Annotated in this window: 51 protein-coding genes, 1 tRNA gene and 3 pseudogenes (1 of these 55 only partly in view); 26 read left to right on the top strand and 29 right to left on the bottom strand. The window is 69.8% G+C overall.

Annotation, left to right across the window (positions count from 1 at the left end):
• A protein-coding gene (locus tag ACFLIM_RS22325; RefSeq protein ID WP_393168341.1) for a DNA gyrase/topoisomerase IV subunit B crosses the window boundary here: on the top strand, positions 1–989 show its 3' portion. 1078 nt of this gene lie to the left of the window's left edge; the window shows 989 of its 2067 coding nt (coding positions 1079–2067); the start codon falls outside the window, past its left edge; its stop codon occupies positions 987–989.
• 93 nt (positions 990–1082) lie between these two features.
• Here ACFLIM_RS22325 and ACFLIM_RS22320 read toward each other — a convergent pair whose 3' ends face one another.
• Complete coding sequence (locus ACFLIM_RS22320; RefSeq protein ID WP_393168339.1) at positions 1083–1577, bottom strand: beta-class carbonic anhydrase; 495 nt, start codon at positions 1575–1577, stop codon at positions 1083–1085.
• A 139-nt stretch (positions 1578–1716) separates the two neighbouring features.
• Here ACFLIM_RS22320 and ACFLIM_RS22315 point away from each other — a divergent pair, with 139 nt between their 5' ends.
• Positions 1717–2031, top strand: coding sequence for a hypothetical protein (locus ACFLIM_RS22315; protein WP_393168337.1), 315 nt, complete (start codon positions 1717–1719; stop codon positions 2029–2031).
• Positions 2032–2065: 34 nt separating this feature from the next.
• Here ACFLIM_RS22315 and ACFLIM_RS22310 read toward each other — a convergent pair whose 3' ends face one another.
• From ACFLIM_RS22310 to ACFLIM_RS22295, 4 genes are all read right to left on the bottom strand, one after another.
• Positions 2066–2881, bottom strand: a complete 816-nt coding sequence (locus ACFLIM_RS22310) for an SAM-dependent methyltransferase (protein ID WP_393168336.1) — start codon at positions 2879–2881, stop codon at positions 2066–2068.
• Between the two features lie 78 nt (positions 2882–2959).
• Positions 2960–3898, bottom strand: coding sequence for an ABC transporter permease (locus ACFLIM_RS22305; RefSeq protein ID WP_393168334.1), 939 nt, complete (start codon positions 3896–3898; stop codon positions 2960–2962).
• Positions 3895–4917: a sugar ABC transporter substrate-binding protein gene (locus ACFLIM_RS22300; protein ID WP_393168332.1), complete on the bottom strand. Its 1023-nt coding sequence runs from the start codon at positions 4915–4917 to the stop codon at positions 3895–3897. Before ACFLIM_RS22300 ends, ACFLIM_RS22305 begins: the two co-directional genes overlap by 4 nt.
• Before the next feature lie 119 nt (positions 4918–5036).
• The gene (locus ACFLIM_RS22295; protein WP_393168330.1) at positions 5037–5600 is read right to left on the bottom strand and encodes a thioredoxin family protein; all 564 of its coding nucleotides are present in this window, start codon (positions 5598–5600) and stop codon (positions 5037–5039) included.
• Between the two features lie 55 nt (positions 5601–5655).
• Here ACFLIM_RS22295 and ACFLIM_RS22290 point away from each other — a divergent pair, with 55 nt between their 5' ends.
• Positions 5656–6024 carry a VOC family protein gene (locus tag ACFLIM_RS22290; RefSeq protein ID WP_393168328.1) on the top strand — a complete coding sequence of 123 codons (369 nt, stop codon included), beginning with the start codon at positions 5656–5658 and terminating at the stop codon, positions 6022–6024.
• Positions 6025–6058: 34 nt separating this feature from the next.
• Here ACFLIM_RS22290 and ACFLIM_RS22285 read toward each other — a convergent pair whose 3' ends face one another.
• On the bottom strand, positions 6059–9112 hold the full coding sequence (locus tag ACFLIM_RS22285) for a glycoside hydrolase family 3 N-terminal domain-containing protein (protein ID WP_393168326.1): 3054 nt from the start codon (positions 9110–9112) through the stop codon (positions 6059–6061).
• 329 nt (positions 9113–9441) lie between these two features.
• On the bottom strand, positions 9442–11946 hold the full coding sequence (locus ACFLIM_RS22280; protein WP_393168324.1) for a DNA gyrase/topoisomerase IV subunit A: 2505 nt from the start codon (positions 11944–11946) through the stop codon (positions 9442–9444).
• A gap of 388 nt (positions 11947–12334) precedes the next feature.
• On the opposite strand from ACFLIM_RS22280, the gene ACFLIM_RS22275 reads away from it, so the two are divergent.
• Complete coding sequence (locus ACFLIM_RS22275) at positions 12335–13165, top strand: TauD/TfdA dioxygenase family protein (RefSeq protein ID WP_393168322.1); 831 nt, start codon at positions 12335–12337, stop codon at positions 13163–13165.
• 140 nt (positions 13166–13305) lie between these two features.
• On the top strand, positions 13306–15420 hold the full coding sequence (locus ACFLIM_RS22270) for a RecQ family ATP-dependent DNA helicase (RefSeq protein WP_393168321.1): 2115 nt from the start codon (positions 13306–13308) through the stop codon (positions 15418–15420).
• A 127-nt stretch (positions 15421–15547) separates the two neighbouring features.
• Here the strand turns inward: ACFLIM_RS22270 and ACFLIM_RS22265 are convergent, their stop codons facing one another.
• Positions 15548–16441 carry a carbohydrate kinase family protein gene (locus ACFLIM_RS22265; protein ID WP_393168319.1) on the bottom strand — a complete coding sequence of 298 codons (894 nt, stop codon included), beginning with the start codon at positions 16439–16441 and terminating at the stop codon, positions 15548–15550.
• A 168-nt stretch (positions 16442–16609) separates the two neighbouring features.
• Between ACFLIM_RS22265 and ACFLIM_RS22260 the strand changes: the two genes are divergently transcribed.
• From ACFLIM_RS22260 to ACFLIM_RS22245, 4 genes are all read left to right on the top strand, one after another.
• Entirely contained in the window at positions 16610–19372 is a 2763-nt protein-coding gene (locus ACFLIM_RS22260) for a bifunctional acetate--CoA ligase family protein/GNAT family N-acetyltransferase (protein WP_393168317.1), read from the top strand.
• A gap of 146 nt (positions 19373–19518) precedes the next feature.
• Entirely contained in the window at positions 19519–20109 is a 591-nt protein-coding gene (locus ACFLIM_RS22255; RefSeq protein ID WP_393168315.1) for a DUF5998 family protein, read from the top strand.
• 313 nt (positions 20110–20422) lie between these two features.
• Entirely contained in the window at positions 20423–21532 is a 1110-nt protein-coding gene (locus ACFLIM_RS22250) for an alkaline phosphatase family protein (RefSeq protein WP_393168313.1), read from the top strand.
• Positions 21529–22344, top strand: coding sequence for a sulfurtransferase (locus tag ACFLIM_RS22245; RefSeq protein ID WP_393168312.1), 816 nt, complete (start codon positions 21529–21531; stop codon positions 22342–22344). The genes ACFLIM_RS22250 and ACFLIM_RS22245 overlap by 4 nt, the downstream gene beginning before the upstream one ends.
• Positions 22345–22354: 10 nt before the next feature.
• Here the strand turns inward: ACFLIM_RS22245 and ACFLIM_RS22240 are convergent, their stop codons facing one another.
• The 4 genes from ACFLIM_RS22240 to ACFLIM_RS22225 all read right to left on the bottom strand — a co-directional run bounded on the left by ACFLIM_RS22240 (position 22355) and on the right by ACFLIM_RS22225 (position 27005).
• Positions 22355–24871: a CHAT domain-containing protein gene (locus tag ACFLIM_RS22240; protein WP_393168310.1), complete on the bottom strand. Its 2517-nt coding sequence runs from the start codon at positions 24869–24871 to the stop codon at positions 22355–22357.
• Between the two features lie 67 nt (positions 24872–24938).
• Positions 24939–25385, bottom strand: a complete 447-nt coding sequence (locus tag ACFLIM_RS22235; protein WP_393168308.1) for a hypothetical protein — start codon at positions 25383–25385, stop codon at positions 24939–24941.
• Positions 25382–25918: an RNA polymerase sigma factor gene (locus tag ACFLIM_RS22230; protein ID WP_393168306.1), complete on the bottom strand. Its 537-nt coding sequence runs from the start codon at positions 25916–25918 to the stop codon at positions 25382–25384. The genes ACFLIM_RS22235 and ACFLIM_RS22230 overlap by 4 nt, the downstream gene beginning before the upstream one ends.
• Positions 25919–25991: 73 nt before the next feature.
• A complete protein-coding gene (locus ACFLIM_RS22225) occupies positions 25992–27005 on the bottom strand; it encodes a S8 family peptidase (protein ID WP_393168304.1) in 1014 nt (337 codons plus the stop codon).
• 176 nt (positions 27006–27181) lie between these two features.
• Between ACFLIM_RS22225 and ACFLIM_RS22220 the strand changes: the two genes are divergently transcribed.
• On the top strand, positions 27182–27676 hold the full coding sequence (locus ACFLIM_RS22220) for a DUF3145 domain-containing protein (RefSeq protein WP_393168302.1): 495 nt from the start codon (positions 27182–27184) through the stop codon (positions 27674–27676).
• 71 nt (positions 27677–27747) lie between these two features.
• On the opposite strand, the gene ACFLIM_RS22215 is transcribed toward ACFLIM_RS22220, so the two are convergent.
• The 9 genes from ACFLIM_RS22215 to ACFLIM_RS22175 form a co-directional block, all read right to left on the bottom strand.
• Positions 27748–29172 (bottom strand): acyl-CoA carboxylase subunit beta, encoded by a 1425-nt coding sequence (locus tag ACFLIM_RS22215; protein ID WP_393168300.1) that lies wholly within the window; start codon positions 29170–29172, stop codon positions 27748–27750.
• The gene (fabF, locus tag ACFLIM_RS22210) at positions 29173–30405 is read right to left on the bottom strand and encodes a beta-ketoacyl-ACP synthase II (RefSeq protein WP_393168298.1); all 1233 of its coding nucleotides are present in this window, start codon (positions 30403–30405) and stop codon (positions 29173–29175) included. It abuts the gene before it with no gap.
• A gap of 36 nt (positions 30406–30441) precedes the next feature.
• Complete coding sequence (locus ACFLIM_RS22205; RefSeq protein ID WP_393168296.1) at positions 30442–30681, bottom strand: acyl carrier protein; 240 nt, start codon at positions 30679–30681, stop codon at positions 30442–30444.
• Between the two features lie 84 nt (positions 30682–30765).
• The gene (locus ACFLIM_RS22200) at positions 30766–31722 is read right to left on the bottom strand and encodes a beta-ketoacyl-ACP synthase III (RefSeq protein ID WP_393168294.1); all 957 of its coding nucleotides are present in this window, start codon (positions 31720–31722) and stop codon (positions 30766–30768) included.
• Positions 31719–32615 (bottom strand): ACP S-malonyltransferase, encoded by an 897-nt coding sequence (locus ACFLIM_RS22195; protein WP_393168292.1) that lies wholly within the window; start codon positions 32613–32615, stop codon positions 31719–31721. The genes ACFLIM_RS22200 and ACFLIM_RS22195 overlap by 4 nt, the downstream gene beginning before the upstream one ends.
• Positions 32616–32717: 102 nt before the next feature.
• On the bottom strand, positions 32718–33836 hold the full coding sequence (locus ACFLIM_RS22190) for a PucR family transcriptional regulator (protein WP_393168651.1): 1119 nt from the start codon (positions 33834–33836) through the stop codon (positions 32718–32720).
• Positions 33837–33907: 71 nt separating this feature from the next.
• Positions 33908–34339 carry a DUF350 domain-containing protein gene (locus ACFLIM_RS22185; protein WP_393168290.1) on the bottom strand — a complete coding sequence of 144 codons (432 nt, stop codon included), beginning with the start codon at positions 34337–34339 and terminating at the stop codon, positions 33908–33910.
• Between the two features lie 21 nt (positions 34340–34360).
• The gene (locus ACFLIM_RS22180) at positions 34361–35506 is read right to left on the bottom strand and encodes a glutathionylspermidine synthase family protein (RefSeq protein ID WP_393168288.1); all 1146 of its coding nucleotides are present in this window, start codon (positions 35504–35506) and stop codon (positions 34361–34363) included.
• Positions 35507–35509: 3 nt separating this feature from the next.
• Positions 35510–35896: a hypothetical protein gene (locus ACFLIM_RS22175; RefSeq protein WP_393168286.1), complete on the bottom strand. Its 387-nt coding sequence runs from the start codon at positions 35894–35896 to the stop codon at positions 35510–35512.
• Between the two features lie 102 nt (positions 35897–35998).
• Here ACFLIM_RS22175 and ACFLIM_RS22170 point away from each other — a divergent pair, with 102 nt between their 5' ends.
• The 3 genes from ACFLIM_RS22170 to ACFLIM_RS22160 all read left to right on the top strand — a co-directional run bounded on the left by ACFLIM_RS22170 (position 35999) and on the right by ACFLIM_RS22160 (position 39375).
• Positions 35999–37030, top strand: a complete 1032-nt coding sequence (locus tag ACFLIM_RS22170; RefSeq protein ID WP_393168284.1) for a PHP domain-containing protein — start codon at positions 35999–36001, stop codon at positions 37028–37030.
• An 85-nt stretch (positions 37031–37115) separates the two neighbouring features.
• The gene (locus ACFLIM_RS22165) at positions 37116–38615 is read left to right on the top strand and encodes an alpha/beta hydrolase (RefSeq protein ID WP_393168282.1); all 1500 of its coding nucleotides are present in this window, start codon (positions 37116–37118) and stop codon (positions 38613–38615) included.
• 10 nt (positions 38616–38625) lie between these two features.
• A complete protein-coding gene (locus ACFLIM_RS22160; protein ID WP_393168280.1) occupies positions 38626–39375 on the top strand; it encodes a maleylpyruvate isomerase family mycothiol-dependent enzyme in 750 nt (249 codons plus the stop codon).
• Positions 39376–39529: 154 nt separating this feature from the next.
• On the opposite strand, the gene ACFLIM_RS22155 is transcribed toward ACFLIM_RS22160, so the two are convergent.
• The 3 genes from ACFLIM_RS22155 to aceE all read right to left on the bottom strand — a co-directional run bounded on the left by ACFLIM_RS22155 (position 39530) and on the right by aceE (position 43619).
• Positions 39530–39889 (bottom strand): VOC family protein, encoded by a 360-nt coding sequence (locus tag ACFLIM_RS22155; RefSeq protein ID WP_393168278.1) that lies wholly within the window; start codon positions 39887–39889, stop codon positions 39530–39532.
• Positions 39890–39965: 76 nt separating this feature from the next.
• On the bottom strand, positions 39966–40694 hold the full coding sequence (locus ACFLIM_RS22150) for a helix-turn-helix transcriptional regulator (protein ID WP_393168276.1): 729 nt from the start codon (positions 40692–40694) through the stop codon (positions 39966–39968).
• Positions 40695–40871: 177 nt separating this feature from the next.
• Positions 40872–43619: a pyruvate dehydrogenase (acetyl-transferring), homodimeric type gene (gene aceE, locus ACFLIM_RS22145; RefSeq protein ID WP_393168275.1), complete on the bottom strand. Its 2748-nt coding sequence runs from the start codon at positions 43617–43619 to the stop codon at positions 40872–40874.
• 624 nt (positions 43620–44243) lie between these two features.
• On the opposite strand from aceE, the pseudogene ACFLIM_RS22140 reads away from it, so the two are divergent.
• Positions 44244–44780: pseudogene (locus ACFLIM_RS22140) on the top strand (ATP-binding cassette domain-containing protein); the annotation flags it as partial.
• 191 nt (positions 44781–44971) lie between these two features.
• On the opposite strand, the pseudogene ACFLIM_RS22135 reads toward ACFLIM_RS22140, so the two are convergent.
• Positions 44972–45181, bottom strand: a pseudogene (locus ACFLIM_RS22135) (response regulator); the annotation flags it as partial.
• A gap of 124 nt (positions 45182–45305) precedes the next feature.
• A pseudogene (locus ACFLIM_RS22130) lies at positions 45306–45710 on the bottom strand (HAMP domain-containing protein); the annotation flags it as partial.
• Between the two features lie 292 nt (positions 45711–46002).
• Here ACFLIM_RS22130 and ACFLIM_RS22125 point away from each other — a divergent pair.
• From ACFLIM_RS22125 to ACFLIM_RS22095, 7 genes are all read left to right on the top strand, one after another.
• Positions 46003–46185: a DUF1918 domain-containing protein gene (locus ACFLIM_RS22125; protein ID WP_393168273.1), complete on the top strand. Its 183-nt coding sequence runs from the start codon at positions 46003–46005 to the stop codon at positions 46183–46185.
• A 9-nt stretch (positions 46186–46194) separates the two neighbouring features.
• Positions 46195–46602: a secondary thiamine-phosphate synthase enzyme YjbQ gene (locus tag ACFLIM_RS22120; RefSeq protein ID WP_393168271.1), complete on the top strand. Its 408-nt coding sequence runs from the start codon at positions 46195–46197 to the stop codon at positions 46600–46602.
• 118 nt (positions 46603–46720) lie between these two features.
• On the top strand, positions 46721–47149 hold the full coding sequence (locus ACFLIM_RS22115) for a DUF3052 domain-containing protein (RefSeq protein ID WP_393168269.1): 429 nt from the start codon (positions 46721–46723) through the stop codon (positions 47147–47149).
• 29 nt (positions 47150–47178) lie between these two features.
• Positions 47179–47637, top strand: coding sequence for a peroxiredoxin (locus ACFLIM_RS22110; protein WP_393168649.1), 459 nt, complete (start codon positions 47179–47181; stop codon positions 47635–47637).
• A gap of 14 nt (positions 47638–47651) precedes the next feature.
• On the top strand, positions 47652–47975 hold the full coding sequence (locus ACFLIM_RS22105) for a hypothetical protein (protein ID WP_393168267.1): 324 nt from the start codon (positions 47652–47654) through the stop codon (positions 47973–47975).
• Between the two features lie 57 nt (positions 47976–48032).
• Complete coding sequence (locus ACFLIM_RS22100) at positions 48033–48974, top strand: ROK family protein (protein WP_393168265.1); 942 nt, start codon at positions 48033–48035, stop codon at positions 48972–48974.
• A gap of 17 nt (positions 48975–48991) precedes the next feature.
• Positions 48992–49063: transfer RNA gene (locus tag ACFLIM_RS22095), tRNA-Val, on the top strand.
• Between the two features lie 673 nt (positions 49064–49736).
• On the opposite strand, the gene ACFLIM_RS22090 is transcribed toward ACFLIM_RS22095, so the two are convergent.
• Positions 49737–50597 carry a helix-turn-helix transcriptional regulator gene (locus ACFLIM_RS22090; protein WP_393168264.1) on the bottom strand — a complete coding sequence of 287 codons (861 nt, stop codon included), beginning with the start codon at positions 50595–50597 and terminating at the stop codon, positions 49737–49739.
• Positions 50598–50673: 76 nt separating this feature from the next.
• Between ACFLIM_RS22090 and ACFLIM_RS22085 the strand changes: the two genes are divergently transcribed.
• A complete protein-coding gene (locus tag ACFLIM_RS22085; RefSeq protein WP_393168262.1) occupies positions 50674–51618 on the top strand; it encodes an NmrA/HSCARG family protein in 945 nt (314 codons plus the stop codon).
• Positions 51619–51637: 19 nt separating this feature from the next.
• Positions 51638–52150, top strand: coding sequence for a cupin domain-containing protein (locus ACFLIM_RS22080; RefSeq protein ID WP_393168260.1), 513 nt, complete (start codon positions 51638–51640; stop codon positions 52148–52150).
• 428 nt (positions 52151–52578) lie between these two features.
• Here ACFLIM_RS22080 and ACFLIM_RS22075 read toward each other — a convergent pair whose 3' ends face one another.
• Complete coding sequence (locus ACFLIM_RS22075) at positions 52579–53307, bottom strand: LysR substrate-binding domain-containing protein (RefSeq protein ID WP_393168258.1); 729 nt, start codon at positions 53305–53307, stop codon at positions 52579–52581.
• A gap of 54 nt (positions 53308–53361) precedes the next feature.
• Between ACFLIM_RS22075 and ACFLIM_RS22070 the strand changes: the two genes are divergently transcribed.
• Both ACFLIM_RS22070 and ACFLIM_RS22065 read left to right on the top strand, forming a co-directional pair.
• Entirely contained in the window at positions 53362–53733 is a 372-nt protein-coding gene (locus ACFLIM_RS22070) for a DUF5997 family protein (protein WP_393168256.1), read from the top strand.
• Between the two features lie 595 nt (positions 53734–54328).
• Positions 54329–54532 (top strand): hypothetical protein, encoded by a 204-nt coding sequence (locus ACFLIM_RS22065; RefSeq protein WP_393168254.1) that lies wholly within the window; start codon positions 54329–54331, stop codon positions 54530–54532.
• Positions 54533–54567: 35 nt separating this feature from the next.
• Here the strand turns inward: ACFLIM_RS22065 and ACFLIM_RS22060 are convergent, their stop codons facing one another.
• Positions 54568–55170 carry a hypothetical protein gene (locus tag ACFLIM_RS22060; protein WP_393168253.1) on the bottom strand — a complete coding sequence of 201 codons (603 nt, stop codon included), beginning with the start codon at positions 55168–55170 and terminating at the stop codon, positions 54568–54570.
• Between the two features lie 551 nt (positions 55171–55721).
• On the opposite strand from ACFLIM_RS22060, the gene ACFLIM_RS22055 reads away from it, so the two are divergent.
• Complete coding sequence (locus ACFLIM_RS22055) at positions 55722–56597, top strand: DUF3037 domain-containing protein (protein WP_393168252.1); 876 nt, start codon at positions 55722–55724, stop codon at positions 56595–56597.
• The last annotated feature ends 127 nt before the right edge of the window (positions 56598–56724 follow it).

Here is a 56724-nt window from a genome sequence, read left to right as displayed (position 1 = left end):
GGGTGGTCACGGTCAGGGTGCCGGAGCCGCAGTTCGAGGGCCAGACCAAGGAGGTGCTCGGCACCTCGGCGGCCACCCGCATCGTCTCCCACGTGGTCTCGCGCGAGCTCAAGGAGCTGTTCGCCAACCCGCCGCGCGGCTACAAGCAGCCGTTGAGGGCCGTTCTCGAGAAGATCGTGGCCGCGGCCAAGGCCCGCATCGCGGCCCGCGAGCACCGCGACAACCAGCGGCGCAAGAGCGCGCTGGAAAACTCCGCGCTGCCCGCGAAGCTGGTCGACTGCCGCAGCGACGGCGTGGACCGCAGCGAGCTGTTCATCGTCGAGGGCGACTCGGCGCTGGGCACGGCCAAGCTGGCCCGCGACTCGGAGTTCCAGGCTCTGCTGCCGATCCGGGGCAAGATCCTCAACGTGCAGAAGGCGTCCGTGAGCGACATGCTCAAAAACGCCGAGTGCGCGGCCATCATCCAGGTGGTCGGGGCGGGATCCGGGCGGTCCTTCGACATCGAGGCCGCCCGCTACGGCAAGGTCATCCTGATGGCCGACGCCGACGTGGACGGCGCCCACATCCGCTGCCTGCTCCTGACCCTCTTCCACCGCTACATGCGGCCGATGGTGGAGGCGGGGCGCGTCTTCGCCGCCGTCCCGCCGCTGCACCGCATCGAGCTGAGCAATCCCGGCCGGGGCAAGGAGAAGTACATCTACTGCTACTCCGATGCCGAGCTGCAGAAGGTGCTGCGCGACCTGGAGCGGCGGGGCAAGCGGTGGAAGGACCCGGTGCAGCGCTACAAGGGTCTGGGTGAGATGGACGCCGACCAGCTCGCCGAGACGACGATGGACCCGAGGCACCGCATCCTGCGGCGCGTCAGGATCGAGGACGCCGAAGGGGCCGAGGGCATCTTCAGCCTCCTGATGGGGAGCGACGTGGCGCCGCGCCGCGAGTTCATCGTCAGCAGCGCCGCCGAGGTCGATCGCGACCACATCGACGCATAGAGCGGTTGTGCGCGCCGTGCCGGCTGAGGCTGCACGGCTGACGGCGGTGTGGCGTGGGGGACGGTGTAGGGGAGTTGTTCCCTGCGTGGGCGATCAGTGCGGTGAAGGGGTCAGGCGGCCGGTGCGGACGTCGTAGATGGCGCCGGTCACCGGGAGGCCCTCAGGTAGGAACGGGGTGCTCCTGATGCGGATGAGGTCGTGGCGGAGCGCCTCGTTCTGGTCGGGCACCGTGTGGAACTCCAGGCTCCGGGTGTCCACGCCGCGTTCCTTCGTGAGAGCGTGTACGTCCGAGTCCGTCACCTTGGCCATGCCGCAGTCCGTGTGCGGCATGACGAGCACCCGCTCCACCCCGAGCAGGTAGACGGCCAGCACCAGGGTGCGGAGTACGTCGTCCGTCACCCGGGCACCGGCGTTGCGCAGGATCTTGGCGTCGCCCGCCTTCAACCCCAGCAGGCCCAGCGGGTCGATGCGGGAATCCATGCAGGTCACGACGGCCAGCCCGCGAGCTGCCCGGCCGGTCAGCCCGGAGTCCCCGAACCTCCTGGCGAACTTCGCGTTAGCGGCATACAGGTCGTCGAACGCACTCATGCCACAGATGATCCCCTACGCCCCAAAGATGGTGATTTCCGGGGTGGCGACTGGCCAGACTTGGCAAACATCCCACGAAAACGCTTCACCTTGCGTGATGATGTCGTAGCCGTATGTACGTGATCGAAGAAGGTTTGTCGTGAGTAGGTCTGAATCGCTCGCCGCGTATCTCCGTGCTCAAGCCCGGCGCCGTCTCGACCGCGTGGAGTCCAACGACGACGGCCGCAACGCCAAGTCCGCCCTGGCACTCCTCGACACCGCCGCCTACGCGGCCAGCCTCCCCGACGACGACCCGCTGATCCTCATGCTGGACCAGGCGGGCTGCTACGGGCCTCTGGGGTGCGAGCGCTTCGACCCGGGAGAGGCGGGGACCCGGCTGATCCGGCACTGGGAGGGTGGCGAACCGCACGAGCTCCTGCTCGCCCTCCCGGCCGTCATCGCCGCCTCGACGTGACGCCTTGCCGCCGGTTCGGTAACAGGCCCAGGAATCAGCGGGTGGTAGCAGGCTTGTGGCCGACGCCCACGTACCACCACTCGCTGCCTGAGAGTTCGGTCTCCCAAGCCTCGTCGGGACGCCAGTCCGCCACGTGCGTCACCCCGGGCTCGAGTACGTCGAAGCCGTCGAACATGCGCGCGACCTGCTCGTGGCTGCGGTGGATCAGGGGGGCGTCGGCCTCGTCGTAGACCTCGCGGGCGGCCACCCCCACCTCCGGGTGGGCGTCGTCGGTGAGATGGGAGACGATCAGCGCGCTCCCGGGCGCCATGCGCTCGCGGAAGTCGGCGACGACCTGCCACGGGTCGTCCGCGTCGGTCAGGCAGTGCAGCACGCCGAGGAACACCACTCCGACCGGCTTGCTGAAGTCGATCAGCCGCTTGGTCTCCGGGTCGTCCAGGATCGTCGAGGGCTCGCGTACGTCGGCGTGCACGATGGTGATGTTCGTGTCGGTGCCTGCCAGCAGGGCTCGGGCGTGGACGATCACCACGGGGTCGTAGTCCACGTAGACGACGTGCGCCTTCGGGTGCACCTGGCGGGCGACCTCGTGGACGTTGTTCTGGTTGGGCAGGCCGGTGCCCAGGTCGAGGAACTGGTCGATGCCCTGCTGGGCGACATATCGTACGGCCCTGCCGAGGAAACGCCGGTTGGCCAGGCAGATCTCCCTGCTGGGACCCAATGCCATGATCTTTTCCGCGGCCTCGCGATCCGCCGCGAAGTTGTCCTTGCCGCCGAGGTAGTAGTCATACATGCGCGCCGCGTTGGGAACGTTCGGGTTGATTCCCGTCGGGACGCGCGAGGGGTTGATCATCTCGGCCCTTCAGATAAGCACCGCCAACTACTGGACCCGATGTTAACGGGCGAGTAGCGAAGTTTTGGATCTTTCCCGCTAATCCCGCCGATGTCTGAGTGCGTAATCAGCACTGACGGCGGTCAGGATGAGCAGTCCTTCGACGACCGGCCGGTAGGTGGAGTTCCAGCCGAGCAGATTGAAGCCGTTGCCGATGAGCGTCAGGATCAGCACGCCGATCATGCCCCGCCAGATGGCGCCCTGGCCGCCGAGGATGCTCGTGCCGCCGATCACGGCCGCCGCGATGGCCGTGAGCTCCAGCAGCGTGCCCATGTCGGGCTGGGCCGAGCCGCCCCGCGCGGCCAGCACCAGGCCGGCCAGCGCCGCGCAGACCCCGCTGGCGGCGAACACCGCGACGCGGATCTTGCCCACCCCGATGCCCGACAACCAGGCGGCCGTGGGGTTGCCGCCGACGGCGTACACGCGCCGGCCGAACGTGGTGCGGGCCAGCAGCAGCGTCGCCGCCACGGCCACCACCACCAGCAGCAGGGACGCGCCCGTGATGCCGCCGAGCACCGTGGGCCAGCTCAGTGACTGGAAGGCCGCCAGCCGGCCCGGCCCCGGGTAGACGATCGCGCCGCCGGTGATGACCAGGGTCAGGCCGCGGTGCACGATGCTGAGCGCGAGCGTGGCGATGAACGAGTGCACCCGCGAGAGCACCACGACCACGCCGTTGAGGGTGCCGAGGAGGCCACCCGTGACGACGGCGGCCGCGTACCCGGCGGGGACTCCGGCGCGTTCCGTGACGATCACCGCCACGATGGCGCTCACCGCGAGCACGGCGCTGGCCGACAGGTCGAAGACCCCGCAGATCACGCACAGGGTCATGCCGCACGCGAGCAGCCCGACGACGACGGCCTGGTCCAGCAGGTTGACGAGGTTCCCCGCGGTCAGGAACGTGTCCGTGGACAGCGACAACACCGCCACGAGCACGGCCACCGCCAGGACGATCCCGTAGTCGCGCAGGCGGAGCGTCATTCGTCGTATTCGCCGGTCACCTGAGCCAGCGCTTCCTTCGTCCCCATGGCCTTGCCGGGATCGACGTCGGTCGCGATGTTCGTGGCGGGCACCTGCTTGCCGAGCGCCTTGTTCAGCCCCAGCTCGGCGGCCTTCGCACCGAGGGTCTTGACCGGCAGGTAGTACGCGGCGAACCAGCGTCCCTCCTGCACCGCCTTGACGGTCTGGCGGGAGGCGCCGTTGGCGACGTACAGGATGTCCTTGCCCTTGGCGACCGCCTCGGCCCCCAGGATGGCCTGCGACGCCCCGATGATCACGTCGATGTCCGGGTCCTTCTGCAGTACGTCCTGCATGGCCTTGCGCCCGCTCTCCTGCGTATAACCGCCTTCGAGCTGGGCCTTCACCTCCACGCCCGGCGCGGCCTTCAGCGTGTCGAGGGCCGCCTGGGTGCGGGCGTTGTCCAGCGGCAGCGCCTTGAGGCCCTCCAGGTAGCCGACCTGGCAGGGGTCGAGCTTCTTGCTCTGGCACGCCTGGATGGCCAGCTTGCCGAGCCCCTCGCCGTTCAGTGTGGGCACGTCCACGAGCGTGATGGTGCCGTCCACCTGAGGGTCCGCGGTGTCGTACCGGTTGCCTACGGGGGTGAACTGCACGACGACGGAGATCCCGGCCTGGACGGCGGAGCGGATCGCGGGCACCACGGCCGCGCCGTCGTTGGCCTGGACCACGAACACGTCGAACCGCTTGGCCGTCACCGCGTCCTGGAGCTGCTGGACCTGGGCCTGCGCGTCGAAGTTCGGGTCGAGGAACTCGGCCGTGGCGGTGTTGGCCTTGGCGTACTCCTCGATCCCGGCGAACGTGGCGGCCGAGAACGAGTTGGCCTTGGCGAAGCCGAAGAACCCGATGCGCTTCGGCCCGCTCGAAGCCGGGGCCGAGGTGGCGCCGCTGGTGGTCTGGGTGCCGCCCGTGTCGGGGTTGACGCAGGCGGTGGCCAGTAAGGCCACCGCCGCCAGGGCGGGGAGCGCAGTCCATCGTGCGACCATCACGGTCTCCTTCGTCGGTGGAGTCACAGGGCGGGGTGCGTGCGGGTGCCTGTGATCATAGAGAAACCGGGTATGTCGCGGAGGCTTCTCTGACCGATGAGCGGAAGGAGGCTCATGTTTCACGCGGGAGCGTTGCCCGGCTTCCACTTGATGCTGCAGCCGAGTGACGGGTTCTGCTCCTCGGGTACGGCGTCGCCTTCGAGCAGGGCGTCGATGGCCGCCCGCAGGGACGAGCCGGTCACGGGGACGGAGTTGCCCGGCCTGGCGCCGTCGAACTCGCCCCGGTAGACGAGCTGGAACTGGGCGTCATACAGGAAGAAGTCGGGCGTGCAGGCCGCGTGGTAGGCCTTGGCCACCTCCTGGGTGTCGTCCAGCAGGTACGGGAACGTGAACCCGGCCCTGGCGGCCTGCTCCGCCAGGTGTGTCGGATCGTCGTCCGGGTAGTTCACGCTGTCGTTGCTGCAGATGGCGACAACCGACAATCTGGACCCGTAAGCTGCGGCCAGCGCGCCGATGCCGCTTTCGATGTGCCGCACGTAAGGGCAGTGGTTGGACAGGAAGACCACAAGAGTGGCGGGGGAGCCCTTGAGGTCTCCGAGCGAGACGCTCCCGCCGTCGATTGCGGTCAGGTCGAAAGCGGGCGCGGGAGTGCCGAGCGGAACCATGAACGAGTTGGCAGCCATGGCATTCATTCTTGTCTGCGGGCGGGCCGGCAAAACGAGTCTGAGAGGTGAATTGATGGGTGGCATCGCCGAGTTCCGGAGCGTCGTGCTCGACTGCCCCGATCCCACGGGGCTGGCGGAGTTCTACTCGAACCTGCTCGGCTGGCCCGTGATCAAGGTCGAGGACGACTGGGTGGTGGTCAGCGACGGCGGGCCGCCCAAGCGGCTGGCCTTCCAGCTCGCGCCCGACTACCGGCCGCCGACCTGGCCGCATCCCGAGCGGCCCCAGCAGTTCCATCTCGACCTGCACGTCGACGATCTGGACGAGGCCGAGGCGCGGGCGATCGAGATCGGGGCGGTCAAGCACGAGCACCAGCCGAGCGAGGACGACAGCTTCCGGGTGTTCCTCGATCCGGCCGGGCATCCGTTCTGCCTCTGCCGGTGACTGACCCCGCTCGCGCGGGGCCAGTCCTCACGTGTCAGCGGGCCGACTGGGTCAGCAGGTCCACCGCCTTCCTGAGGTTGCCCGCCGCGAGCTCGTGGTCGGCCGACGCCTGCAGGTCCGGCCGCTTGCCGGCGCGCTGCGCGACGTCCCTGGCCACCGAGACGACGGCGTCGCCCACGGCGTACGGGTCGGTCTTCGAGCGTTCGAGCAGCGCCGCGGCCGTGCCCAGCACGCCCAGGACGGCGCGGGTGTCGCGGACCGAACCGTCGGCGTTCCAGTTGCGGTCGGGCAGGGCGAGCGTCAGCGCCGCGGCGGCGGCCTTGGACAGGCCGTCACCGGCGGCCAGCTTGTCGCGTGCGGCCTTGAGCCGGTCGCGCCCGCGGTCGGTACGCAGCCCCCACCCATACGGGAACAACGGGTCATACGTGGCGTCGCCCACGTTGATCGGCAACTGCTCCACCGAGCGGAACCAGGTGAACGGCAACCGCCCGGTGTACGGCACCGCGCCGAACAGCGGATCGGCCACCCCGTCGCCCTCGGTGCCGGGCAGCCAGGAGGCGACCACGGCCTTGACGTTCGACAGGTCGCCGAGCAGGAGAGGACGCCCGGATACGACCAGGACGGCGCACTTCATCGCCCCGCACACCTTGTCGATCGCGGCCCGGTCGGCGGCGGACAGGTTCAGCGTGCGCCCGGCGCGGCCCACGTCGCCCTGGCCCTCGGCGTACGGCGTCTCGCCCACCACCACGACGCCCACGTCGTGCCCGGCCAGGTCGGCGGAGGCGTCGCGGGAGTAGGTCACGGAGGACGCGCGGGAGCGGATGGCCGACAGGATCGTGGTGCCGGGGGTGATCGGCCCCGGCGAACCCTGCCAGGTGATCGTCCAGCCGCCGGTCTGGTTGCCGATGTCGTCGGCGTTCGAGCCGGCCACGTAGACCTTGGCGTCGCGGCGCAGCGGGAGCAGGCCGCCCTCGTTCTTCAGCAGCACCTGCGACTTGGCGGCGGCCGTGCGGGCGACCGCTCGATGCGCCGCCGAGCCCACGTCGCCGATGCGGGAGCGGTCGGCGTACGGGTGCTCGAACAGCCCCAGCTCGAACTTCTGGGTCAGGATCCTGGCGACCGCGTCGTCCACCCGGTTCATGGTCACGCGTCCGGCCTCGACCTCGGCCTTGAGCGTGCCGGTGAACGCCGGGTAGGCGTACGGCACCATGATCATGTCGAGCCCGGCGTTGATCGACGTGCGCACGTCGCTCGGGTAGTCGCCGGGGATCTGGTCGATGGCCTGCCAGTCGCTGATCACGAAGCCCTTGAAGCCGAGCTTGCCCTTGAGCACGTTGTTGATCAGCTCGGCGTGCGCGTGCATCTTGAGCGGGCCGTCGCCGAAGTCCACGCTGGAGAACGACGGCATGACGGTGCCGACCCCACGCTTGACCGCTTCCACGAACGGCGGCAGGTGGATCGCCTCCAGCTCCTGGCGGCTGACCTTGGTGACGCCCTGGTCGATCGTGTAGTCGCCGTTCGTGGAGGAGCCGTACTCGGTGCCGCCGTCGCCGACGTAGTGCTTGGCGGTCGCCAGCACGCCGTTGTCCTGCAGGCCGTCGACGATCGTGGCCATCCGCGTCACCAGCGCCGGGTCCTCCCCGAACGACTCATACGCCCGGCCCCAGCGGTCGTCGCGCGACACGCACAGGCACGGCGCGAAGTCCCACGGGATGCCGGTGGCCTTGACCTCCCTGGCCGTGATCTTGCCCTGCTGCTCGACCAGCGCGGGGTCGCGGGTGGCGCCCATGCCGACGTTGTGCGGGAAGATCGTCGCGCCGACCACGTTGTTGTGGCCGTGCACCGCGTCCACGCCGTAGATCAACGGCACCTGCAGGCGCGTCTGCTGGGCCTGGAGCTGGAACGCGTCGATCATGTCGGCCCATGCCTGCGGCGTGTTCTGGGCGGGCGTGGAGCCGCCGCCGGACAGGAGGGAGCCGAGCAGGTACGTGGCGATGTCGCTCTGCTTGGCCAGGGCCCCGCGCTCGGCCTGCGTCATCTGGCCGATCTTCTCGTCCAGCGTCATCCTGGTGAGCAGGTCGGCGACGCGTTCCTTGATCGGCTTGCGGGCGTTCAGGTAGGGGAGGCCGTGGGCGTTGATCACGACGACCGGCGCTTCGGCCGGAGGCCTGGTGCCGGTGCCCGACAACTCGATCGGGATGGTCTCGGCCACCTCGTTCTGGCCGTCTTGCTTCGTGCCGACGGTGAACGTCTTGCTCGCGCCGGACGCCGTTCCCGCCGGGAAAGTCAGCGTGCCCTGAACGGCCGTGTAGTCCGTGCCGGGGGTGGCGGTGCCGGTGCCGGTCTTGTAGTCCACGGCGAGGTCGGTGGCCAGCGGCGCGCCGGTGGCGGTGGTGATCGTGACCCGGACCTGGGCCTGGCCCTTCTCATTCACCGGGTAGACGGGTTTGTCGGTGGCCAGCCGCACCGGGCGTGGGGGCGCGGTGCCGTAGACCTGCACCTCGTCCCAGACCAGCGTGCCGGAGGCGGTGGGCAGGCGCATCGCGTAGCCCCACATGGCGACCAGGTCGAGCTCGCCGTCGGTGGGCGCGCCGCCGGGCTGGTAGTCGGTGCGCCGGGTGAAGCTCGCGAACGGCACCTTCACCTGCCGCCAGCCCGCCGCGTCGTCGGTGAACGACGACTCGAACAGCTCCGCGTTGCCCGGTCCGCCGCCGCCGTCCTTGAGCTCGAAGAAGATCCGCTGTCCCGAGCCGGTGCCGTTCACCCAGAAGGAGAAGCCTTCGTAGGGGGACCAGTCCTGGGTGGCGGCCAGGTCGTGGGACCAGCCGCCGTACTGGCTGATGGTGTAGACGGACTTGAGCACCCGGTTCGTCGCCGGAGCGCCTGGCCTGTCGGTGCCGGGTTCCACGGTGAGGGCCGGGGTCGAGGCCGCGTCGTTGCCCCAGGCGTAGACGCCTGCCGGCACGCCGTCCGACTCGAAGTCGGTGATCGTGCGCGGCTCGGCGGCGGCCGCGGCGGGCGGTGCGACGACGAGCGAGGCCACCAGGGCTGTCAGGGCCGCCCATAACGGCGATCTGGATCGGAACACGGTACCTCCAGTAGGTCAGAGAGCGCTCTCCCAGATGAGATCGCCAAAACCGTGCAATTCATAACAGCTCCTGGGAGCCCAAAGTGAGCCCCACCCCAAAACCTCAATCATCTGGTACGCGGTGCCAAGCAGACCGCCACCCGCCGCACATGGCTGAGCGCCTCCAGGAAAACGCCCGCTGACCCGCACAGGGCCGGCCACCGTCACGTGCGCCCCGTGGGCCGACTGGGTGGGTTCCACCGTGCCCCCACACCGTCACACCCCGGTCGGCCCCCACTGCACATCGGGCCGGGCCGCCGCCGCAAACACAGCGCGACGGCGAGCCCCGGTCAAAGCGGCAGTTGCTCATCCCCAACCGACTCGGCCCCAGCGGGCAGGGCTTCGGGGCCTGAGGCAACGGCGCCGCCGATGGCGCCGATCGTGTGGGTCAGGCGCACGCCCGAGCCGTCCCTGCGACCCAGCTCCTCCGGCAGCGGCACCGGCTTGCCCACCGCCGAGACCGCCTTGGCGGGAGCGGGGCCCGCCCAGGCCAGTAGCAGCTCGTCCTCACCCTTCAGGAACCGCTGGGCCCGCACCCCACCCGTGGCCCGCCCCTTGGCCGGGTACTCCGCGTAGTCGGACACCTTGCCGCCCCCCACCTGCGTGCCGGGTAGCGCCGTCGAGGAGCCCGCCACCGTGACCACGTGCGCGGGACGTTCGGGATCCACGACCCCGAACCAGATCGCCCTGGCTCCGCCGTCCAGCCGGATCCCCGCCATGCCGCCCGCGGGACGGCCCTGCGGGCGCACCAGGGAGGCCGGGAAGCGCAGCATCTGGGCGTCGGAGGAGATGAACACCAGGTCGTGGGCCTCCGACACCAGCTCGACCGCCCCCAGCACGCTGTCGCCGTCCTTCAACGTGATCACTTCGAAGTCGTCGCGGTTGGCCGGATAGTCGGGCACCACCCGCTTGACCACACCCTGCGCCGTGCCCAGGGCCAGGCCGGGGCCGTCGGGGTCGAGGGAGCCCAGGCCGACGACCCTCTCGTCGGGCTGCAACGAGACGTATTCGGAGACCGGATGGCCGCCCGACAACGACGGCGGGTTGGCCGAGGGTGGCAACGTCGGCAGGTCCACGACCTGGACCCGGATCAACCGGCCCAGGGACGTCACCACGCCGACCTCACCGCGTACGGACGTGCGTACCACTGAGATCAGCACGTCGTGTGCGGTGCGATCGCCCTCGCCCGGCAGCGGCGTGGCGTCGGGGGTGCGCGCCAGCAGGCCGGTCGAGGACAGCAGCGCCAGGCACGGGTCGTCGGCCACCTGGAGCGACACCGCCGCCGTGCGGGTGACGCCGGGCGCCTCCAGCAGGACGGTGCGGCGCGGCGTGGCGTATTTCTTGGCCACGTCGGCCAGCTCGCCCGAGACCACCTGACGCAGCCGGGTCTCCGAGGAGAGGATCTCGGTGAGCGCGGCGATCTCGTCGCTCAGCGTCTCCTTCTCCCGGTCGAGCTCCAGCTTGTCGTACCTGGTCAGGCGGCGCAGCGGCGTGTCGAGGATGTAGGCGGCCTGGATCTCGGTCAGCTCGAACACGTCCATCAGCCGGGTCCGCGCCTGCGCCGAGTCGTCGGAGGCGCGGATGACCTGGATGACCTCGTCGATGTTCAGCAGCGCGATGATGAGGCCGTCGACCAGGTGCAGGCGCTCTTCGCGCTTGCGGCGCCGGAACTCGGACCTGCGGCGCACGACCTCGATCCGGTGGTCGACGTAGACCTGGAGCATTTCCCGCAGGCCGAGTGTGCGCGGCTCGCCGTCGACCAGGGCGACGTTGTTGATGCCGAAGGTCTCCTCCATCGGCGTCAGCCGGTAGAGCTCGTCGAGGACGGCCTCGGGGATGAAGCCGTTCTTGATCTCGATGACGAGGCGCAGGCCCTTGTGCCGGTCGGTGAGGTCCTTGAGGTCGGCGATGCCCTGCAGCTTCTTGCTGGTCACCAGCTCCTTGATCTTGGTGACCACCCGCTCGGGACCGACGTTGTAGGGGAGTTCGGTGACGACGATGCCCTTGCGGCGCGGGGTGATCTGCTCGACCGTGCACTTGGCACGCATGCGGAACGTGCCACGCCCGGTCTCGTAAGCGTCCCGCACGCCCTGCAGCCCGATGATCGAGCCGCCGGTCGGCAGGTCGGGACCCGGCACGAACCGCATCAGCTCGTCCAGCGTCGCGTCCGGCTTCTTGATCAGGTGGCGGGCGGCGGCCACGACCTCGGTGAGGTTGTGCGGGGCCATGTTGGTGGCCATGCCGACCGCGATCCCGGTCGTGCCGTTGACCAGCAGGTTGGGGAACGCCGACGGCATGACCGTGGGCTCGGTCTCCTGGCCGTCGTAGTTGGGCTTGAAGCCGACGGTGTCCTCATCGAGCGACTCGACCATGAGCATCGCCGCCGGGGCCAGCCGGGCCTCGGTGTAACGCATGGCGGCGGGCGAGTCGTCGGGGGAGCCGAAGTTGCCGTGGCCGTCCACGAGGGGCAGCCGCATGGAGAACGGCTGCGCGAGGCGCACGAGGGCGTCGTAGATGGCGCTGTCACCGTGGGGGTGCAGCTTGCCCATGACGTCGCCGACGACGCGCGAGGACTTGACGTGGCCGCGGTCGGGGCGCAGGCCCATCTCGCTCATCGAGTAGAGGATGCGCCGCTGCACCGGCTTGAGGCCGTCACGAGCGTCAGGCAGGGCGCGCTGGTAGATCACCGAGTAGGCGTACTCGAGGTAGCTCGTGCGCATCTCGGAGGAGACGTCGATGTCGACGATCCGCTCCTCGAAGTCCTCAGGTGGGGGTGCAGTCGTGCGTCGGGCCATCTTGTGCTGCGCGGCTGCCTCGGCCGTCGCGCCGAGGGGAAGCGCATCCTCCTTCTGTCCTTGTGCTGTAACCGTAGCCGTCGGCTCGCTGGAGAAGAGTCAGATCGGCGTGTGAGGCGTCGACGTGGCCTGTCCCGGTCGCAAGGCGATGACGGGTTCCGACGTGTTTGCCTCTGGAGATGATGGCACGAGCCAGGTCCCCTGTGACGTATCCATAGTGCCTCTTCCGCCACGGCACGCGAACAACAATCATACTTGATGATCGCAACTTCTCGTGCGTTTGTTCGATCCACAGGTCGGCCCCGGGTCGCGGAACGGCTTACTTGACCAAGCAATTGCTTGGGTGTTACGTTCGGGGCCAGGAGGGTCCCGCTGTCCCGGAGGCGTCATGATCGAGTTCCATCCCGTGACCAAGCACATCGGCGCCGAGGTCACCGGGGTCGATCTGCGCAAGCCGCTGTCGCAGGAAGAGGTCGCGACCCTGCGGGCGGGCTGGCTCAGGCACCTCGTGCTGTTCTTCCGCGACACGCAGATCGACGACGAGCAGCACCTGCAGTTCGCCCTGAACTTCGGCACGCTCAACCATCCGGCCTTCAAGAAGGACGCCGGCAGCCCCATCCACGTGCTCGACCAGACCGCGCCCAAGGGGGAGGGCGCCGACGAATGGCACAGCGACAACACCTTCGAGCCGACGCCGCCGATGGGCTCCCTGCTGCGTTGCGTCATGATGCCCAGCGTGGGCGGGGACACGTGCTGGGCGAACACGTACCTGGCGTATGAGACGCTCTCGCCGTCGATCCAGCGGTTGTGCGACGAGCTGACGGCCGTGCACGACATCACGATGTCGATGAAGAAGGCGATCGCGAAGGGGCACCCGTTCGACCTGGCCGAGATCCAGGCGAAGTGGCCGCCGATCGAGCGTCCGGTGGTGCGCGTGCACGCCGAGACCGGCCGCAAGGCCCTCTTCGTCAACCGGGCGTCCACGACCCGCCTGGTGGGGCTGACGGATCGGGAGAACGAGGCGCTGCTGCCGTTCCTGATCGACCACATCAGGTCGCCGGAGTACCAGCTCAGGCTCAGATGGCGACCCGGCACGCTCGCCTTCTGGGACAACCGCCCGACCCAGCACTACGCGGTGGCCGACTACACCGAACGCCGCCGCATGCACCGCGTCACCATCAACGCGTTTCCCGAACACATCGACCAGATCAGTGGCTGAGGTTCTTTGAAACTCATCTTGTACGCGGTGCCAAACAGACCGCCACATGCGGGGGCGGTGCACTCGGCGCCGCGTACAAGATGGGAGGTTTTATAAGTCGGAGGCGCACATCGTCGGGGGAAGCTGGTAACAAGGAGAGCATGATTGAAGCCCCCGATGTGGCGATGCTGCGTGAAGAGGCCGAGGAGCGGCTGCGGGCGCTGGCTGGTGAGCACGCCAGGCTCCGCGACGACCAGTGGGCCGCCATAGAGGCGCTCGTCGTCGACCGGCGCAGAGTGCTCGTCGTGCAGCGCACCGGCTGGGGCAAGTCGGCCGTCTACTTCGTGGCCACCGCCCTCCTGCGCGAGCTCGGCGAGGGCCCGACGGTCATCGTCTCGCCGCTGCTGGCACTCATGCGCAACCAGATCGCCGCCGCCGAGCGCGCGGGCATCAGGGCCGTCACGATCAACTCCGCCAATCCCGAGGCGTGGGAGGAGATCTACGGACAGGTCGCCGACGGCCTGGTCGACGTGCTGCTGGTCAGCCCCGAGCGGCTCAACAACCCCGACTTCCGCGACAACGTCCTGCCCGAGCTGGCCGAGAGCGCCGGGCTCGTGGTGGTCGACGAGGCCCACTGCATCTCCGACTGGGGCCACGACTTCAGGCCGGACTATCGCAGGCTGGCCACGTTGTTCGGGGACCTGCCGCCGGGCATCCCCGTCCTGGCCACCACCGCCACCGCCAACGCCCGCGTCACCCGCGACGTCGCCGAGCAGATGCGCCTGCCCGCCGAGCTGCGGCCCGACGGAGAGGACACGCTCGTCCTGCGCGGCGCGCTGGAGCGGGAGAGCCTGCACCTCAGCGTCGTCCGGCTGGCGACGGCCGAGCAGCGGCTGGCCTGGCTGGCGCAGACGCTGCGCGAGCTGCCCGGCTCCGGCATCGTCTACACCCTTACTGTCGCCGCCGCCCACGAGATCGCCGGATACCTGCGCGAGCAGGGGCTGGAGGTGGCCGCCTACTCCGGGCAGACCGATCCGGCCGAGCGGCTGGCGGCCGAAGAGGCGCTGCTCAACAACAAGATCAAGGCGCTGGTGGCGACGAGCGCGCTCGGGATGGGGTTCGACAAGCCGGATCTGGGGTTCGTGGTGCACATGGGGGCGCCGCAGTCGCCGGTCGCCTACTACCAGCAGGTCGGCCGGGCCGGGCGCGGGGTCGAGCGGGCCGAGGTGATCCTGCTGCCCGGCGTCGAGGATCGCGATATCTGGGCATATTTCGCCTCGCTGGCGTTCCCGCCCGAGCCCGTCGTACGCACCACGCTCCAGACCCTCGAAGCGGGCGGCGTCATGTCCACCCCGGCGCTGGAGACCGCCGTCGACCTGAGCCGCAGCCGCCTGGAGATGATGCTCAAGGTCCTCGACGTGGACGGCGCGGTCAGGCGGGTCAAGGGCGGCTGGCAGGCCACCGGGGAGCCGTGGACCTACGACACCGAGCGTTACACCCGCATCGCCGCCGAGCGCAGGGCCGAGCAGGAGGCCATGCTCAGCTACCTGACGACGTCGGAGTGCAGGGAGCAATACCTGCGCAGGCACCTCGACGACGAGGCCGCCACGCCGTGCGGCCGCTGCGACAACTGCACCGGCAGGCACCGGTCACCGGAGATCGCCGCGCAGGCCGTCGAGACCGCCCGCGAACGCCTGAGCCGGCCCGGCGTCGACATCGAGGCCCGCAAGCAGTGGCCGACCGGGCTGGCCGACCTGTCCGGGCGGATCAAGCCCGGCCTGGGCGCCGAGCAGGGCAGGGCGCTCGGGCGGCTGACCGACATCGGGTGGGGCAACCGGCTGCGGGAGTTGTTCAACGGGGACGACGGGCCGATACCCGACGACATGTTCAAGGCCGTGGTGCGGGTCCTGTCCACCTGGGACTGGCGCGCGCGGCCCGTCGCCGTGGTCAACGTGCCGTCCGCGACGCGGCCAGAGCTCGTACGCGGGTTCGCCGAGCGGCTCGCGCAGGTCGGGCGGCTGTCCTACCTGGGGGAGCTGGGCTATCGGGCGGGGTCGCCCGGGCAGCAGTTCAACAGCGCCAAGCGGGTGCAGGCGATCAGGGGCACGCTGGCCATGCCCAAGGACCTGAGCGCCTCGATCGCCCAGTGCGGCGGCCCGGTACTGCTCGTGGACGACCGGGTGGACACGGGATGGACGATGACGCTGGCGGCGGCCCTCATCCGCCACGCGGGCGCCCCCGCCGTCCTGCCCCTGGCTCTGGCGACCGTCAGCTGACGCCCATCGCCAGCAGGTCGTAGGTGCCGAAGACCGGCCGGCGTGGACGTCCGTGGCGTGCCGGCCGCGCGGAAGCGGCGTGCTCATCGGCTCCCTATTTCGCGCTATAAGAGCGCTGCAAGGTCACCTAGAACGGGGGACGCGCACCCAGGTGCATGATCGCCTTCGCCGCCAGCCGGCAGCCCGAGGCCAGGGCCTCGGCCGGGGGCTTGCTCGCCAGCCACGGCGGCAGGAACCCGGCGGAGAACGCATCACCGGCCCCCGTCCCGTCCACGATCTTGTCGACCGGCTCGGCGGCCACGCGTACGGGATCAGGGCGGCCGTTGGAGTACCACAACGCGCCTTCGGCGTTCATCTTGATCACGACCTGCGGGAACCACGCCGTCAGCACCTTGGCGGCGGCCTCGGCGTCGTCGCGGCCCGTCAGCACCTTCGCCTGGTCGGCGTTGGCGAACAGCAGCTTGACCCCGTTGGTCCACTCCAGGAACGGCTCGGCCCCCGTGCGCTCCAACGGCGCGGAAGAGGCGCAGTCGATCGAGATCGACATCCCGCCCCGGCGGGCCATGTCGAGCGCCGCCAGCCCGGCGTCGCGCGAGCCCTCGTTGATCAGGGTGTAGCCCGACAGGTGGAGATGCGTGCCTCCGGTGAACAGGTCACGCGGCAGGTCCTCCGGCGACAGCGCCGCGTTGGCGCCGGGGTCGGAGAGCATGGTGCGCTCGCCCTTGTGCGTCACGAGCACCACGCAGGTGCCGGTCGGCCGCTCAGGGTCCATGACGAGCCGGGCGTCGACGCCGTAGCCCATCAGCTCCATGTCGCGGTTTCGCCCCGTGATGTCGGCGCCCCTGCGGCCGATGAAGGCCACCTCGGCGCCCTCGACGGCGAGCCACGAGGCGATGTTCGCCCCTGAGCCGCCGCCGTGCATGGTCACGATCGCTGGCGTGTCGCTCGCCCTGGCGAGTGCATAACGGGCGCGCGCGACCGCGTCGGTCATGAGATCGCCCACCACGACGACCCGCGTCATGATGCCACCACCTTGCATCTTTCAGAACGAGCTGGGCCACGGCAAAACTAACAGCTTCCGGGCTGCCCGTGGGGCGTACCCAGGAGACCGGACTGCAGTCGATGCACAAGCGTTGCCCAACAGGCCCACCGGTCTTGGCATTTGGGATGCGGGTTTACGCTCGACACTGTGGAGGCACCCTATCCGGCCCACTGGGAGGCCGATGTCGTCCTGGCGGACGGTGGCACCGCACACGTTCGCCCGATCAGGCCCGCCGACGCCGACCGCCTCCGCTCCTTCTACTCGCGCCTGTCCGACGAGTCGATCTATTTCCGGTTCTTCGGGCCCAGGCCGCGGCTGTCCGACCGGGATGTCGAGCGGTTCACCAACGTCGACTACGTCAACAGGGTCGCGCTCATCGCCACCATCGGCGCCGAGATGGTGGCCGTGATCCGCTACGACCGCACCGGCCCTGGCGAGGCCGAGGTGGCCTTCCTCGTCGAGGACGCGCACCAGGGCAGGGGAGTGGCCTCCGTGCTCCTGGAGCACCTGGCGGCCACGGCCCGCGAACGCGGCATCGAGCGCTTCATCGCCGACGTCCTGCCCGCCAACATGCGGATGACGGGGCTGCTGCGCCAGGCCGGTTACACGGCGCAGAGCCAGTTCGCCGACGGCGTCGTACGCATGACGCTCGACCTCACCCCCACCGACACCTCCACCGAGGTCACGGCGGCGCGCGAGCACCGGGCCGAGGCCAGGTCCATCGCCAGGCTGCTCACCCCGGGCTCGGTCGCGGTCATCGGCGCCTCGCGCGAGCCGGGCGGGGTCGGCCAGACCGTCCTGCGCAACCTGCTGGCCGCCGACTTCACCGGGCCCGTCTATCCCGTGCACCGCGAGGTGCGGGCGGTGGCGGGCGTGCGGGCCTACCCGAGCGTGAGCGCGATCGACGACCAGGTGGACCTGGCCGTGGTGGCGGTGCCGGCCGGGAGCGTCATCGACGTGGTCAAGGAATGCGCGGAAAAGGGCGTGCACGGCCTGGTCGTGGTGTCGTCGGGGTTCGGCGAGACGGGCGCGGAGGGGCGGGCCAGGCAGGACGAGCTGGCGCGCATCGCCCGTTCCTACGGCCTGCGCGTCGTGGGCCCCAACTGCCTCGGCATCGCCAACACCGACCCCGCCGTCAAGCTGAACGCCACCCTCGCCGCCACCGTGCCGGGCCGGGGCCGGGTAGGCTTCTTCAGCCAGTCGGGCGCGCTCGGCACCGCGCTGCTCCAGCGGGTGGCGCAGCGCGGCATGGGCATCTCGTCGTTCGTCTCCGCCGGTAACAGGGCCGACGTGTCGGGCAACGACCTGCTGCAATATTGGGAGGAGGACGACTCGACCGAGGTGATCCTGCTCTACCTGGAGTCGCTGGGCAATCCGCGCAAGTTCACCCGGCTGGCCAGGCGCATCGCCCGCAGCAAGCCCGTCGTGGTGGTCAAGAGCGGCGGCACCCCCTCCGGGCACTCGGCGGAGGAGCTGGGGCTGCCGGACTCGGCGATCAGCTCGCTGCTCGCGCAGGCGGGCCTGATCAGGGTCGACGACCTCATCCAGCTCTTCGACGTGGGGCAACTGCTGGCCTACCAGCCGCTGCCAGCCGGTCCCCGGGTCGCGCTCGTGACCAACTCCGACGCGCTCGGCCTGCTCGCCGCCGACTCCTGCCTCGCCGCCGGCCTCGAGCTCCGCCCGCCGGTCAACCTGGGTGCGGCCGCGGGCCCCTCCGAGTTCGGTACGTCGCTCGCCGGCGAACTGTCCTCCCCCGACGTGGACGCCGCCGTCGTGATCTACATGCCGCCCATTCCGGGCAGAACGGATGAGGTGGCGGCCGAGCTGCTGCGCGTGTCCAGTGATGCCGCCAAGCCGGTGCTCGCGACGTTCCGTGGGCATCTGGGCATGCATCCGGCGCTGCGGGTGGAGACGCCCGGCTCCGCGACGCCCTCGCGCGGTTCCATCCCGTCCTACGCGGCGCCGGAGGAGGCGGTCAGAGCGCTGGCCCACGCGGTCCGCTACGCCACGTGGCGCGCCCATCCGGTGGTCCCGCCACCCGAACTCGACGACATCGACACCGCCCGCGCCAAGACCCTGGTCCACACCGCCCTGTCCGCCACGACTCCCGCGTCTGCCGCCGCGGCGAGCAGCTCGGCGACCGACGCGATGGCCAATCCAGCCGACAAGCCGAGCGCCCCTGCTCAGCCGTCGTCGGCGGGATCCGCGGAGTCGCCGTCGGGTGTGTTCGCGGAGCCGGGGCCTCCGGTCGAGATCGACGCCACCGAGCTGCTGTCCTGCTACGGCCTGACCGTCTGGCCCGCCGAGGTGGTGCGCTCGCCCGGCGAAGCCGTCGCCGCCGCCGAACGCCTCGGCTGGCCCGTGGTGCTCAAGGTGGCCGACCCGGGCGCCTCACGCCGAGCGGGCACCGTGCGCCTGGGCCTGACGGGCCCGGAGATGGTACGCCACGCGTACGCCGAGTTCGCCGACCAGCTGGGCGAGGAGGTGGAGCTGGCGGTTCAGCGCATGGCGCCGCAGCCCGCCGTGCCGACCGTGGTGGGCGTCATCGAGGACCCGGCGTTCGGGCCGGTCGTGTCGTTCGGGCTCGGCGAGGTGACCGCGCGCCTCCTGCTCGACCAGGGCTTCCGCCTCGCCCCGCTGACCGGCGAGGACGCATCCGCCCTGGTGCGGTCCGTACGCGCGGCTCCGCTGCTCTTCGGCGAGTACGGCTACCCGCCCGTGGCGGTCGACGCCCTGGAAGACCTGCTCGTACGCGTCGGCCGCCTGGCCAACGACCTGCCCGAGGTGGCCAGGCTGGACCTGGACCAGGTGCTCGTGGGCGAGTCGGACGCCATCGTGCTCGGCGCCCGGGCCACTCTGCGTACCCCGGCGGGCCCACGCCTGGACGGCGGCCCCCGTCGGCTCTCCTGATCCGCCTTGAGCGAACCAGGCAACCTTCCTCATCCGCCCTGAGCGAATGAAGTGACCCAAGTGCACAGTGATGCCCAGATAAAAGACGTTATAGGTCGTTATATCCGGCGGGTGAGTGCACTGCCCGTCCCTGGCAGGATGGAGCCATGAGGGAAACCCGAGTCTCAGCCGCGGGCCTGCGTGAAGCGATCGAGCGCAGCGGCTACTACCCCGACCTCGTCACCGATGCGGTCGAATCCGCGCTGGGCAAGGAGGCCGTGACCGCGTTCGTGGTCCATCACGAGGCCACCTTCGATCCTGCGATGGAGGTGCGCAGGCACGTCACCGTCCTGGTGCTGTCGGCGAGCCGGCTGCTGGTCTGCCACACGGACGAGCATCCCGCGGTGGAGGGCGTCTCGACGTCCCACGCCTCCACGACGACAGAGGCCGTGCGTCTGAGCCGCGTCCAGTCGGTCGCCGTCACCCGCGTGGTGCCCGACCCCGCCTCCTACGTCCCAGGCGTCCCGCCCACGGAGGTGACGCTCACGATCGGCTGGGGTGCCATCTCCCACGTGGACCTGGAACCGGCCACGTGCGGCGACGAAAACTGCGAGGCCGACCACGGCTACACGGGCGCGATCACGGCCGACGACCTGTCGCTCCGGGTCAGCGAGGCGGCCGACGGCCCGGAGGCGGTCACCCACGTCCTCGCCTTCGCCAAGTCTCTCTCCGAAGCCACCGCCCGCGCCACCACCTGACCACCTCACCGTATGCGGCTGAGGTTCTGTCAACCGCCCATCCGTTACGGCAGAGCCGCCGGCACCGCCACCCACCGCACATGGCTGGTGGCCTCCAGGAAAACGCCCGCTGACCCGCATGTGGTCGGCCACCGTTACGTGCGCATGCTGGGCCGCCTGGGTGGTGACGCGGTCACCCGCCCCACGCGACGATCCAGCAACACCGATGCCACCAGCCACGCGACCAGCCGCAGTGAGCGACCAGGTCGTATCCCGCAGGACCCGAGAGCAGATCCCGAAAACGGGCAGATCGGCGAACGCTAGGATAAGGGGCATGCTGGTGCCGGGTTACGGCGGCGGGTCGCTGGCGGATCTGCCTGGCTCGCTGCTGGCCGCGCTGGGCCTGCGCGAGCCCAACGCGCTGGCCATAGAGCCCGCGGACCGGATCTGTCTGTTCCTGGTCGACGGCCTGGGCGCCGAGCTGCTGCGAGCCCACGCCGAGACCGCCCCGTTCCTGGCCGGGCTGGCGAACAGAACGCTCACCGCAGGCTTCCCCGCCACCACCGTCACCAGCCTCTGCTCCCTCGGCACCGGCCTGACCCCGGGTGAGCACGGCATGCTCGGCCTGATGCTGGCCGTGCCGGGCACCGGGCACCTGTTCAATTGCCTGCGGTGGACGCTGCCCGACGGCCTGACGATGGACCCCGACGAGTGGCAGCCCGCCCCGACCGTCTACCAGCGCGCCGCCCAGGCCGGGATCGACTCGGTCTACGTCGCCCCGGCCGAGTTCGAGGGCACGGGGCTGACCAGGGCCGTCTACCGCGGCGTACGCTACGTGGCCGCCGACGCCGTGGACGATCGCGTCGCCCGCGTACACGAGGCGATGCGGCAGCGACCCGCGCACGTCACGGTTTACTACGGCGATCTGGACAGCGCCGGGCACATGACGGGATGGGGCAGCGAGGAGTGGCTGCGGCAGCTCGGCATCGTCGATGAGATGGCGCAGCGGCTCGCCGAGGGCCTGCCTCCCGGGTCCGCCCTCTACATCACCGCCGACCACGGCATGGTCAACGCCACCGAGAAGATCGACGCGGAGAGCGTTCCCGAGCTGACGGAAGGGGTCGCGCTGCTCGGCGGCGAGGCCAGGGCCAGGCACGTTTACGCTCAGCGCGGAGCCGCGAAACAGGTGCTGGAGGCGTGGCGCGAGACTCTTCACGGGAAAGCCTGGGTAGTGTCCAGGCAGGAGGCGGTCGAGTCCGGCTGGTTCGGGCCCCGGGTGCGCGACGCGTGGCTGGAACGCATCGGCGACGTCGTGGTCGTCCCGTATACCGACCTGGCCATCACCGCCCCCACGAACCATCCGATCGAGGCCTTGTTCACCGGATACCACGGTTCGATGACGGAGGCCGAGCAGCACATTCCGCTCCTGGAGGTACGCACGTGACGAGCCCGCTCATCACCCCTGCCGAGCTCGCCGCGCGCGGCGACGTGACGCTGCTCGACGTGCGCTGGCGGCTCGGCGGGCCGCCCGGGGTGGAGCTCTACCGCGAGGGCCACCTCCCGGGCGCCGTCTTCTGCGACCTCGACGCCGATCTCGCGGCCCCTCCCGGCACGGGCGGACGGCATCCGCTGCCCGAGGCAGGCGCGTTCCAGAACGCGATGCGCCGACTGGGGGTGTCGGACGGGCGACCCGTGGTGGTCTACGACGACACCGGATCGACGGCCGCCGCGCGGGCCTGGTGGACACTGCGCTACTTCGGCCACCGGGACGTACACGTGCTCGACGGCGGGTTGCCGGCCTGGATCGAGGCCGGCCTCCCGGCCACGAAGGAGTCCCCCGAGCTCACCCAGGGGGACTTCACGGCGCGGCCGGGCGGGATGCCGGTGCTGACGGCCGACGAGGCGGCGGCGCTGGCCACTCACGGGGTGCTGCTCGACGCCAGGGCCGCGGAACGTTACCGAGGCGAGGTCGAGCCCATCGATCCGGTGGCCGGACACGTCCCCGGGGCGGTTAACGCGCCCACGACCGAGAACGTCGGCCCCGACGGCAGGTTCCTCGACCCGGCAGCCCTCAGGACGCGCTTCGCCCGGCTCGGCGTCGGCGAGGGGGTCCAGGCGGGCGCATACTGCGGCTCCGGCGTGACGGCCGCGCACGAGGTGCTGGCCCTGGCGGTGGCGGGCCTGCCTGCCGCCCTCTACGTGGGCTCCTGGTCCAACTGGGTCGCCGACCCATCAAGACCCGTCGCCACCGGCTGACCAGCACTCCCTAATACAGCGCCAGGTTGCCGGCGCCGAAGCAGGCGAAGCCGATCTCGCCGGTCTTGGCGGACGCGCACGCCAGCGCCGCGTCCGGCGTCTGCCCCGCCGCCACGAGTTCGTGGAACATGCTCATCACCACCCGAGCCGCCTCATCCCCCACCGGCACCATCCCGGCCACCACACAAGACGACCCCTTGGCGAGGAACGTCCCGGGCAACCCCAAAGGCGCCCCCTCCACCGGCGTACGGGACATGCCGGAATTGCACGCGGACAGCACCACCAGCCCCGCGGACCGCGACACATCCAGCAGGTCGTAAGCCATCAACGACCGATCCTCCAACGTGATCCCGGACACCAGCGGACTACGCGCATGAAACACCCCATGCGCCGCCAGATGCAGCACATCCGCCACCCCCAGCGCCTCCATCACCGCCCCCATGCGCCCGGGCACCTCCCGCCCGTCCGGATAGCAGGAGAGCACGTGCGCGACCTCGGCCCGCGCATGGGCCAAAGCGGGCCCGGCCGCGGCCACCACCACCGGCGGACCGCCCCCGCGCGCCTTCCCGAGCTCCCGGGCCCGTACCCAGGCCGCGGCGCTGGCGGCCACGCTCACCGGACGTTCGCGCAGGCACGGCAGCGCCCCCCACGGCAACGTGTGCAGCGCGCCCACCGGCACCACCACCAGCGCCCGGTCACCCAGCTCGGCGAGCAGTGGCCGCAACAGCAGCCGCTCCAGCTCCACACCCGCGGCCTCCACGTCTGACGGATCCCCCTGCCGCCGCAGCGAGTACCGCAGCCGCACGATCGCCTCCTTGACCGGCCGCACGCCCCCCAGCCGCCGCACCAGCACCCGTTCCCCGGTGATCAGTACGGCCAGCAACGACTCCTCGTCCGCCACGAACTCCACCAGCGCCCCCCGCCCCAGCTCGGCCCGCACCCGTTCCGGATCCACCAGCGAGCAGGCATGCGCCGGCGCCGTGACCGCCCGCCACCGCTCGGCCCACTCGAACACGTCCCCAGCGCACCCGTCACGCACCGCCAGCCCCAGCCCGAACGCCGCCAGCCGCTCACCCGCCCTGGCCGCATGGGCCCGCAGCGACGGATCGTCGAACGTCTCCACCCGCTCGCTCACCTCCGCCAGCCCGTCGTGGACCGCGCGGAAGGCCCCGGTGACGTCCTCCTGCAGCGCCGCCTCCAGCGCGAGCGCGTGTTGCCGCACCGGCACCGGGATCCGCGACGCCTGCGCGACCTCGCTGGCCGGCGGCTCCGAGGCCAGCGAGGTCAGCCGGGTGCCGGCCGGCATCCACCGCTCGCCCCGATGGGCGTGCCGGGTGAGTCTGGCCAGTTGCGCGGAGGCGGTCGGGTGATCGTCCACGGAGAGCGCCGCCTCGGCCGCCACCAGCCGCAACGCCGCCGCCCCCGCCAGGTCGGCGAACCCGTCCTCGAGCTCGTCGGCGCACGAGATCAGCTCGGCGAGCAGGGCGGGCGTGGCCGGTTCGAGCGCCAGGCGCGACCGCAGGACGACCTCCCTGGCCAGCGGCAACCACGACGCCCGGTCCTGCGCGGCCAGCTCGGCCGCCGCCTGCTCGGCCACCTGCCACGCCCGGCGCGGGTCGCCGGTGAGCAGCTCCACCTGGGCCAGCTTCAGCCGCGCCTCCGCCAGTGCCACGTGCGCGCCCGACGCCTCGAGATCGGGGACGGCCAGGCTCAGCATCGCCCTGGCCTCCCCGGGCAGATGGGCGGCCAGCAGGGCGCCGGCGAAGTCGGCCCGCATCGTGGCCAGCCGCTCGGGAAAGCCGAACAGGGTGTCCTCGGCCTCGCGGTAGTGCTTGAACGCCCCGGCGACGTCACCCCGGCGTACCGCGAGAAAGGGCAGGTTGGCGGCGGACAGGCGGGCCAGGTGCCGCAGTCCGGACTGCCGGGAGATCTCCAGGCAGGCGGTGAGGTCGCGCATGGCGGCGTCCCAGTCGCCGCGGTAGCAGTGGATGAGCCCGCGGTTGAGCAGCCCGCCCGCCAGGAACCTGCGGTCGTCGATGGTCCCCGGCGCCGTCACCAGGGCGCGCAGCGCGCGGTCGCAGGAGGCGATGGCCTCCTGGTGGCGGCCGAGATGCGCCAGGGCGACCGCGCGCTGGGTGTCGAGCTTGGCGCGGTCGAGCGGTGACAGGTGGGCCCAGGCCAGGGCGGCCACGCGCAGGGCCTGCAGGGGGTGGCCGCGTTCGGTGCGTACGGTGACCAGCGACAACCGCGCCTGCGCCAGCCGTTCCTGCGGCGCTCCCGGGGTGGCGATGGCCTCGCGGAGGTGGTGTTCGGCGCTCTGGAGGTCGCCCAGCTCGCGGGCGGCCAGCGCCATCGCCCTGAGCGCGATGACCTCGGCCTCCGGAGCGCCGGCGCGACGGGCGGCGGCGAGCACGACGCGGCCCGCGTGCAGGGCGTGATCGGGATCGATCAGAGAACGCATCATGGCGGCCTCGGCCGCCCTGATGAGCGGGTCGAGGTCGTGGGATGAGTCCGGTGTTGCACTCATGGCGTGCCTTGGTGGAAAACGGCCGGGAGAGGGCGCGGCTCTCCCGGCCGGTCGTCGGTATGGGGGGTCAGGGCCGGATGCGCACCCACCTGGTTTGTACGGGTGCGTGGCCCGGCCGGTGGCACACCACGCTGAGCCAGCCGGGAGGCAGACCGATGGCGATGAATTGTCCGGTGGGGGCGATACGCCTGGTGAGCGTGAGGGTGGGGGTTCTTACATCGACGAGGGCGCCCTCTCCTGGGTAGGGGAAAACCTGTCCGGCGACGTCGATGAGCCCGTCGCCTACCGTCACCTCCAGATCGAAGGTGAGGCCGGCCGCGACGAAGCGCACCAAGTGCGAACCATCGTCGTCGCGCATGCCGCGGATCGCGGCACACTCGGCGACCTTGGCGGTCACCGCCCGGGGAACCCGAAGCCCATAGGCGTCACGCGCGGCGGCGGACACGTGACTCGGGATCGGGTCGTTCCCGGCGGCCAGCCGGAGAGCCGCCAGAAAGTATTCGTCGTTGATCATTGCGCTGTCTCCTGTAGTGAGATCAGAGTGCGCAGTTTTTCCAGGCAGCGGGCCCGGGTCGGGCCGACGCTGCCCACGGGCAGTCCGAGCCGCGACGCCATCTGCTGACTCCCGAGATCGATCGCGACCAGCTGGAGTAGCGTGCGGCAGGGCTCTTGCATGGTGGAGACCGTCTTCCAGAGCAGGCGCCTGCCGTCGGCCTCCAGGACGGCGGACGCTGGGTCAGGGTCTTCGACGACCTCGAAGGAGGAGACTCCCGGACGCGCCTTCCGCAGGAGCAGGAGGGCCTCGTGGCGCACGGTCGTCATGAGCCAGCCCCCTACTCTCGCTGGATCCCTGATGTTCTGGAGTTGCTGGAGCAGGCGCAGCCAGGTGCCCTGGACCGCGTCCGCCGCATCGGACGGGCTCAAGCCGCACGCGCGGGCCACGGCCCACATGCGCGGCCCGAACCTGGTCTCCAGCGTGTCCCAGGCCGATCGGTCGCCGTCGGCCGCGGCTTCGAGCAGCTCCGCTGGCTCGCGGGGATCGCGCACGCGGCCTCCCTTCGTCCGGCACGAAGAGGCTGAACATGCCTCCTCGTGATTGGCTGAGGACTGAGCGTAAACTCTACAGACTCGCCGGGAAGAGAACTCCCAGATCGGGAATTTGCCGGGTCCCCTCGGAGCCGAGGAGCCGCTCGGCCGCCTCCTTCGCCGGCTCGTCCCTGGCCGCGTCGGCGATGGCCCCCGCCACCAGCGCGGTGGCGAACGACGTGCCGCTCCACGCCGCGTATCCGGCGAAGTCGCCTCCGTCGAGGAAGCTGCTGGCCAGCCAGTCGCCGCGGGCGCAGGCGTCCACCCAGGTGCCGTAGCCGCTGTAAGGGGCCCTGCGCTCCTGGGAGGCGTCAAGAGCCGCCACGCCGACGGTGGACGGCAGCGCCGCCGGCCAGAACGGGCGGTCGGAGCCGGTGTTCCCGGCGCAGGCCACTGTCACCGTGTCGCTCAGCGCGCCGATGGCGTCAGCCAGCAGGGGAGGCGGCCTGTCGTCGAAGGTGTTGCAGCCGAAGGACAGGTTGAGCACCTGCGGGGGCCGCTCGCGCAGCCGGTGGAGGGCGCGCACCACCGCGGCCTCGTCGCCGATGCCGTCGCCGTCGAGCACCCGGTGCACGCTGAGCGCCACGCCGGGCGCCCGGCGCGCCAGCAGGCCCGCGATGAACGTGCCGTGCCCCGCCTGCGCGCCCTCCGAGGCGTCGGCCTCCTCGGGGCCGAGCCGGCCGTACCAGTCGCCGCTGGACCACCACGGGTGCTTGGCGACGCCGGTGTCGAGCAGGCCCACGACCACGTTCGAGCGCGACTTGCCCGGTTTGAAGCCGATGGCCGGGGTGGGGAAGGGTCTGGACGCGGGACCGCCGAAGAACAGGGGCTGGCCGCGGAGCACGTGATTGGGGGACGCCCTGAGACCCTGCTCGCGCAGGTCGGCCGTGATCTCGCAGGGGTCGACGCCGGGCGACAGGTGGATGACGCAGATCCCGTCCGCCTCCGAGACCGCCTGGGTCCAGCGTGCCGCGGCGGACAGCGCTGCCCGGTCGGTCAGCACCTGACCTGGCCTGATGAACGCCGCGCCGACAGATTGGATTTCCATGAGCGGGTATGTTTCCCCCGCTCGGCGGACTGTCACGCGCCACTCCCGCACCAACTTGGTATGGCCCCCCTCTGGTGCCGGGTAGCGACCGACGGTAGTCTCTCCCTAGTCACTTGTGATCATCCCAGGACGAGGCCGTTGGGGAAGGCGCACCTCGTACCGAAACGGGAGGTCCGGTGTCTGCTCGTGGCGTCCTTTACGTCCACTCGGCTCAGCCCGCGCTGTGCCCTCACATCGAATGGGCAGTCGCGGGCGCTCTTGGCGTGCCCGTAGACCTGACGTGGACTCCGCAACCTGCCGCGCCCAACGTCGTGCGCGCACAGGCGGAATGGGAGGGCCGGGCGGGCATCGCCGCGGCCATCGCCTCCTCGCTCATGGGCTGGCAGCGACTCAGATTCGAGATCACCGAGGACGCCTCTCAGGGCGTGGACGGGTCCCGGCATGCCTATACGCCGACGCTCGGCGCCTTCACGGCGGTCATCGGCGCCGCGGGCGACATCATGATCCCCGAAGACCGGCTCCGCGCCGCGATGCTGATGGCTGCGCAGGGGCGGTGCGAGCTGGAGGACGAGCTGGACAAGATGCTCGGCCGGCCGTGGGATGAGGAGCTGGAGCCGTTCAGGTACGCCGGGGACGGTGCCCCGGTCCGCTGGCTGCACGCCGCCGTCTGACGCCCCGCCCCGCTTACGGGCAGCCGAAGAGGCCCCGCACCGACGTCGGTGCGGGGCCTCTTGCAGGAGAGCTACAGCGGGATGTTGCCGTGGGCGCCCCTGGCCGGGGTGGCCTGGGCGAGTATCTTGGCGATCGCGCCGCGGGTCTCCCCGGGCTTGATCACTTCGTCGATGACCCCGAGCTCCTGCGCTCTGGCCAGCCCGCCGGCGAGCTTCTCGTGCTCCTGGGCCAGGCGCTGCTCCAGCTCGGCTCGATCCTCCTCCGGCGCCGCCGCCAGCTCGCGCCGCTTGAGGATGCGCACGGCGGCCACCGCTCCCATGACCGCGATCTCGGTCGTCGGCCAGGCGAACACCTTGGTCGCGCCCAGGGCGCGGGAGTTCATCGCGATGTACGCCCCTCCGTACGCCTTACGCGTGACCAGCGTGACCCGCGGCACCGACGCCTCGGCGAAGGCGTGCAGCAGCTTGGCCCCGCGCCGGACCACGCCGTCGTGTTCCTGCCCGACCCCCGGCAGGTAACCGGGCACGTCCACGAGGACAACCAACGGAACGCCGAAAGCGTCACACATACGTACGAAGCGGGCGGCTTTTTCGGCGGACGTGGCGTCGAGGCAGCCGCCGAGCCGCATCGGGTTGTTGGCGATCACACCGACCGTCCGGCCACCGAGGCGGCCGAGCGACGTGACGATGTTCGGCGCCCACTTGGGGTGCAGCTCGATGCCGGGCTCGTCGAGCAGGCCGTTGACCAGCGGCTTGACGTCGTATGCGCGGCGCGGGGAGTCGGGCAGCAGCGTGGAGAAGTCCACTTCCCCGATTTCTCCCGTGCGCACCCGGCCCTGGTGGCCGAGGAGCGTGGCGAGCTGGCGCGCCTTGACGTACGCGTCGGTCTCGCTCTTTGTGACGATGTGCACGACGCCGCTGCGCTTGCTGTGGGGCTCGGGGCCGCCCAGGGCCGCACTGTCGACGTTCTCGCCGGTGACGCTGCGGACCACGTCGGGGCCCGTGACGAAGATGCGGCCGGAGTCGGCCAGGATGACGAGGTCGGTGAGCGCGGGCCCGTAGGCGGCGCCGCCGGCGGCGGGGCCGACGACCACGGAGATCTGCGGCACGACGCCGGACGCCTTGGTCATGGCGGCGAACACCCGCCCGACGGCGTGCAGCGACTCGACGCCTTCGGCGAGTCGCGCACCGCCGGAGTGCCAGATCCCGATGACCGGCACCCGTTCGCGGACGGCCACGTCGTAGGCGTGCACGATGTGCTCGCAGCCCTCGCTGCCCATCGCGCCGCCCTGGAAGCGGGCGTCACTGCAGAAGGCGACGACGGGGACACCCTCGACGCGGCCCATGGCGGCCAGCACGCCGCTCTTGTCTATGGAGGTCATGAGCCGCAGCGAGCCCTCGTCGAGCAGCGCGGTCAGTCGGACGACTGGATCACGCGGATCGGCAGGCTCCTGATCGGAGCCCTCGGTCGCCACCCGGTTGTCCAGCACGGTCATTTAAGCCCCCTTAAACACGACGGCCACGTTGTGCCCGCCGAATCCGAACGAGTTGTTGACCGCGGCGATGTCGCCGTCCGGCAGCGGGCGGTTCTTGCCGTAGACCAGGTCCACCTCGATGCCGTCGTCGAGGTCGTCGAGGTTGATGGTGGCGGGGACGATCCGGTCCTGCAGCGCCTTGATCGTGAAGACGGACTCGATGCCGCCCGCGCCGCCGAGCAGGTGCCCGGTCATGGACTTGGTCGAGGTCACCAGCGGGTGGGTGCCGATGGCCTTGGCCACCGCCTGCACCTCGCCGACGTCGCCCGCGGGAGTCGAGGTCGCGTGCGCGTTGACGTGCTTGACGTCCAGGCCGCTGATGCCGGCGTCGGTCAGCGCCTGCGTCATCGCCATGATGATGCCCCGGCCCTCGGGCTCGGGCTGGGTGATGTGGTGGGCGTCGGCGGAGTAGCCGACGCCGGCGCAGTAGGCGTAGATCCGCGCGCCGCGCGCCTTGGCGTGCTCCTCGGACTCCAGCACCACGATGCCGGCGCCCTCGCCGAGCACGAATCCGTCGCGGCCGCGGTCCCACGGCCTGGACGCGCCCTGCGGGTCGTCGTTGCGGGTGGACATGGCCCGCGCGGCGGCGAAGGCGGCCATGTTGAGGCCGTGGATGGCGGCCTCGGTGCCACCGGCGACCACCACGTCGGCGCGGCCCACCCTGATCATGTCCATCGCGTGGCCGATGGCCTCGGCTCCGGACGCGCACGCCGACACGGTGGCGTGCACGCCCGCCTGGGCGCCCAGGTCGAGGCCGATCCAGGCGGCGGGGCCGTTGGGCATGAGCATCGGCACGGTGAACGGCGACAGCCGGTTCCAGCCGCGCTCGCGCCAGGTGTCGTAGGCGCTCAGCGTCGTGGAGATGCCGCCGATGCCGCTGGAGACCACGACGCCGAGCCGCTCGGGCGCCACCTCGGGGGCGCCGGCATCCTGCCAGGCCTCCCTGGAGGCGACCAGCGCGAACTGCTCACTGCGGTCGAGGCGGCGGGCCTCCGGCCGCGGCAGGACCTCGGTGGGATCGACGGCGGCCGTCCCCGCGAACTTCACGGGGACGGTGTCGATCCAGTCCGTGGTCAGGGTCTCGACACCCGACTGACCGGCGAGGAGCGCCGTCCAGGACGAGGTGACGTCTCCACCGATGGGCGTCGTCGCGCCAAGTCCGGTGACGACGACACGTACCCGGTTCGCACTCACGTTTTCGCGCTCCTTGCTAGTCAGGGATGGGGTCTGTCAGTGCTGGATGAAGTTGAGGACGTCCTTGACCGTCTTCAGGTTCTTGAGCTGGTCATCGGGGATCTCGACGCCGAACTCGTCCTGGGCGGCCACGGCGATCTCGACCATGGACAGGGAGTCGATGTCGAGGTCGTCCACGAAGCTCTTCTCAGGGGTCACGTCGGTCGCCGGGATGCCGGTGATCTCGTTGATGATCTTGCCGAGGCCCGCGAGGATGTCCTGCTCGGTGGCTGCCATGACGCTGGTTCTCCTTTGGTTTTCTGGGTTCTGTGCGGCCACGCCGCACAAGCTCTGACGAGTACGGCGCAGCCGTACGGGATCCTACGGAATCTCGATCACTTGGCCCGCATAGGTCAGGCCGGCGCCGAAGCCGAGCACGAGCGCGAGACCGCCCGAGCGCACCTCGCCGCGCTCCAGCATGCGCGAGAGCGCCAGCGGGATCGAGGCGGCGGAGGTGTTGCCCGCGTTGACGATGTCGCGGGCGACGACGGCATTGTCGGCGCCGAGCTTGCGGGCGATGGCCTCGACGATGCGCAGGTTGGCCTGGTGAGGCACGAACGCCGACAGCTCCGACGGGTCCACGCCCGCGCGGGAGCAGGCTTCGAGGGCCACCGGGTGCAACGTGGTGGTGGCCCAGCGGAAGACGGTCTGGCCCTCCTGGTGGAGGTAGTCGTCGCGGTCCTTGATGGCGATCGCGTCGGCCTTGTCGCCGGCGCTGCCCCACACCACGGGGCCGATGCCGGGCGTGTCGGACGGGCCGACCACCGCGGCTCCGGCGCCGTCGGCGAAGATCACGGCGGTGGACCTGTCGGTCCAGTCGACCCACTGCGACAACTTCTCCGCGCCGATGACCAGCACGTTCCTGGCCGACCCGGCGCGTACGGCGGCGCTGGCGGTGGCGAGCGCGTAGCAGAATCCGGCGCAGGCGGCGTTCACGTCGAACGCGCCGGGCGCCTTGATGCCGAGGCGGTGCGCCACGACGGCGGAGGCATTGGGGATCTGGGTCTCGAGCGTGCACGTGGCGACAATGACGAGGTCGACGTCCTCGGGGGACAGGCCGCTGGCGGCCAGCGCCTTGCCGCCGGCGATGGTGGCCATGTCCTCGACGGACTCCCCGGCGGGCGCCACCCTGCGCTCCTTGATGCCGACCCGGGACTGGATCCACTCGTCGTTGGTGTCCATGGTCTTGGCCAGGTCGTCGTTGGTGACGACGTTCGCCGGCTGGTAGTGGCCGAGGGCCAGTACCCTGCCGCCTGGGGCGATGTCGGGAATCCTCACTTGATCAGCTCCCTGGCCGCGTCGAGGTCGTCTGGAGTCTTCAACGCCACGGTCCGCACGCCGCGCAGGCCGCGCTTGGCCAGCCCGGTCAGCGTGCCGCCGGGCAACAGCTCGATCATCTCGGTGACGCCGAGGCTCGCCATGGTCTCCATGCAGGCGTCCCACCTGACGGGGCTGCTGATCTGCCTGACCAGCCGCTCGACGAACTCGGCGCCGGTGGCGACGGCCTGGCCGTCGGCGTTGGACAGCAGCGTCACGCCCGGGTCGGACGGCTCGACGGCCGAGGCGGCCTCGCGCAGGCTCTCCACGGCCGACGCCATGTGGCGGGTGTGGAACGCGCCCGCCACGGAGAGCGGGATGAGCCGGGCGCGGGCCGGTCCGTCCTCCTTGAACGCGGCCAGCTGCGCCAGCGTGCCGCCCACCACGATCTGGCCGGCGCCGTTGATGTTGGCGGGGGTCAGCCCGTGCCGCTCGATCGAGGCGAGCACCTCGTCCTCGACGCCGCCGAGCACGGCGGTCATGCCGGTCTCGGTGATGGCGGCGGCCTTGGCCATGGCCTGGGCGCGGTCGCGGACGAGAGTGAGCGCCTGCTCGTGGGTGAGCACCCCGGCCAGCGCGGCGGCGGCGAACTCGCCGACGCTGTGGCCCGCGAGCACGTCGGGAGCCGCGCCGAGCGCCTCCGCCGAGGCCAGTGCGGCGGCCACGAGCAGCGGCTGGGCGACGGCGGTGTCGCGGATCTCGTCGGCGCCCCCGGTCGTGCCGTAGGCGATCAGGTCCAGCCCGACGACCTCCGACCAGGCGCCGAGCCTGTCCGCCAGACCGGGCAGCTCGAGCCAGGGAGTCAGGAACCCTGGAGTTTGGGCACCTTGGCCCGGAGCGACGAGTAGAAGCACAAAACCACCTTGCCCTGTAGAACTCCGACACGCGGATGGTGATCCGTACGAACTTTGTCCTGCGTGTTTTGTAGGAACCCTACAGTGAGAATTTCGGCGGCATTACGTTAGGGCCCGCCAGGTTACGGAACTCTCTGAGAGCCTGCCGAGGATGAGGCCGACCTGCAGAGTGAAGGCGGACCGGCCCTCCGTGGGCTGGTATCCGGTCAGCTCCGTGATCTTTTTGAGACGGTAGCGCACGGTGTTGGGGTGGACGAACAACAAGCGCGCCGTGGCCTCCAGCGAGGTGCCCTGCTCCAGGTACGTGGCCAGGGTATCGAGCAGCGGCGTGCCGGCGAGCGGCAGGTAGACGTTCTCGATGAGCTGCTCCCTGGCGTCGGTGTCGCCGTCGAGCGCCCGCTCGGCCAGCAGGTCCTCGGCGTGCACCGGCCTGGGCGCGTCCGGCCAGCCGGCGGACGCCTTCAGCCCGGCCAGCGCCGCCCTGGCGGACCTGGCGGCGGCGTGCAGGTCGGGGACCTCGGGGCCGATGACGATGGGGCCCACGCCGAAGCGGGCCACGACCTGCTTGGCCGCGTCGTTGACGCTCTCGGCGCCGCCCACGATCACGATCAGCCGGTCGGCCTGCACCCCGGCGAGCAGGTCCATGCCGATGCGGCGGCCCTTCTCCCGCAGGCCGTCGATGGTCGCCCGCGGGTCGCCCTCGGGGGCGTGGCCGGCGATGACGACCACGGGGGAGGAGGTCCAGCCGAGCGCGGCGGCCCAGGAGTGCAGGCCGTCGTCCACCTCGCCACGCACGAGGGCGTCCACGATCAACGCCTCCAGCCTGGCGTCCCACGAGCCCCTGGCCTCGGCCTCGCGGGCGTAGACGTGGGCGGCGGCGAAGGCCACGTCGCGGGTGTAGCGCAACATGGCCTGCTGGAGCTGGTCCTCGCCGCCGGGCGCGGCCAGCTCGTGCGTCTGCGCCTCGACCACCTCGACCACGACCCGGACGATGTCGACGGTCTGCTGCAGCGAGATCGACCGCTTGAGCTCGCGCGGGGCCGTGCCGAAGAACTCGATGCTGGGCGTGTCCCTGCCTGCCTGCTCGAACCACTCGACGAACGCCGCGATGCCGGCCTGGGCCACGAGCCCCACCCACGACCGGTCCTCGGCGCTGAGCGCGCGGAACCATGGCAGCTGCTCGTCCATGCGCGCCATCGCCGCCGTGCCGAGCGAGCCCATGGCCCGCTCCAGCCTCCGTGTGGTGTCCTCCCGGGTCCGGTCTGTCACGTCTCCTAGAGTGCCAGGTCCGCTCAGATGACCGCGACGGCGGTGATGAGTCCGATCGCCACGTTGGTGACCGCGAGCAGCCGCGCGCCGGGCTGCAGCTCGGGCTCCTTGACCAGCTCGCGTACCGAGATGCCGACGATCCGGTCGAACAGCAGCATCGCCACGGTCTGCACCACGATGCCGACCAGGCCGAACACCGCCGTGCCCGCCAGGCCCTCCGCCAGCCTGCCGCCGGAGGCCCAGATGGAGGCGGCCACGATCAGCCCGACGGCGGCCAGGGCGGAGGAGGTCAGCAGGGTGGCGTTCGGGTTGCGCTCGGTGCGGATGACCTCGCTCAGCTTGCCGGGGGTGGCCCAGTCGATCACGTAGAAGCCGACGATCATCAGGATCACGCCGACGGCGGCGTACGCGGCGATGGCGCCCGCACCGCGGGCAAGGGTTTCGAGAAGAGTCACGTCTGTCCAATCATGGGGGTGTCAGTCGGCGATGCGGTGCGGTACGAAAGAGGAGGTGTCGTCGGTGATGTAGCCGGTCGTCTCCCTGATGCCGAGCCCGGCGGCCTCGTCGGCGACCACCCAGGCGCCGAGCACCGGCCGTTGTCCCTCGAACACCGGCAGGGCCTCGAAGCCCTGGAAGACGTAGCCTTCCTGGCCGTAGGTGCCGGGGGTCTCCTGCGTCTCCTCCGGGGTGACGATGCGCATGGAGGCGCCCTCCCTGCCGAGCAGCGGCTTGGCGATGTAGGAGGTCAGCTCCCGGGGACCGTCGAGGTAGGCGGGCAGCAGGCTGGGATGGTCCGGATAGAGCTCCCACAGGATGGCCAGCAGCGCCTTGTTGGACAGCAGTGTCTTCCACAGCGGCTCGATCCAGGTGGCGTGCCGTACGGCGTGCCGCCCGAACTCGTCGGCCAGCATCCACTCCCAGGGGTAGAGCTTGAACGCCGAGCGGATCATCCGCCCCTCGACGTCCATGAAGCGGCGGTTGAGGGCGTCCCAGCCGATGTCCTCCATGGCGATGGCCATCGTCTGCAGGCCCGCCTGCTCGGCGGTCTCCTGCAGGTACGCCACCGTCATGGCCTCCTCGCCCGTCTCGTCCATGTTCGTGAACGCGAAGTGCGTCGGCCCCGGCGGCAGCGACAACGTGCGCCAGCGGTCGATGAGCCGCTCGTGCACCGAGTTCCACTGGTCGCCGCCTGGGTGGACGTCCTGCAGCCAGAACCACTGCACCACCGAGGACTCCACGAGCGAGGTCGGCGTGTCGGCGTTGTACTCCAGCAGCTTGGCCGGTCCCGTGCCGTCGTAGCGCAGGTCGAAGCGGGCGTACACGTGGGGGTCGCGGCGCTCCCACGAGCGCGCCACCTCCTCCCACGCCCACGCGGGGATGGCGAAGTCGGCGAAGCGCCCGGCCGAGACCACGTGCTCGACGGCGCGCAGGCACATGCCGTGCAGCTCCTCGACCTGCTCCTCCAGCGCCTCGACCTCGTCCATCGAGAAGATGTAGTGGACGGACTCGTCCCAGTACGGCCTGCTCAGCCCGGACGGGTGGGCGGCCCGATGGTAGGCCAGGCCCTGGCTCTCGATCGTCTTCTCCCAGCCGTCCCTGGGGGTGCCATGCTCACGGCGCACGGGTCAGCTCCCGCCGCTCGACCGGTTGCCGAAGCCGCCGCGCTGGATCTCTTTGCCCGTGCGGGTGGAGATGTTCACATCGGACGGGCGGTAGGTGGTGCCGCCGCGCACGCGGTTGCCCACCCTGGTGCCCCCGTAATACCAGATGTACGCCCCGCGAGAGCCGCCGTAGAAGCGGGGCGCGCCGTCGTCGTCGCAGTAGTCGTCGTCCACCACTTCGTAGTTGCCGTCATCCAGCTGGACGACGCAGTCAGCGGTGACGTCGTCGTCTGCCTGCGCGATGGCCCAGACGCCGACCAGCCCCACGGAGATGACGCCGAGAATGGTCAGCGTGACGGCCTTGGACGATTTCCGCGGGGGCGACTGCTGGTTATGTGGCGGTTGTGCCATCAAGCTCCTGCTTTCATGGGCCGATCAGCCTATCGGTGGCCCTTGTTGACGTTCAATCCGTACCGGCTGCCGGTTGTCTTCCGTTTGGGTATAAATCAACGCATGGATCCGGTTGAGGCCCTGCGCGAGATCGCCTTCCTGCTGGAGCGCGCCGGAGAGCCCACCTATCGCGTGCGAGCCTTCCGCCGCGCCGCCGTCGTCGTCGCGGACCTGCCCGGGGACGAGCTCGTACGGTTGACCCGCACCGGCGGACTCGGCGACCTGCCGGGCATCGGCAAGGTCACCGCACTGGTGATCAACGAAGCGCTGGCCGGTCAGGTTCCGACGTATCTCCGCAGAATGCGCGCGACCGAGGGCGTCGAGCTCGACGAGGAGACCGCCGCGCTGCGGGCCGCGCTGAAAGGTGACCTGCACAGCCATTCGGACTGGTCGGACGGGGGCTCGCCGATCGAGGAGATGGCCGAGTCGGCCATCGGGCTCGGGCACGAGTACTGGGCGCTGACCGACCACTCGCCCCGGCTGAGCGTGGCCAGGGGGCTGCCGGCCGAGAAGCTGGAGCGGCAGCTCGAGGTGGTGGGCAAACTGAACGAGCGGCTGGCCCCGTTCCGGATCCTGACCGGCATCGAGGTGGACATCAACCTGGACGGCTCGCTCGACCAGTCGCCCGAGCTGCTGGAGCGGCTGGACGTGGTGGTGGCCAGCGTGCACTCCCAGCTGCGCATGTCCGGGGACGACATGACCCGCCGGATGGTCACCGCGATCGCCAACCCGCTGGTGGACGTGCTCGGGCACTGCACGGGGCGGGTGGTGCAGGCCGGGGGCAAGCGGGGGAGCCGGCGGCCCGAGTCGTCGTTCGACGCCGAGCTGGTCTTCGAGGCCTGCCGGCGGTTCGGGGTGGCGGTGGAGGTCAACTCCCGGCCCGATCGGCTCGATCCGCCCAAGCGGCTGATGCGGCTGGCGTACGAGATGGGGTGCGTTTTCGCGATCGACTCGGACGCGCACGCGCCGGGGCAACTGGACTGGCAGCGGTACGGGTGCGAGCGGGCCGCCCGGTGCGGCATCGAGGCGGAGCGCATCGTGAACACCTGGCCGCTCGCCCGGCTCCTCGAATGGGCTGGTCTCTCGCAGACGTGAGTTGGGCGCCTCACCCAGGTTTGGTGCAGGCTCACGTATTGTGGGCACTACTTCCCCCTGAGAGACACGAGGGGAAGTTTTCGTTATGCGACGCGTCCTAGCCGCGGCACTGATCGTGACGGTCGCCGGCTGCTCCACGGCACCCGCCGAGCCCGCCACCGACTCCACGGCCGCACCCGACAAGATCGCCTGGGGGCCGTGCACCGACATCAAGCGCCCAGACGGCCAGCCGCCGGCCCGCCAGGACCCCTCGGTGCGGTGCGGGAAGCTGAGCGTGCCGCTGGACTACGCGAAGCCCGACGGGGAGAAGCTGGACCTGGCGCTCATCAAGCTCTCCGCCACCGGCCAGGGGCAGCGGCTCGGCTCGGTGGTGTTCAACTTCGGCGGCCCCGGCGCCTCCGGCGTCGACACGCTCGACCAGGCCGCCAAGGCGCTCACCCCGCTGCGGGCCCGCTACGACCTGATCAGCTTCGACCCGCGCGGGGTCGAGCGCAGCTCCGGGGTGCGCTGCGGCGACAGTGCCGAGATGGACAGGTTCACCTCGATGGACACGCTGCCGGCCAACAAGCAGACCGACGAGGAGACGGACAAGGCCAACAAGCAGTTCGCCGCCCTCTGCCAGAAGGACTCCGGCAAGATCCTCCCGTACGTCGGCACCGTGAACGCCGCCCGCGACATGGACCGGATCCGCGCCGCCATGGGCGACCCCAAGCTCAACTTCGTCGGCATGTCGTACGGCACCCAGCTCGGCGGCGTCTACGCAACCGAGTTCCCCAAGAACGTGGGCCGGATGGTGCTCGACGCACCGCTCGACCCCACGGTCACCTTCGAGCAGCGCACGATCGCCCAGACCCGCGGGTTCCAGAAGGCGTACGAGAGCTTCCTGCGCTCGTGTGTCAAGGGCGGCACCTGCGACGTCGGCAAGGACCAGGCCACCGCCAACACGAACGTCGAGAACCTGATGAACCAGCTCGCCGCCAAGCCGCTGAAGGTCAACGGCCGCGACCTGACCCAGGGCCTGGCCTCCACCGGCGTGGCGGCCGCGCTGTACTCGGAGCTGACCTGGCCGTTCCTGGAGCAGGCGCTCGGGGCTGCGCTCAAGGGGCGCGGCGAGGCGCTGCTGTTTCTGGCCGACTCCTATACCGGGCGCATGGAGGACGGTACCTACTCCACGCAGATGACCAGCTTCCCGGCCGTCACCTGCGTGGACACGGCCGAACGCCCCGGAGAGGCCGAGCTCAAGCGTACCGAGGAGGCCGCGCTGAAGATCTCGCCGCTGTTCGGCAGCGAGGGGTCGGGCGGGTTGTGCCGGGTCTGGCCGACTAAGGGCAGCGACCAGGCGCGGCACGTGAACGCCAGTGGGTCGGCGCCGATCGTGGTGGTGGGCGGCAAGGGTGACCCGGCCACGCCGTACGAGTGGGCGCCCAAGCTGACTGCCCAGCTCAAGACCGCGACGCTGGTGACGTACGAGGGCGAGGGGCACGGGGCGTACCTGTCGGGCAGCAAGTGCATCAGGGGCCTCGTGGACGGCTTCCTGATCGAGGGCAAGGTCCCCGGCAAGGGCTCAACCTGCCCGGCGGCCTAGGCTGGGGCGGGTGACGACGGACTACCACTCGCGGATCCCCCTCATCGAGGAAGAGGCCGCCTGCCTCGCGGCCCTGGCCGGCGACCTGTCCATCCCGGTGCCGACCTGCCCGGGATGGACGATCGCCGAGCTGATCACGCATGTCGGACAGACCCATCGCTGGACGGTCCACGTCCTGCGCGGCCGGGTCCAGGAGCCGATCTGGTCGCGCCAGGTGCCCAGCGGCCTGGCCGAGGGCCAGAGCGGCGACGCGGACTGGCTCGCGGCCGGGGCGAGCGAGCTGCTCGACACGCTGAGCACCACCGATCCGGAGACGGTGGTGTGGACCTGGGGCCCGGACAAACGGGCGTCCTGGTGGCCGCGCCGGATGCTCTTCGAGCTGGTGATCCACCGGGCCGACGCCGAGCTCGCGCTCGGCCTCGACCCGGTCATCCCGGCGCGGACCGCGATCGACGGCGTCGAGGAGTTCCTGCACAACCTGCCGTACGCCGCCTGGGTCACCCGGCCGCTGGCGCAGCTCGGGATGGAGGGGGCCACGATCCACCTCCACGCGAACGACGCCGACGGGGAGTGGACCATCACCCAGGGTCCCGCCGGGAAGATCACCTGGGCCCGCGGCCACGCCAAGGGCGACGCGGCCGTCCAGGGTCCGGTGGGCGACCTGCTGCTCATGCTGTACGGCCGCCGCCCGTCCGACACGCTCACCGTGTACGGGGACCACGACCTGCTGAACCGCTGGCTGGCCACGGCCGCCTTCTGACGACCCTGGCTTGGCCCTGGACGCGCCGCCGCTCGGCGATCGGCGGCGTGTCCAGGGCACTGGGTGAACCGCTCCCTGGAAGCGGCCCGTTCGCGCGCCGGAGTCGGCGGGGAAGGTGCTCTCCCCGGCCGGCGAACGGGTCATCACCGGCGCGTCACCTGCGGTGGAAGACCCCGAAGAGGCTGCCCGACGTGTCGCGCACGTAGGCGAAGTCGGTGCCCGCGCCGTCGTCGATCACCTTCATGACCACCTTGCCGCCGAGCGACTCGCTCTTGGCGCAGGTCTCCTCGACGTCCGCCACCTGCACGTGGAAGACCGCGTGGCTGGGGAACTCGCCCTTGGTGTTGTACAGCCCGCCCGCCGGCCGCTCGCCGCCCGGATAGCCGATCATGCGGTAGTCGATCGGGCCCTCGTCGTCACGCGCGAACGTCCAGCCGAACAGCCCGCCGTAGAACGTCTGGGCGCTCTCGGGGTCGTCGGTCGCGACCTCGAACCAGGTCACCGTGTTGTCCATCGTCGTCTCCTCATTTCTCGAACAGGACAACGATCTAACGTGTTGGCGACAACCCTATGTCGGTGTTTTCGATTGACTAGTCGAGCAACGTGCCATGCACGATCATCTCGGGCACGTCGGTGGCGAAGCCTTCCAGCGGCCGGTCGGGGCAACGCTCGGCGGTGACGGTGGCGGTGGCGATGCGGTCGAGGCGGAAGACGCGTACGTCGTCGCGCAGGCGGCACCAGGCCACCAGATACCAGAACCCGCCGCGTCCGCCCAGGAACACCCCCGGCTCCACGTCGCGCGAGGTCAGCGCGCCCTTGGCGTCGGCGTATTCGAGCCTGAGCACGCGGCGGCGCAGCAGCGCCTCCTCGATGGCCCGCGAGATGCCCTCGGCGCCGAGCGGCTGGATCTCGGTGCCCGGCTCGGCCGGCAGGTGGACGAGCTGCACCCGCCGGGCCAGCTCCCTGGCGAGCTCGCCCTCGGGGCCCGGCATGGCGGCCACGACCTTGCGTAAGGCGCTGCGCGCCTGCCTGCCGAACGGCTGGTCGCCCGCCCGGCTGAGCGCTACCGCGATGGCCACCGCCTCGGCGGGCGTGAAGTTGAGCGGCGGGAGGGACATCTTCTTGTCGATGGCGTAACCGCCCTTGCGCCCCGCCTCCGCGTAGATCGGCACGCCCGACTCCTGCAACGCGGTGATGTCGCGCTCGATCGTGCGCACGCTCACCTCGAACCGCCTGGCCAGCTCACGGGCGGAGCGGTGGCGCGGCGAGATGGCGCGCAGGTCTTCGACGAGCGCGTAGAGCCGGTCGGTACGGTTCACAGCCGAGACGCTACGCCGCGCCACCGACAATCGCGCCCCGCCCGGCAGCCCCGCAACCCCCGCCTAACCGCAGGACCACAAGGCTCTCACGCCCCAGCAAGCACCCCACATGCCTGTGGCGGGAGCACCAGACCGAACTGACGGCGCTCCCGCGTGGAAGCGCCGTCTTCGGATGACTCAGACGCCCATCGACTGGGTGTCGTTGCTCTCCGCGCCACCGGCCTCGGTGACGCCGTTCTTGAGGTGGTAGCGGGCGATGGCCTCGCGCAGCACCTCGCCGTCGAGCTCGCCCCGCCTGACCAGGCTGGTCAGCACGGCCAGGGTGATCGAGGCCGCGTCCACGTGGAAGTGGCGGCGCAGCGCCGAGCGCGTGTCGGACAGGCCGAACCCGTCGGTGCCCAGCGAGGACCAGTCACCCGGCACCCACTGCGCGATCTGGTCCTGCACGGCCTTCATGTAGTCGCTGACGCCCACGAACGGCCCCTGCGCCGGCGACAGCACCTGGGTCACGTAGGGGACGCGCCGCTCGGCGTCGGGGTTGAGCAGGTTGTGCTCCTCGCACGCCAGGGCCTCGCGGCGCAGCTCGGCCCACGACGTCGCCGACCACACGTCGGCCGACACGCCCCAGTCCTCGGCCAGCAGCCGCTGCGCCTCGATCGCCCACGGGCCCGCCACGCCGGAGGACAGGATGTTGGCCTTGGGGCCCTGCGTCTGGGGGCCGTCGGCGAACTTGTACAGGCCCTTGAGCAGCCCCTGCACGTCGAGGTCTGCGGGTTGCGCCGGCTGCAGGTAGGGCTCGTTGTAGACGGTCAGGTAGTAGAAGACGTCCTCCGGCTGGTCGCCGTACATCCTCCTGAGGCCGTCCTTGACGATGTGGGCCACCTCGAACGCCCAGGACGGGTCGTAGGAGACCGCGGCCGGGTTGGTCGAGGCGATGAGCGGCGTGTGGCCGTCCTCGTGCTGCAGGCCCTCGCCGTTGAGCGTGGTGCGGCCCGCGGTGGCGCCCAGCAGGAAGCCGCGGCCCATCTGGTCGCCCATCTGCCACATCTGGTCGCCGGTGCGCTGCCACCCGAACATCGAGTAGAAGATGTAGATCGGGATCATGTGCTCGCCGTGCGTGGCATAGGCGCTGCCGGCCGCGATGGCCGAGGCCATCGAGCCCGACTCGCTGATGCCCTCGTGCAGGATCTGCCCCTGCACGGCCTCCTTGTACGACAGCAGCAACTCCCTGTCGACGGCCTCGTAGGTCTGGCCGTGCGGAGAGTAGATCTTGGCCGTCGGGAACATGGCGTCGAGACCGAACGTACGGGCCTCGTCCGGGATGATCGGCACGAACCGGTGGCCGATCTCCTTGTCCCGCATGAGGTCCTTCAGCAGCCGCACGAACGCCATCGTGGTGGCCACCTGCTGCTTGCCCGAGCCCTTGCGGAACTGGCTGTAGACGTCGTCGCCCGGCAGCTTGACCGGCTTGGCGCGGATGACCCGCTTGGGCAGCACGCCGCCGAGGGCCGCGCGGCGCTCCTTCATGTACTCGATCTCGGGGTCGTTCTCGCCCGGGTGGAAGTAAGGAGGCAGGTCGCCCTCGAGTGCCGAGTCCGGGATCGGCAGGTAGAGCCGGTCGCGGAACTCCTTGAGCTCGGCCTTGGTGAGCTTCTTCATCTGGTGCGTGGCGTTGCGCGCCTCGAAGTCCTTGCCCAGCGTCCAGCCCTTGATGGTCTGGGCGAGGATCACGGTCGGCTGGCCGACGTGCTCGCGGGCCGACTTGAACGCCGCGTAGACCTTGCGGTAGTCGTGGCCGCCGCGCGACAGCTTGCGGATGTCGTCGTCGGTCAGGTGCTCGACCATCTTGCGCAGGCGCGGGTCACCGCCGAAGAAGTGCTCGCGGATGTACTCGCCGGACTCGACCGAGTAGGTCTGGAACTGGCCGTCGGGCGTGGTGTTCATCTGGTTGACCAGCACGCCGTCGACGTCCGCCGCCAGCAGCGGGTCCCAGTCGCGGCCCCAGACGACCTTGATGACGTTCCAGCCGGCGCCGCGGAAGTAGGACTCCAGCTCCTGGATGATCTTGCCGTTGCCGCGTACCGGGCCGTCGAGCCGCTGCAGGTTGCAGTTGATCACGAACGTGAGGTTGTCGAGCTCCTCGCGGGCGGCCAGGCCGATCGCGCCGAGCGACTCGGGCTCGTCCATCTCGCCGTCGCCCAGGAACGCCCACACGTGGCTGCGGCTGGTGTCCTTGATCTCGCGGTTGAGCAGGTAGCGGTTGAACCGCGCCTGGTAGATCGCGCCGATCGGGCCCAGGCCCATGGAGACCGTCGGGAACTCCCAGAAGTCGGGCATGAGCCGCGGGTGCGGGTAGGAGGGCAGGCCGTGGAAGCCGTGCGACAACTCCTGGCGGAACGCGTCGAGCTGGGCCTCGTTGAGCCGGCCTTCGAGGAAGGCCCGGGCGTAGATGCCCGGCGCGGCGTGCCCCTGGAAGAAGACCTGGTCGCCCGACTCGCCGTGGTCCTTGCCGCGGAAGAAGTGGTTGAAGCCCACCTCGTAGAGCGACGCGGCCGAGGCGTAGGTGGCGATGTGGCCGCCCACGTTGGTGCGGGCGTTGGCCCTGGACACCATGATCGCCGCGTTCCAGCGGATGTAGGCGCGGATGCGCCGCTCGACGTGCTCGTCACCCGGGAACCACGGCTCGCGCTCCGGCGGGATCGTGTTGATGTAGTCGGTGCTGCGCAGGCCCGGCACGCCGACCTGGTGCTCACGGGCCCTTTCCAGCATGCGGAGCATCAGGTAGCGGGCTCTGGTACGGCCTTCGGTCTTGACGACGTTGTCGAGAGACTCGAGCCACTCGTTGGTCTCACTGGGGTCGACATCAGGCAGTTGGCTGGGTAGGCCGTCGCTGATGATCGAGAATCGCTGGCGTCCGGAAGCCACTGGGTCTCGCCTTCCGAGGATGACTGATGTCTGGTCTGGGTGTCTTGCCCTGGCGGTCGCCTTCCATCCTGGTCGCTAGCCGTAGAAATCGCATCTCTACTCGCCGGTAACCAGAGTGTCCCTGCTGGCAGGGCCGTCCAGATGGCCTAGACCACCGATGGTAGGACGAATCGCCACCAAAGGTTACATCGCGGGAGCAATTTAACAAGACAGGAAAACGAACGAAATTTCGCTCGAATGTCGCGGGTCGCCTTGTCCCGGCTGTTGGTGCCGTACCCCCAACCCTCCCCCGAACAGGGGAGGTTCTCACCCGCGCCGGTGCGATGCGACGGGTGAGTCTAGCCGCCAGCCTCTGAGTACGGCTTCCGCAGGGCCCGTCCAGCATCGCATCCTGCTCGTGCCGCTGCTGGCGGCCTGCGGGCCCTCCCCTGGCTCCGCGGCTCCATTGGCCACCCCGGCTGCCCAGTCGGAGCTGGCCATCTACCGCGAGCTCGCCGCCTGCGTGCGGGCCCACGGCTACCCAACCTGCCCGACCCCGTGCTGGACCCGCGGACGGGCAAGATCGATCTTCCGCCCGGCACGGCCAAGCCGCCGGACAGCGCCCTCAGGCCCTGCGAGTCGATCATGGCCAAGCTGCCCAGGCGCGGCGGTCCCAGCCACCGGCCGCCCACCGCGGCGGAGATGGCCGGGCTCGGCCCGTCCGGGTCGGGCAAGTCCACGCTGCTGCATCTCATGGCCGCGCTCGAACGTCGCACCCGGGGCTCGGTCCGGCTGGCCGGGCTGGCCGCCGACGGGCTGGGCGACCGGCGCCTGGCCGGGCTGCGCGCCCACCGGATCGGCGTGATCTTCCAGCAGTTCCACCTGCTGGAACGGGTCGAGCAGGTGGCGGTGCTGCTGTCCGCCACGGCCAACCCGTTCTCGCCCGAGCAGGTCAAGGTCGAGCGGCCGTCCGACGCCCTGACCGCGCGGGTCGCGGTGGCCGACTCGACCGCGACGCTGTTCCTGGCGCTCGGCGCCATCGCGCTGCTCGTGGCCGGGATCGGCATCGGGAACATCATGGTCATCTCGGTTCTCGAACGGCGGGGGGAGATCGGGTTGCGCAGGGCGCTCGAGGCGACGCGGGGGCACGTGGCCGGGCAGTTCCTGGCCGAGTCGCTGGCGCTGGCCGTGCTCGGCGGGGGCGGCGGCGTGCTGCTCGGGTGCGCGGTCACCGCCGGCCTGTCCCGGTACCGGGGATGGAGCAGCAGCGCGGCGATCCCGGGCTCCAGCACGCGGCCGCCGCGGGCGGCGGCGCGCACCGCCGCCACCACGCGGTCGACCGCGGTCGTCTTGGACAGATACGACAGCGCGCCGAGCCGGACCGCCTCCACGACCCTGTCCTCTTCCTGGAACGACGTCAGCACGATCACCGCCGGCCGCTCGTCCTCCCCGCGCAGCCTCTCCAGCACCGCGAGTCCGTCCATGACCGGCATGACCAGGTCGAGCAGCACCACGTCGGGCCGCAGCTCGCGGACGGCCCGCAGCGCCGCGCCCCCGTCGCCGCTCTCGCCCGCGACCTCGATGCCCTCCTCCTGCTCCAGGACGAACCGCAGGCTCCTCCAGAGCGGGCAGCAGGCCCGCGTCCTCCAGCGCGACCGGGCGCAGCTCCAGCAGCAACGCCTGCATCTCGCGCATCGCGCGGGCGGCCGTGCGCTCCATCGACTCGGCCTGCGTGCGCAGGTGGTCCGGCGCCGCCCTGCGCATGCCGGCGGCCAGCAGCCTGAGCGAGAACAGGTCCTGGGAGATCGAGTCGTGCAGCTCCCTGGCGATCCTGCCGCGCTCGGCCTGGCGGGCCTCGGTCCGCGTGATCAGCCTGGCCCCCTCCACGGCCGCGCCGAGCCGGTCGGTCATGACGTTGAACGAGTGCTCCAGCGTGCTCACCTCGTCGTTGCCCGCGACCGCGACCCGGGGGCGGAAGTCACCCGCGGCCACGGCCGTCGTCACGCCCGCGAGCCTGCGCACCCTCCGCGTCAGGCGGCGAGTGCTCAGCAGGCCGAAGACCAGGCCCACGGGGATCACCAGGGCCAGAACCAGCAGCCCGGGGACGAGCATGGACATCACCGACGCGGACGACGGCGTCTTGATCACGGCGTCGAACGGAGCCTGCACGTAGACATACCCGATGATCTTGATGTTCTTGTCCTGGGCGACCATCACCGCCTCGACCAGCAGCACCGCGGTGGCCGTGACGAGCATGTACGACGCCGCCATCCGGCCGCGCAGCCCGAAACGCCACATCTGCGCAGCGTAACGTTTGGGCCATTTTTGTTCCTCCCCCTGACTGGGGAGCAAAAGTTGCGAATCAGTCTTTTCGTCCGGCTTTCGGCGTACCAATGTGGAAGGTATGAATGCGACGGTAGGAGACCGGCTCCTGGTGCATGGGCATACCGTTGGCGAAGGAGACCGGAGCGGAGTGATCGTGGAGGTCCAGGGCCGCGACGGCGGGCCTCCCTACATCGTGCGGTTCGACGACGGGCACACCGGGCTGGTGTTTCCCGGCCCTGATGCCGTCGTTGTGCATACGTAAGATCTGCTTGTGAGATCTGAAATCATCTCTGTGGCCTCGGGTTCACGAGAGACGGTGCACGACATCACTGCGGAATGCAGTGATTTCGTCCGCGCGCAGGGCGAGGACGGGCTGCTGCACGTCTTCGTGCCGCACGCGACGGCCGGTGTCGCGCTGCTCGAGTTGGGCTCGGGCAGTGACGACGACCTGCTGGCCGCGCTGCGTGACCTGCTGCCCGCCGACGACCGCTGGCGGCACGCCCACGGCTCGCGCGGCCACGGCAGGTCACATGTCATGCCCGCGCTGATCCCGCCATACGCCACCATCCCCGTGCTGGGTGGGAGAATGGCGCTGGGCACCTGGCAGTCGATCGCACTCGTGGATCTGAACGTCGACAACCGGCAACGCCAGGTTCGCCTGTCGTTTTTGTCTGATTGATTCTGGCCGACTACGGCCGTACCCGTGGCGACCGTTGACGACTGAGGGTCACAGCGTGTGGACTGTGCCGAAGCGATAAACCGCATAGAGCGGGGCCACTCAAGCAGGAGGGATAAACGTGAGCGCGACCGCGGGTCAGGCGCAGGGCGAACGCGACCTGGCCGAACGACTCGGCCTCAAGCCGGGTCAGGTGGTGCAGGAGATCGGTTGGGACGAGGACGTCGACGACGAGCTTCGCGACTCCATCGAAGACCTGACCGGTAACGAGCTGCTGGACGAGGAGAGCGACGACGTCGTCGACGTGGTGCTGCTGTGGTGGCGCGACGGCGACGGGGATCTCTTCGACGCTCTCAGCGACGCCATGCGAGCACTCGCCGACGGCGGCCAGATCTGGCTGCTGACTCCCAAGGCCGGGCGCGACGGCCACGTGGAGCCGAGCGACATCGGGGAGGATGCCGCTACCGCGGGTCTCTCGCAGACCAGCAGCATCTCCGCCGCACCCGACTGGTCCGGGACCAGGCTCGTGACGCCCAAGGGCCGCCGGTAGAGCCCGAGCGCCTTCCGTACGGCAGGATGATGCCTGTGAACGCACATCCTGCCGAGGTCGGCGCCCTGGCTCCGGATTTCGAGCTGCAGGACCAGCACGGCACCCCGGTGAGGCTGTCCCAGTTCCGGGACAGGAGCGTCGTGCTGGTCTTCTACCCGCTTGCCTTCAGCGGGATCTGTCATGGAGAGCTGTCCGCACTGCGCGACCAGCCGCTCGACGCGCAGGTGCTGACCGTGTCCGTGGACTCCGTCTTCACGCACCGTGCCTGGGCGGATCGGGAGGGTTACACGTTCCCGCTGCTCTCTGATTTCTGGCCACACGGACAGGTCGCGCGGGCGTACGGTGTGTTCGATGAGGCGAAGGGGCTCGCTCTGCGGGGGACCTTCATCATCGACGGCGAGGGCGTGATCCGGTGGTCGGTGGTCAATCCGGTCTCCTCGGCACGTGACGTCGCCGACTACGTGAAGGCACTCGCCGACATTTCATGACTTCGGAGGGAACGATGCCCTGCTACCGATGCGGGGCCCGGCAGACCGACCCGGTGCGCGGCGCCAGCCCGTGGCAGCGCGGGGTGCGCGACGAGTCGCAGGTGTTGATCTGCCCGGACTGTCAACGGCTGCACGACCTCGACCTCGACGCGTGCTCCACCTGCGGATCCGTCGCGCTGATCTGCCGGCTGGGCGAGGTGGAATGCCGGTCCTGCGGGGCCGTGCGGATGGCGCGCTCGGACTCCGGATCGGCGCTGGCCGGGTCGGTGGCGCCGCCCGCGCCCGGACTCTCGGCGGAGGTGGAGGCGGCGCTCAACCGAGTGCTGGGGCGGGCCTGACTGAGGGACTTTCCAGGCATCTGCTGAGCTGCGCTATCGTCTCCTTTCGTGTCCGCTATGAGTTCGTTCGTCGTCGCGCTCGATGTCGGTGGCACGTCCATGAAGGGCGGCCTGGTCAGCGAGTCCGGCGCGGTGCTGCTGAGCGAGCGGCGCCCGACCCCCCGGTCGGAGGGCCCGGAGGCGGTCGTGGCCGCCATCTCCGAGTTCATCAGCCACCTGGCCGCCTCGGGCGAGGGCGTGCCGGCAGGCGTGGGTCTGGCCGTGCCGGGCCTGGTGTCCGGCAACGCGGCCGTCTACGCGGCGAACCTTGGCTGGCGCGACGTCCCGGCCACGGACTTCACCGCGCTGGACATTCCGGTGCTGCTGGGACACGACGTACGTACCGGCGGGCTGGCGGAGAGCATCCTGGGCGCGGGCAGAGGTCTGTCCGACTTCCTGTTCCTGCCCATCGGCACAGGCATCGCCGGCGCCTCGATCATCCGCGGCGAGCCGTACGGGGGCTCCTCGGGCTGGGCCGGCGAGATCGGCCACACCCCGGTCTTCCCCGACGGCGAACAGTGCGTGTGCGGCCAGTTCGGCTGCCTGGAGACGTACGCGTCGGCCGCCTCGGTGGGGCGCCGCTACAGCGTGCGAGCAGGCGTGGAGGGCGTCAAGGCGGAGCAGGTGGTGTCCTCGGACGACCCGATCGCCATAGAGGTCTGGGACGAGGCCGTGGAGGCGCTGTCGCTGGCGCTGGCCACGTACACGCTGCTGCTGGACCCCTCGATGATCGTCCTGGGCGGCGGCCTGGCGGAAGCGGGCCCGGCCCTCTTCGACCCGGTACGCACCCGCCTGGTCAAGCGCCTGGCCTTCCGGGACGCGCCCCCGCTGATCCCGGCGGCGCTGGGGGTGGACGCGGGCATGCTCGGGGCGGCCCTGCTGGGCTGGCGCGCGGCGGGCCGACCGGAGCTCGGGCCCGGGTGGGCGGTAGATGTGCGATCGGCCCCTGTGGTGTCGTAAGGTGTAGTGCCGATCAGGGGCGGTTAGCTCAGTGGTAGAGCACTCGCCTTACAAGCGAGGGGTCACTGGTTCGAACCCAGTACCGCCCACCTACGGAAGGCCCCGTCTCCGATCATGGAAACGGGGCATGCTTGTCTAACTGCTTGACTATGCCTCTTGGGCCAGCGAAAAGATGCGGTCCACGGGCATCGCCTCGTCCCTGGTGACTGGCCTGATCTACTGGCGTAGAGCGTTAGAAAAACGTCATGGCCGTTCTCGCGGCCCTAAGCTCGCTCGGCGACCGGGCATGAGGGTTGAGCCCGGCCGCCGGCAGCCCAGGCTGCGAAGAGAAACGCTACCTCTTACGAATTCGCCGCCCCTGGTGGGCGCCGTCGTACTTCCTGTTCGGCAAAGTCGACACCTGGTAGCCGGTCATCAACACCGTGACCACCATCGTGACGTTCCTACTGGTCGCGCTGCTGCCGGGCCGCCCGGCTACTCCGGCTACGATCCCGCCGCCGCCCAGCTGACATCCACACCCCAGCCAGCCCGGACCCTAAAGCGGCACACGTCCAGGCCACGCCGGTGGTACACCGGCCCCAGCCACGGCCGACACCTGCGCGGACGCGGTGCGTGAGGCGCGATCAGCCGGCGTGTGCGGGCCGCCCGAGCGGCGCAGCCGCCGATACCTTCTGCTCCGTTGATCTCGCGATTGTTGACGCATCGGGTGGCTCGTCGGTTCGCGGCTCGGTGCGAGCACGTCGCCGGTCGGGAGGATGGATCTCATGTCACGGGCGGGCTTAGCAACGAGGTGACTCGCTGTAGATGATCTTGGCTCGCGGGTACTTGCAGGACCATCAGCAGGTCCGGGTGCTCGACCGGGCGAAGTTGAAACATCTCCAGGTCGAGCCGACCGATCTGAGGGTGATCAATCTTGACGGTCGCGGGTCTGAAGTCGCGGATGGGGTACTCCGCCCACCACTCCCGGAATTCCGGGCTGGCGTCGGTCAGCTCTGCCAGCAGCATCACGAATCGCGGGTCGTCCGGCCGCTGGCCGACAGCGGCTCGGAACTGGCTTAGTACGGCACGCGCGGCCGGTTCCCAGCGGACCATGCGGGCGCGGTTCTCCGCGTCGGTGAACATCATCCACAGGAGATTGCGCCGATCGTCGGGGAGCCTCACAGGGTCATTCCGGATCCGTGTGTAAGGCGTGTTCCATACCAGGTAGTCGAGGTGCACGTCATAGATGGAGGCGATGTTGGGGGCGGCCGCGTCGACCAGTCGCTGCAATCGGGGAAGTACGTCGCCGACGTGCGTTTCGCCCGACGTGGTGGCAAGACCGGCCAGGCCACGGAGGTGCCGGCGCTGGTCGGGGTCGAGCAGTAGTGCTCGGGCGAGTGCATCGATCACCTGTTCCGACGCCGAGATGTTCCTGCCCTGTTCCAGCCAGGTGTACCAGGTGACACCGACACCTGAGAGCTGGGCGACCTCTTCGCGCCGCAGGCCGGGAGTCCGGCGAAGGCTGGGTTCGACGTCCTCCGGGAGTCCCACATCAGCCGGCCGCAGCCGGGCCCGCTGAGCGCGGAGAAAAGCGGCCAGTTCGGCACGGCGCGCGGACCGCGGGGCCTCGTGGCCATTCGTCACGCCGATTCGACTCCTGAGCGGAATGGGTGGTTGACAGGCCGCAGGCTAGCAGTATCGGTACCAGGACCGGCCGGACTTGTCCGCCTATTCTGGCGATCATAATCATTCAGTTGAAGCCTTACATGAGGAGCTTTGTATGGCCGATGACAGGGGACCGGTGCTGGTCATCGGTGCCACTGGCCAGCAGGGTGGCGCGACCGCGCAGCACCTGCTCAAACGTGGTCGGGCGGTGCATGCTCTGGTGCGCGACCCCGGTTCGCCCGCCGCCGAAGCGCTTCGGGAGGCGGGAGCCGAGCTGATCGTTGGCGACCTGGACGATCCGGCTTCGCTCCGGGCGGCGATGGAGGGCGTGCACGGGGTTTTCCTCGTACTGACCATGATGGTGGGCCCCAGGATCAGCCCTGAAGGTGTGGTGGCGGAAGAACGGCGGGGGAAGGCGGTGGCGGACCTCGCCCAGAAGTCCGGCGTCGAGCATCTCGTGTACAGCTCGCTCAATGGCGCCGGCGCCCATTCCGGAATCCCCTACTACGAGAGCAAGTCGCGGATCGAAGAGCACATTCACGCGCTCGGGCTTCCGGCGACCATCCTGCGTCCGGTTTCTTTCATGGAGAATTTCGCCACCTACAATCGCCCGGTGCTCATCGATGGCGAGCTGGTGGTCAACCTCGCCGTCCGACCAGAGCTTCCGATGCAGCTGATCTCGGTGAGCGACATCGGCGCGTTCGCGGCTATCGCGTTCGACCGGCCCGACCGGTTCCTCGGCCGGACCGTCGAGCTCGCCGGAGACGTACTCACACCTCCGGAGATCGCCGGGACCTTCAGCCGTGTCTGCGGCCTGCCGGCGAGTTTCCGGCAGACGCCCATCGAGCAGATCCGCGCCTTCGACGGCCAGCTGGCCCAGATGTTCACGTTCTTCAACGAGCATCCCTCCGAGTTGTCCGACCTCTCCGCGCTACGGGCGGACCACCCGGGCCTGATGCGGCTGGAGACCTGGTTGCGGACGACAGGCTGGAAACCCTGAGCACAGAAAGCGGGCACATATGACCGATGGACTGCTGTTACCGCCCGGTGGCGGGCGCAGGATCCAGGCCATGACCCTGAAGGCGGGCGCCGAGCAGTCGAAGATCTGGTCGACGTTCGAGGCCGAGGTCGCCCCCGGGTTCGACGTCGGGGCGCACCTGCACCAGCAGGCTGAGGAGGTGTTCTACGTGCTCGAAGGCGAACTCGACCTGCTCGCCTTCCAGCCGACCGCCACTGCCAACGGCGACTGGCGCACCTGGGAGTCGAAGACCGGCGCCACAGTGTTCCGAGGCGGCCCGGGAAGCTTCATGTTCGTACCTGCCGGATGCCCACATGCCTTCTTCAACCGAGGAGCCGAACCCGCCCGGATGCTCTTCCTCGTATCCCCGGCTGGCCATGAGCTCTACCTCCAGGAGCTCACTGACCTGCTCGCCGCCTCCGGACCACCAGATCAAGCCGAAATTGCGGCGCTCCGGGCCCGGCACGACATCCACCAACTCACTCCACTCACCATCCACCCGCCAGGAGCCTGAGCAGCGATCGGCAACCAGCCATTCATCGGGTGCGACGCCGGAGCTGAGCCAGTTGATTACGTCGATGAGCGAGCAGGGTTGCGAGCTCCGTGACCAGGGTTCTCGGCATAGTCGCGGTGTCGGCATAGGTCGACCTATGCGAATATCCGCATAGATCGACACCCTCAGTGGTCCGCACGACGTGCGTGACACGCACGGCGTGCGTGACGCACACTGCTCGGCTGATCGAGCACCTCGAAAGACTTCAATCTCTCTTGCGGGCACCGTGCAGGGTGCCCACATGGAACGGCGACACGGGAGGTCGGCCGCGGATCAGCGCGGCGATCTGGGCGTGGGTGGCCCGGCATGGTGGCTGAGGTCGCCGATCGTTACGCTTTGGGGCGCATGCCGCCGTTGTCCCGGTTTTATCTGGGCGTCGGGGCTGCAGGTCACCGGGGCCGGTAGCCCTTCCTTTTACGGCTGGCCGGCACGGCCCGGCGGCCGGAGCCATTCTGTGCGGGTTTTTGTGCCTGCCGCTGTGCCGGTTTCTCCGCAGGGGAGGCGGGGGTACGGCCCCGGGAGCTGTTCACTGTCCGGCCGCGGACGATGCCGATGAAATCTTCCACCAGGTCAGTGGTCGCGTCCGTGGGCCAGGCCAGCGCGACCTGAGACTGCGGCGCGTCCGGCACCGGCCGGTAAGTGAGATCCCTGCGGTGGTGGAGGCGCGCCAGCGACTGCGGAACCAGGAGAAGCCCACTGCCGGCCGCTACCAACTCGACCGCGTCCGCCGTTGTGGCCGGGTGGGTGAACGCGGGCAGCCCGGGCCGGACCGTCCACTCGATGGTGTCGTCCAGAGGATGGAACACCTCGTTGTCGGTCAGGTCGGCGATGGCCACCTCGTCGGCGGCGGCCGCCGCGTGGTCCTTGGGCACCACGACCACCGTGGTCTCCACGTAGAGAGGAATCGCGCTGAGTCCGTCCCGGTCGACCGGCAGCCTGACGAATCCGGCGTCGGCGCCGCCATCCCGCAGGAGTTTCACCACCTCGGCGGCGGGAACCGCGACCAGGGTAACCGGCACGCTGGGCATCCTCTCGGTCCAGACGTTGACCCATTTCGCGGGTGTCACCCCGGGCACGTACGCCAGCCGGAACACCCTGCCGGTCTCCCCATCAGTCATTTCCTCAGGGTACCGATGTCAGGGAACCCGTTCCGACTGACTACTCTCGACGCCATGACCTCGCCCAAACCGAAGACCATCCAGACGATGAAGCCCGAGACCGCGGCCAAGAAGCTGGGTGTCCTCCTCTCAGCCACTCCCGCCGAGTTCCAGGCGGGTGTCGTCTCCAGGGGCGAGCTGAACGAGTTGCAGTCGACGCCACCCGCCTGGCTCGCTGACCTGCGCCGCAACGGCCCGCACCCCAAGCAGGTCGTCGCCGCGAAGCTCGGGGTCTCCATTTCCGGCCTGACCAGAGGCGGGATCACCGGACCGCTCACCACCGCTGAGATCGATGCGCTGAAGGCGGAGAACCCAGCGTGGCTGGAGCGCGAGCGGTCCATCCAGGCCGAGACCCGCAAAGAAGCACTCCGCCTCAAGCAACGCTAGAGAGCTGAGATCCTGCACGTCTCCGACGCGAGACGAGCCGCCGAGAGGTCCTCGTTGCCTGAGGAACCAGAGAGCTTACGCACTGGGACTGGGACGATGCGGTTCTTGCCGGGCCAAGCACGGCCCACCTGCGACAAGAGCCCCGTTTCCGAGGCCCTGCTTGAGAGCCTGTGGGTCTGGTAGCTGTACCGGACGAAAGCCGGTGGCCTCGTCGAGGCCGAGGATGACCGTCCCACCGCCCGGATGGTTTGCGAGCGCGCTCAGGGTGGAGGCGAGCGACTGCGGCAGCCCTCCTGCCGCCGACTTGACCTCGACATCGTCGTAGTCGCGCCCGGTCGCGCGGAAGCAAATGTAACCACAACCTGGTTACATTTGCTCGCGTTCTGGTTACATTTCATCCTCTTGTGATCCGGCGCTCCTGGTCACGTGGCCACCTATGGCCCGGCCTGTCCTTGGCATCGGCGTGCCGCTCATCCACGGGCGGGCGGAAGCGCTGGGGCCCGAAGTTGGAACGCCTCTCGTGCCCCCAATCCTCGGACAGGAAGATGTACCGGCCGCCGCCGCAGCTGCGGTCTCCCTTGCAGGAGCATGCTCGTTGCCGTGGCACTTCACCTTCCCCGGCTGGGAAGCTCGTGTCGAGGTCGGAGAGTGGGTCGCGGAGTTGCGGTACGAGGTCACCGACCGGATGCGCGCCGCCGGGATCGAGAGACCATCCGCAAGCCCCACCTACTCGGCGCTGGCGGACCAGGCGGTGATGATCATCCAGGAGCGGCGGAAGCTTCGCGCCTCACTCACATAGAGACGGGGGCATAGACGGGTCGGCAGGTGGCGGCATCAGCGTCGGACGATCGACCATGGGCCGTCCGCTGTGATGACCGCGTACTTGGATCCTGCCGGGAGTGGCACGCTGCCCTTGTATGCGCCGGCCTTGTTGGCGAGTAGATCGCTGCGGCGGCCTCGGGCGTCGAGCGCCCAGACCGAGAAGTATCCGCCGCCGGTGTAGCGGATCCGGAGACTGTGCAGGCCGCGGCTGGGCTTCGACAGACGCAGCACATCATCGGTGGAGCCGTTCCTTGCGATCGACCAGGAGCGGGCCTTGCTCAACGGCAGCAGCTTGATGGTCCACGGCGCATCAGCGGTGATCTTCAACGCGACCAGACGGTTGGATGTATCCACGTTGTAGGCGGCCGTTCCCTTGTAGCTGCCAGCGGAGTTGGCGAGGAGCTGCTGTTCCTTGCCGTTGCTGTCCAGACCCCAGACGGAGAAGTATCCGTCTCCGTCGTAGGTGACCTGGGCGATGCCCGGGGTGGTGGTTGCTCGGATGCGCTGGAGGTGGTCTCCGTCGCCGCGGTAGGTGGTGGCGGCGTCGGCCGGAGTGGCGGGGATCAGGAACGATCCAACAAGCGCGGCCAGGACTGCGTACAGACGTAAGCGCATGGCGTGACTCCAGAGACGGAAGGTTCGGACGAGAGAAGACGCGGTTCTTTGGCGTCTGGAGTACACGGCGGCGGAAGCGGCGCGACGATGCCAGGCCCATGCGCGAGTGTCGGCCGGCGCTGGCCAGCCGCACACGAGACGATAATCGGCGCCGCCACGTAGGCCTCTACGCCCTTTACGATTGGTGTTTCGGAGACGATCCTCAGTGGCTCCATGACCTTGATAGCGATCGTTCGATCTACAGCCATGACCACGGCCTCTATCTTCCGCCTCATGATGGGCGTATCAGCCGCCAGTTCCTCGTCGAGTGCGCAGATGAGCCAAACCCGCTCACCGACCCGCCCGACGGGTTGGACCCAGAGGCGATCGCCGGAGTGTCAGGGGCACTTGAGAGAATAAATCGCGATGCTCTCGTCAAGGTTGTGCGTGGCGTGCCAGCATCGTGGCCAGTGAGCGACGACGATCTGGAGGCACTCGGCTGGTTCCTCGAGCATCGCGCATCAGCTGTAGCCGCCAGGATCCGAGCACTGATCTGAAGGGAGGTCGGTCCAATGAGTCGTTACCTCTACTCGATTGTTCGCTGTCTCCCCGATCCAAAAACGGGGGAGTTCGTCAACATCGGCGCCATAGCGGGAGATCCCGCGACAGGCGACTGGTCGCTGCGTCAACTCAGCAACTTGCAGCGTGTCCGCCGCTTCGTCGACCGTCCCATTCTGGAGACGGCGACCGGGTGCCTGCTCAAGCTGTACGACGAGATCGAGCGTAACCAGGCGGCACTCCTGGAAGACGCTGGCGAGCCTCTAGGCGAGGACTGGCTGGACAGGCTTCACCATGATTACCGCAACGTCGTGCAGTTCAGCGCTCCGGCACCGGTGATCGCAGACGATGCTCAGGATGCACTCGCGTTCGTTTTCGACCACCTGATAGTCGATCCAGTCGAGTCACCTAAGCATCGCTCGGTCACTCGCCACGCGCTCCAGAGCCAACTGCGGAAGGCCTACCAAGAGGCGAACATCGCCGATCACCTGGTGCGCTCGAAGGTGCAGCTCCATGTGGGAGCAAGGCTGCAGTCTCCGATGGACTTCGCCATCGCCAACGGCAGAGCCGTACAGCTCACCCAGACCTGGTCGTTCCGTCTGGCTCAAGTCGACGAAGTGCCCGACAGAGTGAAGTCATGGGGTTACGCGATCGGGCGCTTCCGAGACGGAGAAGATGCTCGAGTAGTAGACGCGTTCGGAAATGTGAGCCGTATCGCCCCAGACGTGGACCTCGAGGTCGTGATTGCTCCACCGGAGACACCTGAGGAAATAAAGGCATACGAAGAAGCCGAGCAGGTGTTTGAGAACCTCAGAGCCGAGGTGCATGCCTCACAGGACGTGGGAGCCATCAGCGCCAGGGCGGCGGAGCTGGCGCGCTCTCTCAGCTAGCCCCAAGGCCGGGTAGTTAAGGTCCAGGGTTTGGTCGTCAAGGGGTTGGGGCGAAGTGGGGGCAAGAGGAACGGAGATCCAGTAGAACGGGTGATCTTCTACCACCGCCCGCTATCCCACTGGATCT

The sequence above is a fragment of the Nonomuraea marmarensis genome, assembly GCF_043197025.1.
Taxonomy (GTDB): domain Bacteria; phylum Actinomycetota; class Actinomycetes; order Streptosporangiales; family Streptosporangiaceae; genus Nonomuraea; species Nonomuraea marmarensis.
The sequence above is the reverse complement of the archived record's forward strand: the minus strand, read 5'-3'. Positions and strand labels throughout refer to the sequence as shown.

Excerpts from the sequence above, each read along its gene's own strand:
- ACFLIM_RS22175 (WP_393168286.1), bottom strand. The coding sequence starts at position 35,896 with ATGGCACAACCGCCACATAACCAGCAGTCGCCCCCGCGGAAATCGTCC.
- ACFLIM_RS22155 (WP_393168278.1), bottom strand. The coding sequence starts at position 39,889 with ATGGACAACACGGTGACCTGGTTCGAGGTCGCGACCGACGACCCCGAG.
- ACFLIM_RS22250 (WP_393168313.1), top strand. The coding sequence starts at position 20,423 with ATGCTGGTGCCGGGTTACGGCGGCGGGTCGCTGGCGGATCTGCCTGGC.
- ACFLIM_RS22060 (WP_393168253.1), bottom strand. The coding sequence starts at position 55,170 with ATGCGCTTACGTCTGTACGCAGTCCTGGCCGCGCTTGTTGGATCGTTC.
- ACFLIM_RS22190 (WP_393168651.1), bottom strand. The coding sequence starts at position 33,836 with ATGGGCTCGCTCGGCACGGCGGCGATGGCGCGCATGGACGAGCAGCTG.
- ACFLIM_RS22265 (WP_393168319.1), bottom strand. The coding sequence starts at position 16,441 with ATGACGCGGGTCGTCGTGGTGGGCGATCTCATGACCGACGCGGTCGCG.
- ACFLIM_RS22310 (WP_393168336.1), bottom strand. The coding sequence starts at position 2,881 with ATGATCAACCCCTCGCGCGTCCCGACGGGAATCAACCCGAACGTTCCC.
- ACFLIM_RS22300 (WP_393168332.1), bottom strand. The coding sequence starts at position 4,917 with ATGGTCGCACGATGGACTGCGCTCCCCGCCCTGGCGGCGGTGGCCTTA.
- ACFLIM_RS22225 (WP_393168304.1), bottom strand. The coding sequence starts at position 27,005 with ATGGAAATCCAATCTGTCGGCGCGGCGTTCATCAGGCCAGGTCAGGTG.
- ACFLIM_RS22170 (WP_393168284.1), top strand. The coding sequence starts at position 35,999 with ATGGATCCGGTTGAGGCCCTGCGCGAGATCGCCTTCCTGCTGGAGCGC.
- ACFLIM_RS22205 (WP_393168296.1), bottom strand. The coding sequence starts at position 30,681 with ATGGCAGCCACCGAGCAGGACATCCTCGCGGGCCTCGGCAAGATCATC.
- ACFLIM_RS22275 (WP_393168322.1), top strand. The coding sequence starts at position 12,335 with ATGATCGAGTTCCATCCCGTGACCAAGCACATCGGCGCCGAGGTCACC.
- ACFLIM_RS22280 (WP_393168324.1), bottom strand. The coding sequence starts at position 11,946 with ATGGCCCGACGCACGACTGCACCCCCACCTGAGGACTTCGAGGAGCGG.
- ACFLIM_RS22055 (WP_393168252.1), top strand. The coding sequence starts at position 55,722 with ATGAGTCGTTACCTCTACTCGATTGTTCGCTGTCTCCCCGATCCAAAA.
- ACFLIM_RS22075 (WP_393168258.1), bottom strand. The coding sequence starts at position 53,307 with ATGACTGATGGGGAGACCGGCAGGGTGTTCCGGCTGGCGTACGTGCCC.
- ACFLIM_RS22295 (WP_393168330.1), bottom strand. The coding sequence starts at position 5,600 with ATGGCTGCCAACTCGTTCATGGTTCCGCTCGGCACTCCCGCGCCCGCT.
- ACFLIM_RS22240 (WP_393168310.1), bottom strand. The coding sequence starts at position 24,871 with ATGAGTGCAACACCGGACTCATCCCACGACCTCGACCCGCTCATCAGG.
- ACFLIM_RS22255 (WP_393168315.1), top strand. The coding sequence starts at position 19,519 with ATGAGGGAAACCCGAGTCTCAGCCGCGGGCCTGCGTGAAGCGATCGAG.
- ACFLIM_RS22125 (WP_393168273.1), top strand. The coding sequence starts at position 46,003 with ATGAATGCGACGGTAGGAGACCGGCTCCTGGTGCATGGGCATACCGTT.
- ACFLIM_RS22305 (WP_393168334.1), bottom strand. The coding sequence starts at position 3,898 with ATGACGCTCCGCCTGCGCGACTACGGGATCGTCCTGGCGGTGGCCGTG.
- ACFLIM_RS22290 (WP_393168328.1), top strand. The coding sequence starts at position 5,656 with ATGGGTGGCATCGCCGAGTTCCGGAGCGTCGTGCTCGACTGCCCCGAT.
- ACFLIM_RS22165 (WP_393168282.1), top strand. The coding sequence starts at position 37,116 with ATGCGACGCGTCCTAGCCGCGGCACTGATCGTGACGGTCGCCGGCTGC.
- ACFLIM_RS22080 (WP_393168260.1), top strand. The coding sequence starts at position 51,638 with ATGACCGATGGACTGCTGTTACCGCCCGGTGGCGGGCGCAGGATCCAG.
- ACFLIM_RS22235 (WP_393168308.1), bottom strand. The coding sequence starts at position 25,385 with ATGATCAACGACGAATACTTTCTGGCGGCTCTCCGGCTGGCCGCCGGG.
- ACFLIM_RS22270 (WP_393168321.1), top strand. The coding sequence starts at position 13,306 with ATGATTGAAGCCCCCGATGTGGCGATGCTGCGTGAAGAGGCCGAGGAG.
- ACFLIM_RS22215 (WP_393168300.1), bottom strand. The coding sequence starts at position 29,172 with ATGACCGTGCTGGACAACCGGGTGGCGACCGAGGGCTCCGATCAGGAG.
- ACFLIM_RS22320 (WP_393168339.1), bottom strand. The coding sequence starts at position 1,577 with ATGAGTGCGTTCGACGACCTGTATGCCGCTAACGCGAAGTTCGCCAGG.
- ACFLIM_RS22105 (WP_393168267.1), top strand. The coding sequence starts at position 47,652 with ATGCCCTGCTACCGATGCGGGGCCCGGCAGACCGACCCGGTGCGCGGC.
- ACFLIM_RS22100 (WP_393168265.1), top strand. The coding sequence starts at position 48,033 with ATGAGTTCGTTCGTCGTCGCGCTCGATGTCGGTGGCACGTCCATGAAG.
- ACFLIM_RS22070 (WP_393168256.1), top strand. The coding sequence starts at position 53,362 with ATGACCTCGCCCAAACCGAAGACCATCCAGACGATGAAGCCCGAGACC.
- ACFLIM_RS22110 (WP_393168649.1), top strand. The coding sequence starts at position 47,179 with ATGCCTGTGAACGCACATCCTGCCGAGGTCGGCGCCCTGGCTCCGGAT.